This window comes from Nocardia sp. NPDC004722 (assembly GCF_053601505.1).
Genome location: NZ_JBSGBY010000007.1, coordinates 1 through 41,360, shown reverse-complemented (window position 1 = coordinate 41,360; position 41,360 = coordinate 1). Strand labels below are relative to the sequence as shown.

33 protein-coding genes and 1 pseudogene are annotated in these 41,360 nt (G+C 65.6%); 18 read left to right on the top strand and 16 right to left on the bottom strand.

Annotation, left to right across the window (positions count from 1 at the left end):
* From ACWELQ_RS02265 to ACWELQ_RS02255, 3 genes are all read right to left on the bottom strand, one after another.
* On the bottom strand, window positions 1-2,925 hold a 2,925-nt coding region (locus ACWELQ_RS02265), incomplete at its 3' end, for an amino acid adenylation domain-containing protein (RefSeq protein ID WP_452395205.1).
* A gap of 143 nt (window positions 2,926-3,068) precedes the next feature.
* Window positions 3,069-8,612 (bottom strand): SDR family oxidoreductase, encoded by a 5,544-nt coding sequence (locus ACWELQ_RS02260; protein ID WP_452395204.1) that lies wholly within the window; start codon window positions 8,610-8,612, stop codon window positions 3,069-3,071.
* 26 nt (window positions 8,613-8,638) lie between these two features.
* Window positions 8,639-9,934, bottom strand: a complete 1,296-nt coding sequence (locus tag ACWELQ_RS02255; protein ID WP_452395203.1) for an acyltransferase domain-containing protein — start codon at window positions 9,932-9,934, stop codon at window positions 8,639-8,641.
* A gap of 311 nt (window positions 9,935-10,245) precedes the next feature.
* Between ACWELQ_RS02255 and ACWELQ_RS02250 the strand changes: the two genes are divergently transcribed.
* Window positions 10,246-10,707: a hypothetical protein gene (locus ACWELQ_RS02250; protein WP_452395202.1), complete on the top strand. Its 462-nt coding sequence runs from the start codon at window positions 10,246-10,248 to the stop codon at window positions 10,705-10,707.
* Between the two features lie 78 nt (window positions 10,708-10,785).
* Here the strand turns inward: ACWELQ_RS02250 and ACWELQ_RS02245 are convergent, their stop codons facing one another.
* The 3 genes from ACWELQ_RS02245 to ACWELQ_RS02235 form a co-directional block, all read right to left on the bottom strand.
* A complete protein-coding gene (locus tag ACWELQ_RS02245; protein WP_452395201.1) occupies window positions 10,786-11,418 on the bottom strand; it encodes a hypothetical protein in 633 nt (210 codons plus the stop codon).
* A gap of 41 nt (window positions 11,419-11,459) precedes the next feature.
* Window positions 11,460-11,735 (bottom strand): PEP-utilizing enzyme, encoded by a 276-nt coding sequence (locus tag ACWELQ_RS02240; protein ID WP_452395200.1) that lies wholly within the window; start codon window positions 11,733-11,735, stop codon window positions 11,460-11,462.
* A gap of 105 nt (window positions 11,736-11,840) precedes the next feature.
* Window positions 11,841-12,113, bottom strand: a complete 273-nt coding sequence (locus ACWELQ_RS02235; RefSeq protein WP_452395199.1) for a hypothetical protein — start codon at window positions 12,111-12,113, stop codon at window positions 11,841-11,843.
* A gap of 108 nt (window positions 12,114-12,221) precedes the next feature.
* On the opposite strand from ACWELQ_RS02235, the gene ACWELQ_RS02230 reads away from it, so the two are divergent.
* The 11 genes and pseudogenes from ACWELQ_RS02230 to ACWELQ_RS02180 all read left to right on the top strand — a co-directional run bounded on the left by ACWELQ_RS02230 (window position 12,222) and on the right by ACWELQ_RS02180 (window position 21,885).
* Window positions 12,222-12,809 carry a histidine phosphatase family protein gene (locus tag ACWELQ_RS02230; protein WP_452395198.1) on the top strand — a complete coding sequence of 196 codons (588 nt, stop codon included), beginning with the start codon at window positions 12,222-12,224 and terminating at the stop codon, window positions 12,807-12,809.
* Window positions 12,810-13,067: 258 nt separating this feature from the next.
* Entirely contained in the window at window positions 13,068-13,562 is a 495-nt protein-coding gene (locus tag ACWELQ_RS02225; protein ID WP_452395197.1) for a DUF6924 domain-containing protein, read from the top strand.
* Between the two features lie 104 nt (window positions 13,563-13,666).
* Window positions 13,667-14,554 carry a helix-turn-helix transcriptional regulator gene (locus ACWELQ_RS02220; protein WP_452395196.1) on the top strand — a complete coding sequence of 296 codons (888 nt, stop codon included), beginning with the start codon at window positions 13,667-13,669 and terminating at the stop codon, window positions 14,552-14,554.
* Window positions 14,555-14,663: 109 nt separating this feature from the next.
* Complete coding sequence (locus ACWELQ_RS02215; RefSeq protein ID WP_452395195.1) at window positions 14,664-15,515, top strand: oxidoreductase; 852 nt, start codon at window positions 14,664-14,666, stop codon at window positions 15,513-15,515.
* 391 nt (window positions 15,516-15,906) lie between these two features.
* Window positions 15,907-15,996, top strand: a pseudogene (locus tag ACWELQ_RS02210) (helix-turn-helix domain-containing protein); the annotation flags it as partial.
* A gap of 134 nt (window positions 15,997-16,130) precedes the next feature.
* On the top strand, window positions 16,131-16,880 hold the full coding sequence (locus ACWELQ_RS02205; protein WP_452395194.1) for an IS630 family transposase: 750 nt from the start codon (window positions 16,131-16,133) through the stop codon (window positions 16,878-16,880).
* A 1,655-nt stretch (window positions 16,881-18,535) separates the two neighbouring features.
* A complete protein-coding gene (locus ACWELQ_RS02200) occupies window positions 18,536-18,883 on the top strand; it encodes a hypothetical protein (RefSeq protein WP_452395193.1) in 348 nt (115 codons plus the stop codon).
* 880 nt (window positions 18,884-19,763) lie between these two features.
* Window positions 19,764-20,075, top strand: a complete 312-nt coding sequence (locus ACWELQ_RS02195) for a hypothetical protein (protein ID WP_452395192.1) — start codon at window positions 19,764-19,766, stop codon at window positions 20,073-20,075.
* 112 nt (window positions 20,076-20,187) lie between these two features.
* On the top strand, window positions 20,188-20,550 hold the full coding sequence (locus ACWELQ_RS02190; RefSeq protein WP_452395191.1) for a WhiB family transcriptional regulator: 363 nt from the start codon (window positions 20,188-20,190) through the stop codon (window positions 20,548-20,550).
* A gap of 355 nt (window positions 20,551-20,905) precedes the next feature.
* Entirely contained in the window at window positions 20,906-21,493 is a 588-nt protein-coding gene (locus tag ACWELQ_RS02185) for a cysteine dioxygenase (RefSeq protein ID WP_452395206.1), read from the top strand.
* Entirely contained in the window at window positions 21,490-21,885 is a 396-nt protein-coding gene (locus tag ACWELQ_RS02180) for a rhodanese-like domain-containing protein (protein ID WP_452395190.1), read from the top strand. The genes ACWELQ_RS02185 and ACWELQ_RS02180 overlap by 4 nt, the downstream gene beginning before the upstream one ends.
* Window positions 21,886-22,024: 139 nt before the next feature.
* On the opposite strand, the gene ACWELQ_RS02175 is transcribed toward ACWELQ_RS02180, so the two are convergent.
* Window positions 22,025-22,180 carry a hypothetical protein gene (locus tag ACWELQ_RS02175; protein WP_452395189.1) on the bottom strand — a complete coding sequence of 52 codons (156 nt, stop codon included), beginning with the start codon at window positions 22,178-22,180 and terminating at the stop codon, window positions 22,025-22,027.
* A 426-nt stretch (window positions 22,181-22,606) separates the two neighbouring features.
* The gene (locus ACWELQ_RS02170; RefSeq protein ID WP_452395188.1) at window positions 22,607-23,086 is read right to left on the bottom strand and encodes an ester cyclase; all 480 of its coding nucleotides are present in this window, start codon (window positions 23,084-23,086) and stop codon (window positions 22,607-22,609) included.
* Window positions 23,087-23,524: 438 nt separating this feature from the next.
* Between ACWELQ_RS02170 and ACWELQ_RS02165 the strand changes: the two genes are divergently transcribed.
* The 3 genes from ACWELQ_RS02165 (at window position 23,525) to ACWELQ_RS02155 (ending at window position 27,004) form a co-directional block, all read left to right on the top strand.
* Window positions 23,525-24,616, top strand: a complete 1,092-nt coding sequence (locus ACWELQ_RS02165; protein ID WP_452395187.1) for a hypothetical protein — start codon at window positions 23,525-23,527, stop codon at window positions 24,614-24,616.
* A gap of 257 nt (window positions 24,617-24,873) precedes the next feature.
* Entirely contained in the window at window positions 24,874-26,400 is a 1,527-nt protein-coding gene (locus ACWELQ_RS02160; protein ID WP_452395186.1) for an aromatic amino acid lyase, read from the top strand.
* Window positions 26,401-26,815: 415 nt separating this feature from the next.
* Entirely contained in the window at window positions 26,816-27,004 is a 189-nt protein-coding gene (locus ACWELQ_RS02155; RefSeq protein ID WP_452395185.1) for a hypothetical protein, read from the top strand.
* A 571-nt stretch (window positions 27,005-27,575) separates the two neighbouring features.
* Here the strand turns inward: ACWELQ_RS02155 and ACWELQ_RS02150 are convergent.
* The 8 genes from ACWELQ_RS02150 to ACWELQ_RS02115 form a co-directional block, all read right to left on the bottom strand.
* On the bottom strand, window positions 27,576-28,424 hold the full coding sequence (locus tag ACWELQ_RS02150; RefSeq protein ID WP_452395184.1) for a carbohydrate ABC transporter permease: 849 nt from the start codon (window positions 28,422-28,424) through the stop codon (window positions 27,576-27,578).
* Window positions 28,424-29,368, bottom strand: coding sequence for a carbohydrate ABC transporter permease (locus ACWELQ_RS02145; protein ID WP_452395183.1), 945 nt, complete (start codon window positions 29,366-29,368; stop codon window positions 28,424-28,426). The genes ACWELQ_RS02150 and ACWELQ_RS02145 overlap by 1 nt, the downstream gene beginning before the upstream one ends.
* The gene (locus tag ACWELQ_RS02140) at window positions 29,365-30,681 is read right to left on the bottom strand and encodes an ABC transporter substrate-binding protein (RefSeq protein ID WP_452395182.1); all 1,317 of its coding nucleotides are present in this window, start codon (window positions 30,679-30,681) and stop codon (window positions 29,365-29,367) included. The genes ACWELQ_RS02145 and ACWELQ_RS02140 overlap by 4 nt, the downstream gene beginning before the upstream one ends.
* A 239-nt stretch (window positions 30,682-30,920) precedes the next feature.
* Window positions 30,921-31,217 (bottom strand): hypothetical protein, encoded by a 297-nt coding sequence (locus tag ACWELQ_RS02135; RefSeq protein ID WP_452395207.1) that lies wholly within the window; start codon window positions 31,215-31,217, stop codon window positions 30,921-30,923.
* A gap of 78 nt (window positions 31,218-31,295) precedes the next feature.
* Entirely contained in the window at window positions 31,296-35,012 is a 3,717-nt protein-coding gene (locus ACWELQ_RS02130) for a non-ribosomal peptide synthetase (protein WP_452395181.1), read from the bottom strand.
* A 417-nt stretch (window positions 35,013-35,429) separates the two neighbouring features.
* The gene (locus tag ACWELQ_RS02125) at window positions 35,430-36,173 is read right to left on the bottom strand and encodes an SGNH/GDSL hydrolase family protein (RefSeq protein WP_452395180.1); all 744 of its coding nucleotides are present in this window, start codon (window positions 36,171-36,173) and stop codon (window positions 35,430-35,432) included.
* Window positions 36,170-37,273 (bottom strand): glycosyltransferase, encoded by a 1,104-nt coding sequence (locus ACWELQ_RS02120; RefSeq protein ID WP_452395179.1) that lies wholly within the window; start codon window positions 37,271-37,273, stop codon window positions 36,170-36,172. The genes ACWELQ_RS02125 and ACWELQ_RS02120 overlap by 4 nt, the downstream gene beginning before the upstream one ends.
* Window positions 37,273-37,821 (bottom strand): DapH/DapD/GlmU-related protein, encoded by a 549-nt coding sequence (locus ACWELQ_RS02115; RefSeq protein WP_452395178.1) that lies wholly within the window; start codon window positions 37,819-37,821, stop codon window positions 37,273-37,275. The genes ACWELQ_RS02120 and ACWELQ_RS02115 overlap by 1 nt, the downstream gene beginning before the upstream one ends.
* A 115-nt stretch (window positions 37,822-37,936) precedes the next feature.
* On the opposite strand from ACWELQ_RS02115, the gene ACWELQ_RS02110 reads away from it, so the two are divergent.
* The 3 genes from ACWELQ_RS02110 to ACWELQ_RS02100 form a co-directional block, all read left to right on the top strand.
* Window positions 37,937-39,175, top strand: a complete 1,239-nt coding sequence (locus tag ACWELQ_RS02110; RefSeq protein ID WP_452395177.1) for a hypothetical protein — start codon at window positions 37,937-37,939, stop codon at window positions 39,173-39,175.
* Complete coding sequence (locus ACWELQ_RS02105; protein ID WP_452395176.1) at window positions 39,172-40,083, top strand: glycosyltransferase family 2 protein; 912 nt, start codon at window positions 39,172-39,174, stop codon at window positions 40,081-40,083. Before ACWELQ_RS02110 ends, ACWELQ_RS02105 begins: the two co-directional genes overlap by 4 nt.
* The coding region (locus tag ACWELQ_RS02100) for a lipopolysaccharide biosynthesis protein (protein ID WP_452395175.1) at window positions 40,080-41,360 on the top strand (1,281 nt) is incomplete at its 3' end. The genes ACWELQ_RS02105 and ACWELQ_RS02100, both read left to right, overlap by 4 nt.

Here is a 41,360-nt window from a genome sequence, read left to right as displayed (position 1 = left end):
GAGTTCGGCCTGGGTGAAGTTCTGGAAGGCGAAACCGACCTGGTACAGCGGATGTCGCCCCGGAGACCGCACCGGGTCGATCGCATCGACAACGTGCTCGAAGGGCACGTCGGAATGCGCGAAGTTGGCCAAATCGCGGGTACGGGACGTGGCCAGCAGTGCCGTGAACGGCTCAGCGAGCTCCACGCGGGTGCGCGACACCGTGGTATTGACGAACATGCCGACCACCCCGTCGAGAGCGGGCTCGGCACGTTGGGTCATCGGGACACCGATCGCGATATCGCTGGAATTGGACAGTCGCGCCAGCAACACCGCCAACGCGGTGCGCATGAGCATGAACAGACTCACCCGCTGATCGCGGGCCAAGGACAGCAATGCCGCGTGCACGGCAGGCGGCAGCATCTCATCGACGGTCGCGCCACGCAGCGACGCGATCGCCGGCCGCCGCCGATCGGTAGGCAGATCGAGTTGGTCCGGTAGTCCGGCCAGTTCCTCGGTCCAGTAGCGAAGTTGCTGCGACAGCAGCGAACTGGTGTCGGCACGGGATCCGAGAAGCTGCTGCTGCCACAGCGCGAAATCGGCGTACTGAACCCGCAGCGGTGGCCACGTCGGAGCAGTGCCGCTGTGGCGGGCGGAGTAGGCCAGTGCCAGGTCGCGCGCCAGCGGCGCCATGGAGGATCCGTCCGCGCAGATGTGATGCATGGCGCAGACCAGGATGTTCTCCTGCGGGGTGCGCAGCAGCCGAACTCGCAGTGGCACTTGGGTAGTCACGTCGAATCCCTGCCGCAGGACGCGATGAACGTGGTCATCGACCGAATCGGCGGGGATGTCGAGTACGGCGAAGCAATCGACGGCCGCGGCGGGATCCACGATCAGTTGGTGCGGTCCGTCGTCGTCGGCGGGATAGCGGGTGCGCAGTGCCTCATGGCGGGCGCACACGTCGGTCAAGGCGTGTTGCAGCGCGGTGAGGTCGATGCCGGGCAGCCGTAGCGCGAAACCGAGATTGTCCACCGCGGCGGCGGTGTCGAACTGGTTTCGCAACCAGAACCGCAGCTGATTGGCCGACAACGGAATTCGCTCGGGACGCGGACCGGCCAGCAAAGCAGGACGCGCGAGGTCGAACCGCTCCGAGCGGATCGCGTGCGTCAGAGCCGCTACGCTGGGATGGTCGAAAATCAGCTGTACGGGGATCTGCGCATTCCACACATCGCTCAATCGCGCGGCGGCCTGGGTCGCCAGCAGCGAATTGCCGCCCACGGTGAAGAAGTCGCTGTCGGCGCTGAAACCCCGGTGACCCAAGACATGCGCGAATGCCTCGGCGACGAGGTCCTCACCGACACCAACGGCACGACGAGATCGTCTGCGGGCGACGGGCAATGCGCGCAGCGCAGCTTTGTCGATCTTCCCGGCGGGCGTGAGGGGGAATGCCTCGACCACGGTGATCGACGCGGGCACCATGTACAGCGGCAGCCGGGCGGCGAGTTCGTCACGCAAGGTCGCGGTGTCCGGCGTCGTCGCGGGCCGGGGCCGGACGAACGCCGCGAGTTCGATATCACCGGTGGCGGTGAGACGGTCGACGGTGACCGCGGCGGTGATGCCGGGCAGGTCGGCGAGGGTGGCGTCGACTTCGCCCAATTCGATACGTCGGCCGCGGATTTTCACCTGATGGTCACTGCGGCCGAGGTACTCCAATTCGCCGCTCTGGGTGCAGCGAACCAGGTCCCCGGTGCGATACATACGCTGCCCCGGTCCGCCGAAAGGGTCGGCGACGAAGCGTGTCGCGGTCTGTTCGCAGTGGCCGGGATATCCGCGGGCAACAGCCGCACCAGTCAGATACAACTCACCTATCGCACCGACTGCGATCGGGCGCATCTGCGGATCGAGTATCCGACAACCGATGCCCTTGATGGGCTGGCCGATCGATACCGTGGCATGCGGTTCCAGTGGTGTGCTGAGGGTAGCGGCGATGGTGGATTCGGTAGGGCCATATGCGTTGTGGAGCTTTCTCGGTCCATCGGCCCACTTCTCCACCAGAGCGGGTGGACACGCCTCTCCGCCGACCACAACGGTGTCCAGCCCTGGCAGCCCGGTAGGTTCCAGGGTCGCCAGGACCGAGGGAGTGAGAAAGGCGTGGGTGATGGCATGGCGGTGCAGAAAGGTGGCGAGGTCGCTGCCGCCGAGAATGGCCGGCGAAGCGATCACCATCGTCGCTCCCGATCCCACCGCGAGCAGCAACTCCAAGATCGACGCATCGAATGTCGGTGCGGCGAAATGCAGGATGCGCGCGGTGGGTGGAATCGAGAGGGTTGCGCGGAGTTCGGCGCACAGGGCCGCCAATCCCTGGTGGGTCACTGCCACAGGCTTGGGTTGCCCGGTCGAGCCCGACGTGTAGATGAGATAGGCCACGTTAGCCGGCCGGATAGCGCCTCGCCGGTCGAGATAGGAGACCGGCGTAGCCGCGGTTTCGGAGAGTTCGGCCAGGATCTGTGAGTCATCGATTGCCAGCCAAGGGATTTGATCAGGCAGATCGGCCACCAGGCTCTGGTGAGTGAGCCCGTAGGTGCAGCGGCTGTCGCTCAGTTGGTAGTGCAGGCGAGAGTGTGGGGTCGACGGATCCAGGGGAACGAAGGCCGCTCCGGTTTTCGCGATCGCCCACAGCGCGATGATGGAGTCGATCGATCGTGGTATCGCCAGGGCCACAAGATCTTCGGGCCCGATGCCGAGCGCGCACAGTCGGCGAGCCAGGGCGTTGCTGCGTGTATCGAGTGCGCGATAGGTGACGTGGGAGTCGTCGGTGATCAGTGCGACATGGTCGGGGTCGCGTTCGACGGCGGCGGCCAGCAGTGTCACCAGGGTGGGGCCACCGGTGCCGTTGTCGCGTCGACGAGGCGAGCGAGAAGAGGGCTGCCGGGGGTGCTCACGCATGTGTGGTCCTGCCGTCGGTGACGTCGAGTGTTCGTTGATACTACGATCGCCACGAGGTTGGTTACGGTGTTGCCACACAATGGAAGTGCTGCGGTGTGAGGGTAGGTGGTTGGGGCCACCTCGGGGGTTGGCGATGATCAGGTTCAGCCGTGGTGGTGTGGTCGTGCGATGCGGGCAGGTCCGGGCCTGGTGATGACAGCACCGGTGCTGGGGTTCATGTCACCGACCGTGGTGATCAGCACTCCGGTGATGCGAGCCAGCTCGGCACCGGAGGGGGTGGTCGCGGTGTATTCGCCATTGTTCCAGCGCAATTGGATGAGGGGGTGTTCCGCGGTGAGTGCGACGTCGTCGAGGGGCACCGTGGTCAGGGTGTCGAAGCCTGCGAGTAGTCCGATCGGGATGTGACCGCTGGGGTCGGCGAGGTAGAGGCTCAGGCGCGCCAGGGTGTCGAGCAACATGATCGGGGTGTGGAACGTGGCGAACGACGATACCCATGGACCGGGCGCGAAATGGTAGTCGGCGGTGAGGGTTTGCGTGCTGCGTCGGACATTGTTGATGGTGTCGAAGACCCCGGAGATGTGCAGTAGATCGGTGGCTGTGTCGAGGCGGACCGGGGCCACGGCCGCGGCCCCGGCGGCGCGGGGATGGCGTCGCTCCGCGGGTGCTGGTGGCCCGAAAAGTAGGTCGGTGGTGGCGTGCAGGGTGTCGGGTCGTAGGAGGGCGCCGGAGGGGCCGACGAGGTCGGACAGGATTCGCACGCGCACGGTCGTGACGGTGGCGGTCGTGGCGATGATGGTCGCCTCAGCGCGGGCAGGGGTATCGAAAGCGCGGAGGTAGGTGTGAAAGCGGGCGTTGCTCAGTGCCAATAGCGGCGCGTGGGGGACCAGTTGGCGGGCGGCCTCGACGGCAAGATCGAGGATGGCGCTGCCGGGAAGGATTGGGCGGGTGCGGTAGCGGTGGCCGCTGAGCCAGCCGTGAGTGTCGCAGTGATACGTTCGCCTAACGGTGGTCTTCGCCCCGGTGGATTCGGTTGCGGTCGATACTGTCGCGGTCCGGTGCGGTCGCGCGGTGTGTGGTGGCGGAGCTTGGGTGAGGCCGTCGGCGGTGAGCAGTGCACGGTCGCTGGGGCGCAGGAAACAGGTCAATGCTGGTGGCGTGGTCCACGAGAGTGCGCGCAGAAATTCGCTGCTGCCGGTTGTGGGGTCGAGGGGGCGCACGAACGGTCCGCCTCGGCGAAGGCGTTGCTCGATCAGGTCGTCGACCATCCCGACTCCGGACCAGGCCATCCACGCGATACTGAACTCGTTCGAAGCGCGTGCCGGTGATTGTGCTGAGCTGCAGAGGAAGTCGTTGGCTGACAGGTAGTCCGTCATGCCGGGGGTTCCTGCCAGCGCGGAATAGGAGCTGAAGTTGCACCAGCGAGTCGGTGGGTTCTCGGCCAGGGCCTGTTTGAGGTTGAGGTAGCCGATCACCTTGACATCGCGCACTTTCTGGAAGCCGGGCAGCCGTTTGCGGGGCAGTGTGGCGTTGTCGACGTGTCCGGCCGCATGGACCAGCAGGTCGATGCGGCCGTGACGCGCCAGGACCTCGGCCACAGTGTGCTCGACCGCTGCCGCATCGGTGACGTCGCATTGCAGGTAGGTCACCTTGTCGGTGCCGACCAGGGCGGTGAGCCGGTCGAGGGTGCCTCGGATCTCGCTGCCGCGGCGCAGCAATCGGTACTCGGCCAGCAGGGTGGTCAGTGCGGCGTGAGGTTCGGCGATCCTGGCCGCGCGCAGGTATTGCTCTTGTGAGGGCGGTGGTCCGGCGTCGGTGGCGGGTTCGCTGCGCCCGAGAAGGTAGAAGTGTGCGCCGACGCGTTCGGCCAGACCCACCAAGGCAGCAGCGGTAATCCCCGTGGCGCCTCCGGTGGCCACGACCACGGAGCCGGCCGTCAACGGAAACTCGGCTGCGACAGTCACGGTGGCCGAGACCAATGCTGGTTCGAGCCGACGGTTGCCGACATGGGCGACTACGCCGACGGCTTGGTGATAGCCCGATTCCGTGGCGAGCAGCTCCATCGCGGTCGCGGCGGGGAGGTCGGTGAGAATCGTGGCGCACCAGCAGTCACGCAGCTCACGGCGTAGGCCTTTGGTGAATCCGGAGAACAGACCCGTTGTCGGCGAGGGTGATCGGCCCAGGACCGCGTCCCCGAGAAGCTGGGCACACGAGAGCAGATCCTGCCCGCACAGTCGCGCGGTCTCGAACAGCAGATCGTGGAGGGCCAGTAAGCGGTCGATGCCCATGTGCGGGCCGGGGCCGACATTGGTGATCACCCGAATATGGGAGGGGCGAAACGGTAGTTCCTCCAACAGGTGTCCGATTCGGTCGGCGGCGATGGTGTCGGGGCGCAGGACCGCGATGTCGGTGTGGGCGTCGAGGTCGAGATCGAGGTCGGTGAGCACGATGGTGTGCGGTGGGATCGCCGCCAGTGGTGTCCGTGTGGCCACGCGTGGTTGCGCGGGTACGAACTCGACCGTGACGATGTCGCTCGACGGGTCGGGTATGTCGGTGTCCGGGTGGAATTGCACGCTGCGACCGGCGTGGGTTGTCGGGTACACGGTGTGTGCTCGACGTTCGAGGACTGCTCGCAACAGCGGTAACGCGGAATCCAGTGTCCGGTAGATGGGTTCGGGTCGGGCCGGGGTGGTCGGGCGTGGGAGCGATGCCGTCGGTGCGGACGTGAGCGTGCCCAGTACTGGCAGTCCCAGCCGTCGCGCAGTGGCTGCTCGGGTCAGCGCCAGGCCCACCGCCCCTTCACCCAGCGCTGGTGCCCCGACGATCTGGGCCCAGGCCTGGTGGCTGTCGGCGTCGAGGAGGCCGGCCAAGGCGATGTCGCAGTGGTCATGGCGCAGCAGCTGTGCCGCGGTGCGGATCACCGACAAGACCGTGTCCGCACCGGCGTCGACAGCCAGGTTGGAGCCATGGAGATCGAAGTGGTTGGCTACCCGGCCCGCGGTGAGGTTGAACAGTGTGCCCGGTGCGGAGTCTTCGGAGATGGGCAGACTGTGTTGGTCGATGAGCTGTCGCAGCGGCTCAGGTGCGGTGAGGGCGTCGAGGTAGATGCGGGCATGATTGGCCAACCCGGTCCGTGAGAGCCCGCTGGAACCGATGACCACCGCGACGGTGGAGTCAGCCGTGTCGAGGTGTCCGAGCAGATCGCTGGCCAGGCGCAAGGCCAGCAGTTGCGCACGGTCCATGCGGGCGATCGCCGAGGCAGGCAGGCGTAGTCGAGCCGACGTCGGTGCGGGATAGACGTCCCCGAAATCAGGAGCCGGCGCAGGCCCGCTCCCGGTGAGCCACGCGGTTACCGCGTCGGCACTCATGTCGGGAAACGCACCCGCCCAGCCGACCACGACCACCTCGTCCTCGGGTGGGCTCTGTGGAGTGTAGGCGGGCAGGGAAGGGTGGTCCTCGGCGATGACCAGGTGTGCATTGGTTCCGCCGAATCCGAACGCGGAGACCCCTGCTCGCCGTGGTGTATCGGTGCGGCGAGGCCAGGCAGTGGCAGTGGTGGGTACGCGCAGGCGGGACCCGGGCGTCGAGGCCGCATCGAGTGGATGGGTGATGCCCGGCTGCGCGGGAATCGACGAATGTCGCAGCGCGAGGAGCACATGCAAGATCGACAGCAGCGCCGCGGCAGGCCCGGTGTGCCCGAAAACGGCTTTGTTGCTGGTCACCGGACACGGCACCGCCCGGTCTCGCAGCAGGGCGGCGAGGGCGTCGAGTTCGGTGGTGTCGCCGCGGGGAGTACCGGTGCCGTGGGCCACGATCCAGTCCAAGTCTCGCGGGTGGACTCCCGCCGAGGCCCAGGCGCGGGTGAGGGCACGGGTCTGCCCTGCGGGATTGGGGGAGTGGATGGCGCGACCGCGGCCGTCGGAGGCCAGCCCGACACCCAGGATCACGCCCAGGATGTCGTCACCGTCGGCGCGGGCGCGGGAGAGTGTCTTGAGGGCCACGGCGGCGGCGCCGTCGGAGAACAGTGTGCCGGTCCCCTCGGCGTCGAGAGCCCGCACTGTATCCTCGCGGGCGAGCGCGCCCAGTTTGCTGAAGGTCACCATGAGATGCGGTGACACCAGTCCCGCAGCGGCGGCGATCGCTATGTCACAGCTGCCTTCGCGCAATGCCATCATCGCGGTCGCGACGGCGTAGGCGGCCGAGGAGCAGGCGGTGTCGAGGACCACCGATTCCGTTCCGGTGGGAACGATCCCGTTGAGCGCGTGGGCGACCCACTGGTCGGTCAGTAGGCCGGTCCGATCCGGTGATGGTGTGACCGGCGTGGTGCCCGCGAGGGTGTCGAGCATCGCTTGCGCCGCTACGGGTTCGATCGCGGGGGACAGGTCGACAGTGGCGGCGATTGCGGCCATCCATCGGTCGTCGGAGCGCGCGGTGAGTGTATCGGTGGCCTGTAGCAGGGTGTGTCGCAGAATGGTCGCAGCGTGCTCGGGCGAATGCCATGCGCCGCTGGCGGATTCCTCGGCCAGCCTCGAGTGGGCGGGGAACTCACCCAGGAATCCGCTGATGCGGGTGTAGGACCGATCCGCGGCGTCGGGCTCGGTGGCCCAGAAGTGGTCGATGTCGAAGCGTGTGGGCTCCCCGAACGCCGACTGTCCGGTTATCAAAGCGGTCCACATGCTCGCCAGGTCGTGCGCGCCGGGTGCGGCGACTCCAGCGCCCACCACCGCTATCGGTTCCCCCGACGTCATCCCCGGAAGAGCGGGGGCGGTTGAGACGACGGTCCCCGACACCGGTGGACGGGTCTGGGCCAGTGAAGGGGCCGAGGCGCTGTCGGTGGCGGTGTTCGCCCCGTCGGCGTGTGGCTCGGTCACGGTGGTGCACGATGCCCGGGAGGCGGGGTCGGTGAGCAGGAGTCGGTCGGATTGCACTGGGGTTGCAGGTATTACGGAGTGGCCGCCGGGCAAGGATGCGCCGCCGTCGGCGAGCAGGACCTGGCCGGTAACTGCGGCGGCCTGTTCGGAGGCGAGGAATCCAACCAAGTGCGCGAGCTCTTCGGCGGAGGTGAGTCTGGCACGGGGTGTGGTGGCGACGACGCTGGATTCGTTCAATCCGAGCAGTTGCATGACGGGGCTGTCGATGACCCCCGCCGACGCCACGTTGACGCGAATCCCCGCGGGGGCGAGCTCCACGGCGAGGTAGCGGGTGAGGTGTTCAACTGCGGCCTTGGTGGTGCCCAGTGCGGCATAGTTGGTGATGACGCGGTGCGCGCCCACTGACGACAGATTGACAATCGATCCGCCAGCGGGTGCCATCAGTTCTGCTGCGCGGCGTGAACACCACAGTGTCCCCATGACATTGGTGGTGAAGGCACGCTGCCAGTAGCGCTCGTCGAGCTCGTCCAGAGGTAGGATGGCCCCGGCGGCGGCGTTGTTGACCAACACGTCGAGTCCACCGTGGGTGTCCTTGATTCGGGTGAACATGCGATCGAGCTGAGCGCGGTCGGCGACGGAGGCACGAAACAGCTCCAGCCGCCAGCCCTGCGTGCGGGCTCGCGCGGCGAGCGCGTCGGCGTGCTCGCGGGAATGGAAGTAGTTCACCAGTACGGTCGCCCCGCGTTCGGCGAAGTGACGGGTAATCGCCGCTCCCACTGAGCGTGCGCCGCCGGTCACCAGCACACGGCGACCCGACATATCCCCCGTGCTCGTCCTGGCTGGGCTCACGCGCTGCGCCCGGACCGGTCGTTGCCTACCGCCTCGGCGATGTGGCGCAGTGTCGGAAACTCCAGCAACCGCGGGTGGTGGTCAAATCGGTCGGTGCCGAACTGCTTGCCGACAATGGCGAGCAACTCGGTCTGTTTGAGCGAGTCGATCCCGAGGTCGGCTTCCAGATCCGCCGAGAGAGTCATCTCCTCGAGCGGATAGCCGAGCCGCTCGGCATACAACCGCTGCAGCCGCACCGCGACAGACTCGACTGTCTCTTCGGCGGCGGGCGCGATCGCCTGCGGTACGGGGGTGGGCCTGCCGGGGTGTGCCGGTGACTCGGTCCCGCTCCGGATGGACCCGTTTGCCGCAGTGACTGTTTCGACGATGACAGTACTGGGCAATGTGGCTTGCACGCAGCGCGTCAACTCGCCTTCGCCGCAGTCGACGAAATGGTCTGCGCCCTGGGCGTGGAGGGTGCGCACGGCGTCGGCGAAACGTACCGGCCGAATCAGGGCGTCGGCGAGGACTGCGGCGGCATCCTCGCTGGCCTGGTGATACCGCGCGAGGATCGGTGAATACACTGGTACCTCAGGCGTGCCGAGGGCGTATTTCACTGTGTCTGAACGGAATTCACCTCGAACACTCGCGAGCGCGGAACTGTGGTAGGGGTAAGGTGCCGCGAGTCGGTGCACCGACCACCCCATCTGTGTGGCGACCTTGCCCGCCAGTGCGAGCTGCTCGGTGTCGCCGCTGACAACGCACTGGCGTGGGGCGTTGACGCAGGCCAGTGTCAGTCGCTGCGCGTCGATCAGTCCGACTAGATGGTGCGCACGGCCCTCGTCGACACCAATGGCGAGCATTCCGCCGCTGCGGGCACCGGCCCGCAACAACTCCCCACGTCGGTACACCAGGCGGGCGGTATCCAGCGCCGATATCGCACCGGCACAGGTCAGGGCCCAGAGTTCGCCGAGGCTGTGGCCCACAAGCGCATAGGGGCGGGCGCCGTGCGCGCTGGCCCGCCGATATCGGTGGATCGAGGCGACGAATTGGGCAATGTGGGCGTCCTCGGGTGCGGGTTCGTCCTCGCGCGCATCCTCACGGCAACGTTGGGTGAGGGTGGGGCGACCGAATTCGACTGCTGCCCGGTCACAGTCCTCGACAATCGCCGCGAGTGCCGGATCCGAGACGATCGCGCGCAGGGCCATCGCAGACGGCTCATAGTTGGATCCGGCAAAGAGAAAAACCCTGTGTGATGCGGTCATGGACGCGAGAGCTCTCGTGTTGAAATTTCGAACAATGCTGCGCTGCACGGCTTTTGTGTCCGAGAAGGCAGCGGAAAGGCTCCTACTCGGTCATCACATCGACGTTGGGAATTGTAAGCAAACCCGATCGACGATCGGCCAATCTGTGCCCGAAACTGCTGGTGAACCACAGTTTTCACTATTGCACGACTATTGCTCGCGCCTCTCCGGGCTATTCCCATTCATGGGAAATGTGCCGGAGAGATTCACGACTCGCAACGGTTCCGGTCGTCGCTGGATCTTGCTCCGATTCCCCGTCTGCATCGTCATCGAGCCCTCGAAGGCTGTGAGCTCGGGATATCTGACTCTCTACGAAGGAGATGGTCCGGGCTGTCCGCGGCTCGGTCGCGAATCTTGCTGATCCGCAGTGGGGAAGTGGTGGTGTTTTCGCGTGGTCAACTGGCGACGATGACGTGATTGCCGCCGTGCTCGGCGATGATCGGCATATGACGAGTACTCAACCATCTCGCTCGCGGCACGGCTGGAAACGGGTTCTGAAGGCAATCGCCGCGGTCGCGATTACCGTCGTGTGGGGCCTTGCGGGCCTGGTCCTCGTCACGATCAATGCGTTTTCTGCTGGTTGCGATGTGAGGGTGACATGGGCTAGCCCCAAAACGGCCGATCACGCCACCGGGGTCATCGTCGTCGGACTTATCTGGGTTGCCCCATTCGTCGTCGCCGCCGTGCGACGCCGCACCTGGCTGAGGCTCTTCCTGGTCGGCATCGCAGCCGTGGTGACGATCCTTGCCGTATCCAACAGCGGCTGCGTGGGTATCGCCTGAACCAGCCCGATCGCCTGGGAGACCGCGCTCTGGAGCCTCGCGTTGAATGTATGCGCGGGGCCGTTCCGCGGCGTAAACCTAGGAGGGGTGTGCCCTATCGATACCGAGCGTGGCGATGAGATCTTCATGCAGTTCGAACCAAATTCGGTGGGCGGAGCCGTTTTTGGTGCCGGTAATCATCGTGGGATCGTCGGCGGCCAGCGGGAGGGGCGCGGCGAAGCGAGTGTGATAACCGGAGAACCGGGCGAGCCGTTCGCTGAGCGGAATCGTCAGCTGCGCCAATTCCATTGCCAGGCTTTCCAATTCAGCCAGAATCGGCCTATCCCGTAGGGCGTTCCGGTGGTCGTTGTCCTGCATCCTGCCGTCGGGCAAGATGGTCAGCTGCCAGTCTGTGCAAGCCCGCACCAACCGCGCGTTGAGGGGAAGGAACATGCGGTAGATATCTTCCACGAAAGCCTTTGCCTCACACTCGAAAAGCTCGTCGGCGAGTTGTCGCTCGTTCTCCGCACGTCCACTGTCGGTGAGCGACCACCCGGCGTCCGCCCCGAAACGGAAGTGTCTGACCCAACCACGATCGCGGAACTCGCGCAGGTGCGACTCTGCGCGGCCGATAGGCATTCGGTACCTGTCGGCCACCGCCTGCGTATCGACGAATCCACCGAGGCGAATCGAGTGTAACGCCAGCAACGAACTATGTGAGAAGTGCGTCATCGCGGACCTCTTTGGTGTCGTGCAACCTGGGTTCAGCGATGTCAACGTTGCGTTGCGCGCACGGCATGAACGTATCCATTGGTTCCATCGACCGAGACGATCTGATGATTCGCCAGGACTCGCATCGCTCCCTTGCCCGCCACCACGGCCGGAATCCCGAACTCACGGGCCACGATTGCCGCATGGGACAGAATTCCCCCGGTTTCGGTCACTACCGCGGCGGCGATGCCGAACAGCGCTGTCCAGGTTGGATCTGTTGTGCGACAAACGATGACATCGCCCGTCCGAACCGCGTCGAAGTCGGCGACACTGCGCACCAGCCGGACCGGACCGGCGGCAATACCGCAGCTCACCGGGGCGCCGGTGATGACGGGCGCTTCTGACATCTTGCTTTCTCCTGTCCACCGAGATGATTGGGCATTTCACGGTCGCGTGGTAGCCGTATAGCGCTCGGCGACGCGGGTCGCGAATCGTTTCTGCGCGGCCTGCTTCGAGACGCCGAGGTGGGCACCGATCTCCGCCCAGGGCGTGCCCGAGTTCCGGGCTTGGTCCACGAAATAGTCGAGCAGTTGATCGGTCAGGAGCAACCAATGCGCAGCGTGAGTCACCGCCGCCGCCAACCGCTCCAGACTGCTCTCGGGGTGTGCACGCTCGAGCGCGACGATTGCTTCACCCAGCGCCGCCTGTCGATCCATTCGTCAACCATAAGTTGACGAGTGGACGATAGTCAACTATTAGTTGACGACGTGGCGATGACTCGCGGATAGCTGCGTCGGCGTCGAATCGAACCAGGAGGTCTGATCATGGCGACTCGGCATTTGTATGTGGTGCGACATGGCGCGGCGGACCCGTTCGGCGAGCTGACCGACGTCGGGCAGCGACAGGCGGAACTGCTCGGCGAGCGCCTGTCGAGCGTGCCGGTCGATGCCGTCTGGCATTCGCCGCTCGCCAGAGCGGTGCGGTCTGCTCGGATCGTGGGTGAGCGCCTGCCGGGCGTCTCCGTGAGGGAAGCGGCCGAACTCGTTGACCATGTGCCGCACGTGCCGCGCGAGATGCCTCCCGACTGGGCCGGATTCTTCGACGGATACGACCCCACGGAAGCTGCTGCGGGCGAACGTCTTTCGGATGCACTGATTAACAGGTTCGCTCGCCCCGCCGCAACCGAGACCCATGAGGTCCTGATAACCCATGCCTATCCGGTGGCCTGGCTGGTGCGGCACACCCTCGATGCGCCACCGGCGCGGTGGCTGGGGCTGAACTGTGGAAATGCGGCGCTGACCGTGATCGAGTATCGCGACGGGATTGCGCCGACGCTGCTGTCGTACAACGACATGGGCCACCTTCCACCCGAGCTGCGGTGGACCGGGTTCGGCCCCGGCGTGCGGCCGTGAGGGGTCCAGCGGCAGGGAGATCCTGTGCGGTGGCGGGCGCAGCAACGACGAGATCGCAGACGACGGCGTCTCCTCGGGTGCAATCCTTCTGTTTCGATCAGTCACGTCGCAGCCGTGATGTCGTGCAACACTTCTCGACCAGTCGCGGCGACAGACACCCGATTGTCTGCTACGTGAATTGGGTCGTTCCCGTTGGCGGCGATGGCGTGTTCCCATTGATGGGACGCAGGATGGACTGGCCGTGCGAGGGTGTAGCGCATGATGGCATCTTTGCTGGCGACGCCGGGTGTGCCGGTAGTCCGTACCGATTTCTCCGACCAGGCCGCCTGGCAGCAGGTGAAGGCCGGGATCGGCTGGGTGACACCAGACGAATTCGAGGCCGATGTGACCTTTGTCGACGACCGGACATTCGCCGGCGTCCCGGTCAGCGAGATACTGCAGCACATGCCGGACGGCAGCGGGCACTCGTTGCTGCTGATCGTCGACGAAACCACAATCCAATCTTCCGAGCACCCGGTTCTGGTCGTGGATCTCGGCTCGCCGGCCGCCCCGGACCTCGACTGGCCGGGCCGACCTGCCGGGCGGTCGTTCCGCGCCCTTCCGCACACGATCCAAGAGATCGAAAACAATCTCTCGATCTCGAACATGGACTGGGAGGACTTCGCCGAAGCAGTCGACGACGACGGCGTCCTCCGGGAGCACTCGCTCTACGGCCGCATCGAGGACTTCGCTGAGGATCAGATCGCCGATTAGCGAGAGAACCTCAGCTTCTTGTAGCAGGTGAGCGCTGCTGCATAGTACTGGCAGGACCAGTTTGGGCCTTGGTGTTCGACTGCGGCGATAGCAGACTCAACGTTATGGGCAACAACGACTTGGGTGAGTTCTTGCGGGCGGGCCGTGCCAGACTCACGCCGAATGAGATCGGTCTGCCGGTCGAGTTCGGTACTAGCCGCCGGGTTGTCGGTCTGCGGCGTGGTGAAGTCGCGCAGCTGGCGGGACTGAGCACCGAGTACTACACCCGTCTGGAGCAAGGTCGCGCCAGGCAACCTTCCGAACAGGTATTACGTGCGTTGTCAGAGGCGCTGCGGTTTGATGATATTGAACGGCGGCATCTGTTCGCCCTCGCAGGCTCGGCAGGCCGTCAGAAGGATGGGGCAGAGCACTCGGCGCGACTGCGGCCGGCGCTGCGACAGGTGCTCGAGTCCATGGAGCTGGCGTCCGCGTTCGTCAGTGATCGAAACCTCACGGTCGTCGGCGGAAACACCTTGTGGGAGTTGATATTTCCTGACGTAGCCGCTCTGCCTCGCCAGGAACGCAGCATGGCGCGTTGGACGCTGTTGGATCCGCGAGCCCGCTTGGTGTGGTGCGACTGGGAACGTGTCGCCCGCGATTACGTGCACGGGTTGCGGATGGCCGCTGCTGCCCAGCCACGCAACCAGCGCATCGCCAGTTTGATCGGAGAGCTGATGATGCGTTCGCCCGAGTTTTCGGTGTGGTGGTCAGAGCACCGCGTCCAGGAACGCAGCACGGGACTCAAACGTTTGCACCACCCTGTCGTGGGTGACCTGGAATTGCAGTACGAGGTCTTCGCCTCGGTCGCCGACCCCGGGCAATCGCTCGTCGTCTACTCGGCACAGTCGGGTTCGCCATCCCACGAGCGTTTGCGTCTGTTGGCCAGCTGGGGTAGCGAGCCCGTCCTCATGACTGCCCAAGACATCGCCGTGGAGCCTCGACCGCCGGCCTGATCAGGCAATCGCCGCCAGCGGGTACGACGTTCGCCGTACCCGCGGTCGATGCTGTCCTACCCAGTTCCGCCTGACGGCCTGACATTTCATCAACGAAAGGACATCTATCGTGAGTAAGAACTTCTTGATCACCGGCGTTAGCACTGGACTCGGACTGGCTATTGCCCGACGAGCACTGGCGGCGGGGCACCGCGTCGCGGGCACGGTGCGTACCGAACAACAGGCTGCTGCGTTCGAGGCCCTGAGTCCCGGGCGTGCCCGTGCGTTCTTCCTGGACTTGACCAATGCAGACCGGATCGAACCGACAGTGCGAGCCGCCGAAACGGACCTGGGTCCGATCGAAGTCCTGGTGGCGAACGCGGGTTATGGGCTTGAAGGTACCTTCGAAGAGTCCTCGATGGCCGATCTGCGTCGGCAGTTCGAGGTGAACGTCTTCGGCACCGTAGCGACGGTGAAAGCGGTTCTGCCGGGAATGCGGGAGCGGCGTGGGGGACATATCTTCGTCATCACCTCGATGGGTGGACATACGACGTTCCCTGGGTTGGCGTTCTATGAAGGCAGCAAGCACGCGTTGGAAGGAATAACAGACACTCTTGCGCAAGAGGTCAATCAGTTCGGCGTGCGGGTCACCGCAGTAGCCCCTGGCGCATTCAAGACCGACTGGGCTGGGAGGTCGTTGGTCCGCGCACCACGCAGCGTTCCGGACTATGACGCGCTGTTCGACCCGATCCGGGCCCGGCGCAAGGCTCTCGCCGGGCAGGGGATCGGCGATCCCGATCGCGCAGGCGATGCTATCCTCGCTCTCCTCGATGCAGAGAAGCCGCCCGTGCATGTCCTGCTCGGCTCGGATGCGCTACGCCTCGTCGCCGCCGGACGCAAACGGGTCCAAGACGATTTCGATGCTTGGGAAATGCTCAGCCGCTCTACCGACTCCGCTGATGGTGGAGTAACGGTCGCCTGATGCCGCGACTGAACCAAAAGTGTGGACGTCTTCTCCTGCAAAGCTATCCAGCGGCGGGTGGTTATCGCCGAATCACGTTGCGTGGCAGAATAATCCAGCTCGGCAGATCGCGGCGAAGAACGGGCTCCAGTCCGACTACATCCATGTCGACAACGGCTGCCCGGTGATCAGCTAGTGCCGCGTCCGGGAAGGTTGATGCTGAAATCGGTGCCTGGAGTGGCGGGTTGAACATCGGCCGGTGAGGCGTGATGCTGCCGGTGGAGGTGATGCCGGTGGGCTCGCAAACCGGATGTGTTCGTCAGAGCGGTGACCCCGGAAGAAGGCCGCAAACTGGCTCAGATCGCGCGACGTAGCAAGCAACCGGTCCGGATGCCGGCGTGCAGTGGTGGTGATGGACTCGGCGCAGCATCAGCCGGTTGGGTTCATCGCCAAGTTGATGCAGGTGTCGGAATCGTATGTGCGGCAAGTCATCCACGATCTTAACGAGAAGGGGGTTCGACGCTTCGGACCCAAAATGGAGCGGGGCAGGCCGGCGAAGACCGATCGACCGACGCGGGAAGCGGATCTGTCAGATCGCCCGGTGCTGTCCCCGCGACCTGGGGGTGGCCGTTCTCGGTGTGGAGCCTGTCGAAACTGGCGGAAGTGTTGCGTATCAACGGTATTGCCGAGATCAGCCGCGAACCCGTCCGGCAGATCCTCAAAGCTGGCGGGGTGTCGTGGCAGGCCACGAAAACTTGGAAAGCCAGCAACGAACCCGAGTTTCAGGCCAAGATGGCGCGGGTCCTCGACCTTAACGATCATCCGCCCACCGACGGGCGGGTGATCTGCGTGGACGAGTTCGGGCCACTGAACCTCCAACCCCGTAGTGGCCGCGGCTGGTTCGCTGCCAGGAAGCCTCGCCGGCTGCGGGCGACCTACCTCCGAACCCAGGGTGTCCGGCATTTGTTCGGCGCCCTGGACCTGGCCACCGGGCAGTTGTACTACCGGATCCGGGACCGGAAACGCTGGACCGAGTTCCTGTCATTCCTGAAATCTCTGCGGACCCGGTGGCCAGGCCAGAAACTGTATCCGATCTGCGACAACTACTCGGTCCACAAGCGTGCCGAAGTTCGCGCGTGGTGCGCCGACAACGCTATCGAGCTAGTTTTCCTGCCGACCTATTCGTCGTGGCTGAACCGGATCGAATGCGAGTTCGCCGCGCTGCGGTACTTCGCGCTCAACGGAACCGATCACCGCAGCCACGGTGCACAGGACGATGCGATCGGCACCTACATCCGCTGGCGCAACCAACACGCCACACCCGTCCGCGACTTCGCAGTCGGATCCAAGATCCGGCACCCCGATTACCTACCCAACGTTGCCTGACGTGGCACTAGCCGGTCTCCGAGCTGCTGATCGATCTCAACGTCCTCCGGTTGCATTCGCGGCCGCACGCAGTATTGATAACCCGGACGCGGAGGCTCCATGGTCCTGTCGTTCACCTATTCGATCTGGCAGATTCCCAACTGCGGGAAGTATGCTGCGGCAATCGATCTTGTAGGTGGAAGTGGTTGCGGCCTTGGAGGTGTCGCTGTCATTGCTGCTACAGCCTGCGGCGATCAAGGCGAGTTTCTAGTGGTATGCCACGCCGATCAACAGCCCTGTTGGGTGTCGCCAGTCCGTTGTTCGCGATTGCCGTCGGTATTGCCGCACCGCAGGCTGCCGCGGCGAACACGGTTGTACTGGCGCCCTGGGTCTCATGCACCGGACGGTGGTGTCGTAATGAAACGGATGACACCTATCGCGTGGAAGTGATCCTCGACTGCGGTCGAGGAGAAAGGCAGCGCGTAATCCGTGCCTACCTTCCCGCTCGCAGGACGTCGGTCGTGGGTGGTGATTGCGGTAGCCACCGCGAGCGTTGTTCGACCGACCGCGAGCGCTGGTGCGACAAGGACAATCCCATCCTAGGGATTAGTTACGACAATGTGCTTGTCGACAACGGACCCATTCCCCCGTGGCCTTTCGGTGGCACGGGCTCATCGTTCTGACGGCGGATAGCGAGTTCAGAACGACATGCCGCGCGGCCACGCCCCCGACCATGCCACTTCAGTGGTTCCCAGAACCGAAACGGGAGGGCTCTTCCACAGAGGAGTAATTGCTGGACACCGACGCGAGGCTCAGCGCCGCGATCGCCGACTGAATCACCTTCGGCGGCAACATCATCTCTATGCCACGGCCGAACGACCTGGACTGTCGAATTTATTGGTTTGTCAACAGGCTAAACTGCTGTTGCAGGATCGCCGCGTGAACGGTTGCGCCGATCGCGCCTCCGCGAAAGGGTCCCATTTCCCCGCGAGTGGAACCCTGTCTGTCTTCGGCAGGCCTACTTCGCAGGCACCACCATGCTGCCGGTGCTCAGCGCCCTCGCCAAGGGAGCTGCGAGGTCAGCGGAGCCGGAAGTGGTCGTACCTCCAGCGTCGACCGGCGATGCGGCAGGGGTGAGGATGACGTCAGCGGAAGCTGCGCCCGAACCAACGACAGCAGTAGCGGCAGCGCCGATCAGCACGAACATTCCCAGCTTCTTCATACAGATTCGTTCCCATCAGTGGAAGATCAAGTGGAAGATCAATTCGGTTGCGACGCCGCTGGTTTAGTTCTTATCACGAGGGGTCAGCGTGAAAATCGATCCCGTTGCCAGCACTGGGAAGTGCGGCCGACTTGGAACCAGCCGATCTGTACCGTGCCCCTCGCCGAAGGTCGGCACCATCGGGAGAGTAGCCGTCCGTCGGCGAGTTCCGCGACACCCACGGCCGCCTGCGGGGTTCGCTCGGAGTGTGGTGACCTGAATTGCCTTCTCCGTACCAGTACTGATCTCGACCGGTGCGGCAAGGTGTTCCCAGCGTTGGCCAGTCGCCGAGGGGGAGTGTATGGAAAGGTCGGCTCCGCCGATTTCCTTGTCGGCTGAGAAGACAGCCCGGATTCGGGGATCCGGGATTCGGTTGCAGCCTCGTGACTGAGGCGAAAGGAACAGAGTGTTTTTCATGAGTATCGATCGGCGCAGACTGCTGGCTGGCTTTGCCATCACGAGCGCCCTGGCCGCCGCCCCGCTCACGGTGTCAGTCGCTCCCGCTACCGCCGAGCCTTCATCTGCAGAGGCGCACGCCGATCCGCAGACCTACGACTTCGCCAACTGCGATCAGCCAGAGTTCAAGGACGATAAGGATTTTCAGGACTGGTGCGCTCGAGTCCGTTGGGCCAATAATCCGTCGAACCCGGCCAATCCGAACAGTCTACTCAACCCGGACAACCCACTCAATCCCAACAGTCTCAAGAACCCAAACAACCCGATGAACCCCAGCAGCCCCCTCAATCCGAGGCATCGGCCCTGAAGCTAGAGCGTCATGAGCCGGTGGCTCAAGGCTTGGTGGCGTCTGCCAATCCTTGAATCATCTGAACTCGGCTGCGACGCTGGGCTATCCGCCCCGTGTCTCAACCAATCAGACGACTGATGGATCCCGCCCCGGCAGCCGAGATGGTCGCCGGGCGAATCCGTGGGCGCGCCAGAATTCGGCGGCCTTCACTTCATCGTGGACCACCGGGATCATCGCAGGTGCCAGTTCGGACCCGGGCCTGGCACTCACCGAGGCGTTCCAATGGCTCCACTTCATTCGGTAGGCCTAGGCGTTGAAACTCGGTGATTATGCTGCGATTGTGCGCCACTGACTTTCGAACAATGTTGCCGCCCTTGGGAATGGTCCAGACTGGAAGTCTCCTGGCCGTGAATCACAGCACAGCTGTGTGGATCCACATCGGTGGGAACGACGGCGTTGGGCTCGGGGCTTCCCCTTCGATCCCGACGCGCCACATCTGTCGGAAGAGGTTTGAAATGCTGGATACAGGATCAGCCGGCCCGCTCAGTCTGGCTTCTCTGTTGCCATTTGTCGGGTCGGCGATCGGTGTGGGAAGTTCATTGCTGAGCTTCCTTCGCTAGCCGCTGCGGGTTATGACATTAACCGGCTCGGTGAGTTCGGCGTGGTTTCTGCCGCCCATTGAGCCGGATGCACCAGCGATCCGTAAGCGAAGGGATTGTCTTACAGCGCCGAACAACTTCGGCGACGAGCGCCGATCTCATCGTCGTCGCGGTTTCCGACGCAATGATGCGAGATCGGCGGTAATGCGTGATTCCATTGCTGCACAACAGCTTTCGCTGTGGCAGCCTGGCACCTCGCACACCGGTTGACCTACAGCCGGGGAGTCGCGGTTACAGCGGTGTTCGTCGTGATCGGCCGCTTAGCGTGGTCCCTCGACAAGACTGGTGAACCCGGGCAAGCGCTGCTCTTCGGGGAGGAAATCGTCGACATCCTGCGCCGCGCTACGACTCGTTTCGGGCCGGGGCGTTGCATCAACTGGGTGGCTATCTCTCTGATACAGGGAACCCCCAACGCATTACGTGCCGCCGACGAAGCTCTCCAGCTGTATCGACTTCTCGACATCGCCCAGCCGGGATCCTTTGCGCTTCAGATGGATTCAGCGATGCATAATCGGACTCTGTTCCTGAACGGGCTGGAACGACACGGATGAACGGTACTGCCCGGGTCGCGCGGTGCAGGTCACGCGACCCCGCCGAATCGGGCGCCCCCAGGATTGGGGAGCTCCTAACCTGAACGGGCACGAGGTTCTAAAAGGAGTGTCGATGTCGAGCATTGTCAGGAGTGTACGTCGGACCGTCGATGACATGCCGTGGCAGGATGCCGGATCCTGTCACGGCATGGATTCGGGGGTCTTCTTCCACCCCGACGGTGAGCGCGGTCGCGCTCGAGCTAATCGAATTCGCCGGGCCAAGCAAATCTGCCGGAAATGTCGCGTCCTCGATATGTGCCGCTCTTACGCGCTGAGAACCGAACAACCCTTTGGCATCTGGGGTGGGATGTCGGAGCAGGAACGGCAGATGCACCGCGCAGGTAGTGCGGTGGTGGCTGCGGAAATATCGAACGCGTCCGCTGGCTTGGTCGCCGACGACGCCGTACCCGGCAGGTTGGGGCGGCGACACCGGTGATTCGGCTGGGCCGCAAGGGATTTTGATCATTCATCCTGCGATCGCCGACCTCGTCAACTTGCAGATGTTCTGGGGTTTGGCCGTTGGCCTGTACCTGGCCGCCCGAGACAGTGAATGCCACGCTGCTCGCCCCCGCCGGTCGGGCCAGGCGAACGCTGAGGTGGCTGTGGCCACACGCCCGTATTCGATTGTCAGGTTTGTCCGCAGCTCACGAAACACCAGCGCGGGTTGGGTGGCTCGGCGGCTACTACGAGGTCTGAGCTGGAAGCCGACCGCCGAGCATGTTGAGGGGAGACTCTCGCCGCTCGCCATTCGGTTCAGACTGATCGTGACTCGTGGCAGGGGTCACCCGGTGATGGACAATGCGCACAACGCTTATCCCTATTGCCCTTGCCTCGATTGCGCCACAGGAGCACACTTGACTACTTCCGTGCCGGTGAATCTCAAGCACGCCAAGGATATTCATCCAGCGGTCGACTTACCGCTGCTGCACGACATCGTTCCAGCCGACCGCAATCTCTGGACGCCGGACGAGCTTCACTCGCTGACCGAAGCGGTCGCTAGAGAACTGGCGACACCGCTGCTGGATATCGTGCGATTCGAAACAGACCAACGCTGGTGGACCCGCCTAGCGCTCACCGTCGGGGTGGAGCTGTGGCTGTTGTCCTGGGCGCCCGGGCAGGGCACCGAACCCCACGATCACGGTGGCGCATCCGGCTCGTTCACCGTGGCCGTAGGCGAGCTCACCGAGGAATTTCGTCATCCCAGCGGGCCGGTGCGCGAAGCCCGGTGGCAGACCGGCGATTCGGTGGCTTTCGGCCCGGACCGGGCGCATCGGCTCCACAACTCCGGTATTCGCCCGGCCGCTTCCGTGCATGCGTATTCCCCACCGCTGCAGCCGGTGCGGGAATACCGCTCGCTCGAGGATTACACCGGACTATGAGCCGCATCGACGACCTCCTTGAGCAGGTGCGCACCCGGCTCGATCGAGTCGATTCGCACCGGGCGGCGGCACTGCTGTCTGAAGGGGCCATTCTGGTTGACCTGCGCCCGTATGCGAATCGTCTTGCCGAGGGCGAGATCTCGGGTGCGTTGGTGGTGGAGCGGATCGTCCTGGAATGGCGACTCGACCCCACCGGTGAGCATCGCCTGCCGGGCCTCACCTCGGACAGCACAGTCGTGCTCTTCTGCAACGAGGGTTACGCTTCGAGCCTGGCCGCGGCCGACGCGCACCGCCTCGGCCTGCCCCGCGCGACCGACCTGATCGGCGGGTTCCGCGCCTGGAAGGCTGCCGGGCTACCTGTCATCGAAGGCGGTTCTCCGGCTATCCCATAGCGGCGCCGCGAACACGCATCGACCGATACATCCGTCCTGCCCGCGCCGGTGAGGCGTCCGGCCTGTAGACAAGGTTTCGGACCTGGGTTTGCTGTACTACCACGTGCAGCGGTCGAATCCGATCCGCATGATCTTGCCGTCAAACGGACCCGGGCATCTCCTTCAATACCCATGCGACCAGCGACAGTTTGGAAACCTCGCCGAGGATCCCGCCGGATTCGAAACCGCGCGAGTGATCCTGGCGAAGTCGACCTTCGATGGCTACCCGCTGCTCACCACGACCGTTGAGGGCCATCGGGTCACGGTCACGCTGAGCTCGGACGACGCCAGAACCTGGACGCGATGCCTGAGGCGACCCGACGGTGTGACTGCGGTGGTCATGGTGTGCGATTCACACAACCCGAGCGGCACTCGGGCTCGACGCTGGCGAGTTGGCTGCGTTGCCCGACCGGATCGACCTGCGGATCGCGGTGATTCTCGATGATGCCTAGGTCGAGCTCCGCCGGATCAGCGCGTCGACACGGACTTCCTGCCGACCGCGCATCCGAATTCTGGTGCGAACGTTCCCGAAGGCCCTCGGGCCTGCGTGTGAGTTATGCCGTTGCCGTTCCGATGACCGCCGTCCAGCGGCCGTCGAGGGCGTCGACGCGTCGCCTCACCGGTTCCGATTGCTGACCAAGTGTTTCGCGATGCTCCACCATCGACCACGACATCCGCTGTACTACCGATTCCTGTGAGCTGTCGGCTCTGGCAGCCACCCCAGTTGCCGGGCCCTTCCCAAGTCGTCACGCGCCGCCCAGTGTTCGATGACCATGCCGTCCGCGATGCGGATCCAGTGCGTCTGTGCGACGGAGAAGGTTCTGCCCTTCGGCGAGAACACCTGATCGACGTCGCCTTCGAGGGTGTATAGGACGAAGGGTCCTGTCTGTCGGCCGGTCATCATGGTGTCGAGGCAGACCAGATCACCGTCGGCGACGGTGTGCACGACGGCGTGGCGCATATCGGTGAACGCTGCCCGCAGCCACAGCGCGGTGGCGTAGAAGCCGTGCGGCCCGGGTATCCGGGTGCTCGGTGGTTCGTGCCGGCTCTCGCGATTGGTCGCCCGCGGGTGGATGATGGCGTCGAAGTCGGCGCGACTGCCACTCGACATGATCTCGAGGCTGCGGATGGCCAGGCTCTTCGGATCGGGGGCGGCGTTCATGAATCTCCAAACCACGACGGCGACAAGCGGTTTCCGGATCGACCCGAGATCCGACACACGGAGTTCGGGGGCGACCGGATGCCCGGATCAAAGCCCACCTCCGGTCACCCCGGCGCCGGAAGTGTTCGGTAAGCGACCGTAATCCGGCTCGGCCACGAATGAAACGCGCCCCCTGCCCAGCCGTGGGAATCTCCGCCTGGCAGCGATCGTGTCGGGGACGTGACCTCGATAGGGCTTTGCGCCGGCGTAATCGGCAACGCTGACAACACGGTAATCTCAGGCGGGAAATTCGAATTCTGCTGTTGGACAACATATTTCGATACTTCGAGGGCCAGGCCTTCCCGCTCGCGGGAAACACCGTAGCGGGTTGATACGGTGCGGCTCGACCGTCGAGGAGGTCTTGTCGTGCATTCTGCTGTAGCGCGATTGAATTCGCTCATGCCGCCGCCGCCCCTTCCGCCGGTTGTAGTACCTCCATGGGGCGAGATCGAGCACGCCCTCGGCTTCGGACTGCCCTCGGACTACCGTGACTTCATTGACTGTTACGGCGAGGGACAGGTCAATCAGGAACTGTCGGTGTTCTTCCCCGCCGAGTGCGCCGAAGGCCGGTGGTCGCTGACCTCTCTGTTGGACCGGAGCCGCCGGTTGCGAACCTTCGGTCTGTTCGACCTTTTCGAAGCCGATGATCGCCGGGGACCTGCCGACTTCCTGATGTGGGGCAAGACCGGCCCTGGCGATCTGCTGTTCTGGTCGCGGGAGGGCGAGGATCCCGATCACTGGCCCACCTATGTGGTCCTGCATCACTTGCATCATCTGGAACCCGGCCAGCGCTGGCGCCGCTTCGACGGCGGAATGACAGAATTGCTGATCGCCCTCGTCGACGGGAGCTTCCCCGAAGCCGCGACTGTGATTGGCGATCATCCGCGGATAGCCCGCTGGAGTCGCCTGCGGGACTGGAAAAACGACTACGGCAGACCACCGTACGCGGTTTTCGACGATATCGTCGCCGACGGCGTCTGGCACGCGGACGGCCGACCGGTGCGCGGCGGTTCGCCGATACGATTGCGCAACTTCAACCGATCGGGCGGCGACCAGGCTCGTTTCCTGCACACGGGCGAACTGGTGCCGCTCATCACCCTGGATCACACAGAGACGACAATTCAGCTCGACGGAGGCAGCCGAGCGCCGGGAATCATCTACTCCTTCTACGGCAGAGTCGATTTCGTCGGCGGAACCGCTCCAGGGTCCGCCAGAGTGGAACTGCTGCGCGATGGCGAACCCCTAGCCGCTGCGACGATCGAGCACGCCGATTCACCGCGAGCACACATCGCGGCAGAAACCCTGGTTCTCGCTGGTGACCCTGCGGCCTCGGTGCAGCTGCGCATTGCCGCGCCCGCCGACGTCATCGTGACCTCTGCTTATTTGCGCGCGAAGGGGACACTCGACGTGGAGCGAATCCCGGACCCGCTGTCGATGTCACGCCGGTCGACTCCGGTCATTGATGGCCTCGGTCGCCAAATGGGACGCTGATCCTCGTCATCGCGCCGCCGATTAGGGTGTCGGAACTCTCGCAAGTGACTTGCGCACAGGCCCTTTTGCATTCTCGGCAGTGGGAAGGCGCCGATCAGCATGAATTTCAGAAATGTGCGAATCTTCCGACCTGATCTGCGGAGGATTCAGCCCCCGCCCGGTATGGCTTGCCGATCGTTCCACGAGATAGGCGATAACGAGATCCGCAGCTGAGTAGCCGACATCGGGCCTACGGCATTGCATGGGAGGCGTCTGAAATGACCATCCAACTCGCCACCGCGCCGCCGTCGGCTGCGACCATCCGAATTCCCGGCAAGCTGACTCCGGCCGTCTTGGAACTCGCAGAGCGGCCCCTGGCCGTGGAAATCTCTCCGGCAGCGCTCGAGAATGTCACGGCCTGCTGGGAATTCGTCACCCGACGACTCGAAGACGGCGCCCCTGTCTACGACAGCATCACCGGGCTCACGCCGCTGGTCGACTTAACCGGTGGCGCGCAAGCCTTCGAGGGACACGGCATCGTCGAGCACGGTGCGGCAGACCGACCCGATGGACTCTCGCCGCGGGTCGTACGCGCGGCATCTCTCGTCCGGTTATGGGAACTGGCGCAGGGCCACTCCGGTGTGTCGGTGTCGGTGCCGAGGGCGCTGGCGGCGATGCTCCGGACCGACTTCGCACCTGCGGTCCCCGGTCCCGAAGTCATTTGGGCCACTGGCGATCTCATGTCCAGTTGTCTAGCGGACACGCTCGGCGGATGCGGCTATGCGTATACATCCGGGCTCAGAATGCCCGCGACCGAGGCCCTTGCCGCTGCCGGGCTCGCACCGGTGTCCTTCGACGGGCGCGACCGACTGGTGCTGGCGAACAACGCGACCGTTACCGTGGCGGCCGCGGGGCTGGCACTGGGCGCTATCCGCCGATCACACTCCGTCGCCATTGCTGTCACTGCGGTCCTGATCGATCTGCTCGGATACGATCCCGGCTTTCTGCTGAATCATCTCCTCGATGCTCACGAACCGCCCGACGCGTCGGCGGCCAGCGCCCGGATGCGAGATCTGCTCCGTGATATGACGCCCCGCGGCACGCGCTCGGTCCAGGAGGACTCGAGCCTGCGCGGTACAGCGGAGTTGCTTGATTCGCTGGGAGGCAGCCTGTGGCGGGTCAGCAGCGTCGTCGACAGTGAGCTCAATGGCATAGGGGACAGCTCGCTGTTCTTCCCGGAGCACGGCACCGTCGTACACAGCGACCACTGCTTCGGTCCTCCGATCGCGCTCGTCGGGCACCTGCTCGCAATGACCATCGAGCAGATGGGCAACCTCGCCGTAAGACAACTGAATCTGATCTTCGACCCTCACCACAGCGGGGACATGCTATCCGCACTGAACACCGATCCGGACACACACGACAAACTCCAGGACATGCGATGTGCGGCGACCGCCACCCTGGCGACCATGCGCGGTAGCGTGGTTCTGCCGTCAATTGGCAACGCCCGTGCCGACAGTCATGGCCCGGACGCGAATCTCGCGGGCATGCGGACCGCGCTCAACGCCCTCGACAGCGCCGCATGTCTGCGGCGGCTGCATGGCGCGCTGGCCATCGCTTTGGGTCAGGTGGTCCGTGTCGGCGGCCGGCGTCCCACGGCGCCCGCGTGCGCCGCCATCCTCGATGCGGTGATCGAGGCCGTGCCGTCCCTCGGTTCCAGCGGGCCTATCGACCAGGACGTCCGCACTGCCGCGGCACAGCTCGACATCATCGCCGATACGCTGCTCAGCAGTGAACACTCATAAGTAGCGAAGCCGCTCGTCTACGCGACGTACACTGCCACAACCGATTTCATTGAACGGCTCGCCCGGTAGTCGCCCTGGCGGGCGAGTGTCACCGCTTTTCCTTCCCGCCACAGCGTCGCTGTCTTCACAGTGCGCGCCGTCCGTCGGCTTGTCGATGATGTGCCGATCGGACATGCTCGTGAGCGGAACTGGCTATTGGGGCTTTTGGGTCGTCACCGGCACAGGCGCAGGGTCGTCGGGTGCTTTCGTCGTCAGTGGAATATCGGGGGTGGTTGTCTCCGGAGCCTGAGTGGTCGGGGGCGGCGCGGTCACGGAGGCGGCCGGAATCGGAGCATTCTGGAGTCGAGCAGCAGTCTCCGGATCCTGCACGAGCGCACCGGTTTGTGTGACCGGCGGTGCCGATGGTGCGTCGGCAGTGACGGTTTTCGCCGTTACCACCGACGTGACCGCTGGTTTCGTCGTTGTAGACGAGGTGTCCTTGGAGCCGGTCGCACACGCTGCGGCGAGCGTGACGAACGGAATCATCGCCATCCCGGTCAATCCGATCTCGACTCGCCGCCGCGATCGTCCACAGTTCGTTTTCGCCATGCTGCTCCTAGCTTGAATAGGGCAAGGCTCGTTCGATTCGATGATCCGCGAGCCGGAAGTCCTCGTGAGGCTGCGCCTGAACGCTATATCGAGGCGGGCGCGCGGCACCCAGCCTCTCCTCCCAATACTGGGAAGAATCTAGACTGCTGGCCAATGCGACAGCGGGAGTGGGCCAGGCCCTGCGTGCCGCCCTCGGAACGGCCATCGCCTTGCCGCGCCCGAACCCGCAACCTGTCGAGCGGTTCGGTCCACAGCCCCCGTGGAATCGAACCTCGTCGCCACAGGTGAGTGAGGCACTGCCGGTAGGGAACTGCTGAATCCACGGCTGAACGGTCCAAGACCAGAACATGTCGTCCGAGCCGGTGGAGCCCTGGCAGAACCCCTCATGACAGGTGAGTGGTCCTTGGGTTTGAGGAGTGGCGCCGATGGCCGAATGGGCAGAATCACTGCCGTACAGGCTTGCCGCAATGAGAATCGGTGCGGCAACAGAAAATGCGATCAGGGTTCGCGCGGGGTTGGTCATAGCTATCTCCTCTGAAATACCTTCTGGGAAAAGCGATTAGGGTTGTCGACCAGCTCTGCCTGGACTATCGGCCGCCGAGGCCGGTGGTGGCGATGCCGCGCAGGAAGGCGCGTTGGGCGATCGCGTAGACGAGGATCAGGGGGAGCAGGATGAGCATCGAGGCGGCCATGAGTACCGGCCAGTTGGAGATGTATTGGCCTTGCATCCACACCAGCCCGAGAGTGAGTGTGCCGATGTCTTTGTGTTGCACCATGACCAGCGGCCATAGGAAGTCGTTCCACACATTGACCCAGGTGAGCACTGCCAGCACCATGGCGGCCGGTCGCACGTTAGGCAGCAGGATCCGCCAGTAGGTTTGCCACGGCGAGCAGCCGTCGAGGGCAGCTGCCTCCTCGATGTCTTTGGGCAAGGTACGGAAGAACTGGCGCATGAGGTAGGTGCCGAACGCGTTGCCGAACAGTCCCGGGACGATCATGGCCCACGGAGTATCGACCCACCCGAGGGTGCGCATCAGGATGAATTGCGGGATGACGGTCACTGTCAGGGGAACCATCAAGGTGGCCAGATACAGCACGAACAGCATGTCGCGACCCCTGAATCCCAGACGTGCGAACCCATAACCGGCCAGCGAGCAAAAGAACACCTGACCGGCGGTGACAGCGCCGGCATAGATCACGGTGTTGGCCAGCATTCGCCAGAAGGGCATGAGGGTGAAGACATCTGAGAAATTCGACCATCGCGGGTGCGCGGTAAACAGGACCGGTTCACTGATCTCTGCTTCTTCTTTCACCGAACCCGAGAACGCCCACAGGATCGGGAACAGGGCGCACCCGGCGGCCGCGCTCAGGGCTGCGTAGAGCGCGATACCGCGAACTATGCCGCGCCGGATTCTGCGTTCCGTGGTCCCGGCCATCAATCCCCCAGGGAGTGCTTGCGCGCCAGGCGCAGTTGCAGCACCGTGAGCAGCAGCAGAATCGTGAACATGACCCAGGCCAGCGCGGAGGCGTAGCCGAAGTCGAGGAAGGCGAAGGCATGCTGGAACAGCATGATGCCGAACACATAGGTGCCTGATTCGGGTCCGCCGTGGCCGCCTGTCAGCACGTACACCTGATCGAATGCCTGGAACGCGTTGATCACCGAGACGACTGCCACGAACGACAACGCGCCACGAATCAACGGTACCGTGATGAACAACAATCGCCGGATCTCCCCGGCACCGTCGATCCTGGCGGCGTCATGCAGTGATTCCGGCACACCCTGCATCGCCGCCAGGAGCACTACCGTCGCGAACGGTACCGACTTCCACACGCTGACCAGGCACAGCGAGACCATCGCCCATTTCGGGTCGATCAGCCAAGGCACCGGCCCCAGCCCGATCCAGCCGAGCACGATGTTGAGCAACCCGCCATCGGTGTTGAACATGAACTGCCACACCAACGCCATCACCACCGACGAAACGGCGAGAGGCAGAAACAGAATCGTCCGGAAGACGCCCAGCCCCCTGACCCTGCGGTTCAGCAGAGCCGCCACGACCAGACCGATCACCACTGTCGGAACCAACGTGCCGACAGTGAAGACAATCGTGTTGCGTAAGGCAATGAGAAACAGCGGGTCCGCGGTCAACAGAGTTCGGAAGTTCCCCAGCCCGACGAAGCGCGGTGCAGTGAACAAATCCCACTTCTGCACACTCATATACAGCGAGAACCCGAGAGGGAACACCAGAAACACCGCGACAGCTGCCAAGTTCGGCGCGATGAACGCCAGCCCCCAGACGCGGCGGCGAGCCCGCCGAGGTCGCTCGACAGTGATTGTGGGGCTGGTTTTCAGTGTGGCAGGGGCGTTTTCAGTCAGGCTCATGACTTGCGCAACACCTCATCGACATCGTGAGCCAACCCGGTCAGCGCGGCCGCGGATCTCGTTCCTCGCAGTACCGGACCGAAGCCGCGGTCCATCAAGGCGTCGATTTCCTCCCATGCGGGCGTGACCGGCAGATAGCCCGATCGGGCCGGGCCTTCGGTGAGCACCGCCAGGTTGCCCACTCTGGCATGAGCTTTCGCGAATCCAGGTGACTCGAGCGCGGATTTCAGCACTGGAACGAAGAGCCCGGATTCAGCGATGAGAGCCTGGCCGATCGGGCCTGTCACAAACTTCACGAATTCCCACGCCTGCTGCTTGCGCGGGCTGCTCGCGGCGATAGCCAACCCGGTCGTCCCGATATTCGATTGAGCACCTTGGCTTCTCGGACCGGTCGGGAGCACCGTCAGGTCAAGATCGAGACTGTCGGCATGAGTGAAGGTGCTGTAGCGCCAGTGCCCGCCCATCGCCATCGCGGCCCTGCCGAGTATGAACATGTCCATCGTCGACATGCTCTGCCGGTCAGCAGAGGTGGGCGCCACTCTGTGCTTGTTGGACAGGTCCGCATAGAACTGGACACCGTCAATGAAAGCGTCGTCGTCGAAATTGATGTGCATCGGAGTGACCCGCGAGGCCGACCACGGCGTGCCGTTGTTCATACCGAACAACCCCGCCGAGTAATAGGGCACCCAGGTGTCGACGAAGCCCCACTGGGTAACTTTCCCCGACCGATCCCTCTTCGTCAGAGCCTGTGCCGCGGCGAGGAACTCATCGAAACTCCAGGGTCGATCCCATCGTGCCGGTGGCGCAGGCAACCCTGCATCGGCGAACAGCTTCTTGTTGTAGAACAGGAAGTTCCCGGCCCACTGTTCCGGGAAGGCGTACTGCCGGCCGGCGAACTCGAACGTCTCATGCATCGCGCTGACGCTGTCGGCCTCGAGTTGTGCCGCGAAGCGGGGATCGGCGGCGAGCATGGTGTTCAGATCCAGCAGCATCCCCCGCTCGGCCAGCCCGGCGAAGGTCAAATCCCATGCCATCAGCACGTCCGGGCATCTGCCACCTGCGCAGAAGGTCGACATCTGTTGCACCGGATCCGGTCCGGACATCACCGTGCGCACCGTGATCTCCGGGTGCAGACGCTGGAATGCGTCGATAATCGCCAGACGCCCTTTCGCCTCTTCCGGATTGGCCTGAAAGAGGAACGAGAGCACATTGTCACCGTCGCCACATGCCGCGGAGGACGTTGCCAAGCCCGCGATCCCCAACGCACCCACCCCGCGCAGGAAACCGCGCCGACCCAGCATCTTGCCGGTCATGTAGCTCCCGATGTCCGTGCCAACCGTGCCTCAAGACACTCCCCGTCTTCACGATTCAACGGCCCGTTGTATAGCGGCAAGATAGAGGCATCGACGTTCGGCGGTGACGGTTGAAGTCGCGATCATCATGCCAACATTCGACCGCGCCGACCGGAAGGCTGTTCCCAGCCACGGCGACAGCCCGCAGTGCACCGTGCCTTTTGGTAGCCGAGGCACCTGGTGGCTCGTGGAAGACCAACCTAGCCACCACTCGGGCAGCCACACCGACGGAAGGAGATTCCGGACAGCTTCTTTCGGCGGCCGGTCGCGTTCAGCTCGCGCAGCATGTTCACCGTGATCAGCAACTCCGTCGCCGCGGTACCGCCGGCGAACCGGACCGCCGACAACACCGCCCGGATGAACTCGCGGCAGTGACCCGAACCGATCACAACACCATCGCTGCTGGTCCAGCCATATGTGTTGTTTCTCGCGGTTACTGCCGGAACCCCCAGTGCCTCCGGCAGGTTGCGGCCCAGCCGGTCCGAGGTGTACACCATGATCCGATCTTCGGGCCGCGTGTAGAGCGCAAAGCCTGATCAGGCGCCTGGGCCGATCGACGGTCGCGGGGCCGCGTCTCACTCAGCGGTCGTCTGGATAGTCGGAACATTCGCGAGCACCCTCGCGATGTGCCGGAGTGCCTTGTCGCTGGTCATTCTCCAGTGGGTGGCGTCTACGTGGGTGTCGTGGATGTGTCCATCGATGACTTCGATCCAGGTGCCGGCCCCTGATATTTCGGGCGAGAGATCTTGTGCGGCAGTAAAATACATCAGGTCACCATGGAATGTGCGGGGGTGGTAGCTGCCGATCAATTGTGCTGATCGGGCGGCGGTGTCGATCGCTGCTGCGATTCGATCGACACCGAAGGAAGCGAACGGTTCGCCGTGTAGGGCGAGCTGTCGGGCCAGCTGCTCGGGTGTGGAATCCAGGCTGGGCAGGTTGTCGGCGGCGTCGCCGAACAGGCCGCCCAGCAGCTCCGCGAGTGGGACTGCTTCCGGTGTGGGTGCCGCCGTGCCTCCGCCGGTTACGTTGTGGCTGTCCAGCATGGCGAGCAAGGCGACCTCGGCGCCGTCTTCCTGAAGCTGTACCGCCATGGCGTGTGCGATGACGCCGCCGAGCGACCAGCCGAGCAGGTGATACGGGCCGGTCGGCTGGATGGTGAGGATCTCTTTCACGTACCGGCGGGCCCAGTCCTCGATCGAGTCGGGAAGTGGCTCGGCACCGAGCAGGGCTGGGGACTGTAATCCGTACAGTGGCTGGTCAGGGTCGAGGTGTGCGGCCAGACCTGCGAATGACCAGGCGATGCCACCGATCGGGTGGATACAGAACAGAGGTTGCGCGGAGCCGGTGGTGCGCAGGGGTAGCAGGACGTCGAATGCCGCGCTGCCGGTGTCCTGCTCGGCCATCGCGGCGATCAGTCCGGCGGGGGTAGGTGTGGTGAATATCAGCATGACAGGAACTCGGTGCTCGAGCGCGTGGCCGAGGAGGTTCGCCAGTCGAGTCGCGGTCAGTGAATTGCCGCCCTGTTCGAAGAAGTTGTCGTCCAAACCTATTCGTGGGGCGCCGAGCACCTCGGCGAACACCGCGCAGACCGTCCGTTCCTGGGCGGTGATCGGTTCACGGAATTCCCGGGCCGCAACGACGGGTTCCGGCAGCGCCTTGCGGTCGAGCTTGCCGTTGGCGTTGAGCGGCAACGCTTCCAGCGGCATGAAGACCGACGGGATCATGTACGACGGCAGTTCGGCGGCCAGCGCCGACTGCAACTGCTGCTTGTCGGGCTCACCGTCGGCGCCGACCACGTAGGCCACCAGGCGGTCGCCCAGCACCGGGTCGGTGTGTGCGACCACGGCCGCCGACGCGATGGCATCGACGCGCAGCAGCGCGGTCTCGATATCGCCGAGCTCGATGCGGAAGCCGCGGATCTTCACCTGGAAGTCGGTGCGGCCCCGGTACTCCAGCTCCCCGTTGGCCTGCCAGGCCACCAGGTCACCGGTGCGGTACATGCGGGAACCGTTGCCGGCGAACGGGTTCGCCACGAAACGATCCGAGGTCAGGTCCGCACGGCCGTAGTAGCCGCGCGCCAGCTGCGCGCCGGCCAGGTACAGCTCGCCGGACACGCCCACCGGCACCGGCCGCAGGCGCGAATCCAGCACGTACACCTGGGAGTTCCATTCGGGCGAGCCGATGGACACCGACAGCTCGTCGCGCTCGGTGACCCGGTGGTTGGTGATGGACACCGCGGCCTCGGTCGGGCCGTAGAGGTTGAACAGCTCGGTGCGCGGACGCTCGCGCAGCACACGCAACGCCAGCGGCCCGGGCAGCGCCTCACCGATGGCGAGAACACGCCACAGCGAGTCCGGCAGTCCGTCGGTGAGCAGCGCGTCCAGCATGGACGGCACCACGTGCAGGGTGGTCACCCATTCCCGCGCCATGAGCTCGTTGAGGTAGGCCGGGTCCTTGTGCCCGTCGGGCGCGGCGATGACCATGCGGCCACCGCAGGCCACGGCCGACCAGAACTCCCACACCGACAGGTCGAAGGTGGCGGCCGTCTTGAGCAGCACCGCGTCCGCCGGGTCGAGCCCGAATTCGGTGACCTTCCACAGCAACTGGTTCACGACCGCGCCGTGCGGCAGCGCCACACCCTTCGGGCGGCCGGTCGAACCCGAGGTGAAGATGATATAGGCAGTATTCGAATCACGCAGTGGCGCTGTGCGTTCCGAATCGTCGATCGGGTTCGCGCTGACGTCGTCGAGGACCAGTTCGTCGAGTCGCACCACCGGCGCGATCGAGGTCTGGAACCCGGCATCGGCGTCCGTCAGTACGCAGACCGGGGTGGCTGATTCGAGGATGTGGCGAATGCGATCGGTCGGCTGATCCGGGTCCACCGGTATGTAAGCTCCGCCTGCGACCGATACCGCGTACAGGGCGACGACCAGGTCCAGCGAGCGACGCAATGCCAGCACGACCGGCCGTTCGGGACCGACGCCCCGGGAGATCAGGTGTCGCGCGAGGCGGTTGACCCGTTCATCCAACTCCGTGTAGTTGAGGCGAATATCGCCGGAGATCAGCGCAGGCGCATCAGAGTGTCGTGCGATGGTGGCGGCCAGTAGGTCCGGCAGGGTCGCCGGGCCGGGCACCGGCCGGGCAGTGGCGTTCCACTGGTCGATCACGCGGACGCGTTCGTCGTTGTCGAGGAGCTCGACGTCGCCGACCGGTAGCTCGGGATCGGTGGCGAGAGCGGTCAACAGCCGAATGAACTGCGCGACGAACCGTTGCGCGGTGTCCGGGTCGAACAAGGCTGTCGCGAAAGTGAGCGTGCCGTCGATTCCCGCCGGGCTGCCGTCCTCGAGGTAGAGGTCGCTGACGATCCAGTGCAGGTCGAACTGGGAGACTTCCAGATCGAAGTCGACGAGGGAGGCGGCCAGTCCCGGAAGTGCGAGGTCGCTGCGAGCCAGATTCTGGAAAGACAGCCCGACTTGGAACAACGGGTGGCGAGCCGCCGAACGCGGCGGATCGAGAACTTCCACTAGCCGTTCGAATGGCACATCCGCGTTGGCCAAGGCGGCGAGGTCGATCTCGCGTTGCCGCACGAGCAGCTCGGCGAAGGTTGCGCCCGTGTCCACCTGGCTTCGGAAGACGAGGGTGTTGACGAACATCCCGATCAGCCCGTCCAACTGGGCATCGCCGCGCCCCGCCACCGGCGTGCCGATGGCGATGTCCGAAGCACTCGCCAGGCGCGCCAACAACACCGCCAGGGCGGTGTGAACCACCATGAACAACGTCATGTTGTGCGCCCGTGCCAACGCCGCCAGGCGGGTGTGCGTTTCGGCGTCGACACCGAACGCTACTTTGTCGCCGACGAAAGACTGGACCGGTGGCCGCGGGCGATCGGTGGGAAGTCCGAGTTGCTCGGGCAGCCCGCCCAGAGCGGTCTTCCAGTGCGTAATCTGTTGAGCGGCAAGGGAATCGGGATCGGATTCCGATCCGAGCAGGCTGTGCTGCCACAGTGTGTAGTCCGCGTACTGTACAGCCAGTGGCTCCCACTCGGGCGCGTGTCCGCGTGCACGGGCGGTGTAGGCGATCATCAGGTCGCGGGTGAGGGGAGCGATCGAGGAGCCGTCGCCGGAGATGTGGTGAATCACCAAGGCCAGCACGAACTCCGGGGCTTCGCTGTCGGTGATCTCGAACAGCGCGACCCGCAACGGCACCTCGAGGGTGACGTCGAACGTGGTGCCGGTGATGAACGCGGCCACCGCCGCGACGACGTCTCCCGCGGCGATCGCGTGGCTGTCCATCCGTGTGGCTGCCTGCTCGACCGGCAGAATCACCTGTGCCGGGAGGGCCGTCGCGTCCTGGGCTCGCCGTCCCGCTCCGGGGCGAGGCGGAGACGCGCTCGGCGAAGCGGACCGGATCGGCGGACACGCCGAGATCGCCGACCACGATGGCGGCGAGATCCGGGCTGGTGGCCAGCGCCGCGTAGGTGCGCCCGCGCGCCTTGGCATAGGAGTCACCGCCGTCGATGACCCGGCTCACGTCGCCGGGCGTCCGGATGAACACCGTCGCCTGCGAGCGGTAGACCGGCGGGCGCACCAGCAGGAATACGGTGGTGGCCGCCAGCGCGGCCAGGATTCCCCACACCACCCAGCGCCAGCGCCGCCGCAGCAGCGACCCGTATTCGGAGAGCACCGCGGGTGCATGCGGGAGTGTGGAATTCATCGCGCCGTCGCCAATCCTTGGGTGGTGAGACTGTCGACCAGGGCGTCGGCGAGGCGCAGGTTGCCCGCCGCGTTCGGGTGCATGCCGTCCGTGCCGAGCAGGGCGGTGGTGTCGGTGTCGGCGAGCGAGGCGATCGGATCGATCACCGTCACCCCATCCATGGCCGATTCCTGTGTCAAGCGGTCGAAGAACTCGTCGTCGAATCCGAGGTCGTCGGCGGGGGACTTCAGGAAGCGTGGGCGCACGAGCACGATCTTGGCCGCGGGCCAGGCATTGCGCGCGTCGTAGACGGTGCCGCGCAGGGCCTTGTACACGTCGTCGGGCGGTGCGAACTTGTCGTTGCGGCCGCCGTCGAGCACGACGACGTTCGGCGCGGCGGTCCGCGCCAGCTGCCGGACCCGCTCGTCGAACGAGGTCGAATCACCCAGGTAATCCATGTGGAATCGATTGGCCTGCCCGCCGCTGATGTACCCGGTGCCGGGCATGGCGGCCAGATCGCACACCCAGTGCAGGCGGACCGCCGCCTGGCAGGCGTACGACATTTCCGCGAGCATGCTTGCGCCCGTGTAGGAGTCACCGATGAACAGGGCGGCCGGTCCAGGCTGTTCGGGGGCGGCGAGCCGCGCGGGGGTGCTCTCGCCGTGCCCGGTCGGCACGGCCCGCAGGGCGAACACCAGCCCCGCGACGATCGCGAGCGCGAGTAGCGCCGCCGCCAGATCGGCGGCCCTGAGCCTGGTCATCGGACCGCCGCACGATAGATCTCGTCCAGGGCGTCGCCGATACGGGCCATCCCCAATTCCGCTGCCACGGCCTGCCTTCCGCGTTCGCCCATGGCGCGGGCCCGGCCGGGATCAGTGAGCAGGGCCCCGACCGCCGCCGCGAGCCGATGCGGGGCGGGCGCGGTGACGATGCCGCTGCCGGTCCGCTCGACCAGCGCCGCCAGCCCGCAGTCGGGGGAGATCACCACCGGCAGCCCGACCGACATGGCCTCGAGCACCGCCATCGGGTACGGCTCGCGCACGGACGGCAGCACGTAGATCGCGGCGGCGGCCATCCGCTCGGGCACGCGGGCCGGGTCGAGCGGGCCGATCCAGCGCAGCCGGGGATCGATGCCGAGCGCTGCCCGCACCGCCGGGCCCTCGCCTTCGTCGGGCCCGGCGAGGGTGAAGGTGGCGTCGGTTCCGTTGGCGAGCAACGTCTTCGCCATCTCGACGAACGCGAGCGGCTGTTTGCGCGCGTGCAGGCGGGCGGCGAAGAGCACCTCGGGGGTGTGCGTCGTGGTCGCGGGCGGGTAGGCGGGCACGCCGTTGTCCAGCGCAATCAGCGGCAGTCCCGGCCCGGCCACGGCGCTCAGTTCGTCGCGTTCGGCGGGCGTGAGGAAGCAGACCGCGCGCGCGTCACGCAGGACCTTTCGGGTCCAGGCCGCATCCAGCGGGGCGGCCAGCGGATGCGAGGTCGGCGCGATCATCCCGTGTGGCTGAACGACATACGGCACGCGCAGGCGGCGGAGGGTCAGCGCGGCGGGCAGGGTCACCAGATCGCGGCCCAGGTGGACGTGCGCAACATCGACGTCGCGACCGTGCCGCCGCACCCACCGCCACAGGCCGGGCGCGGCCAGCCCGGCGAAACCCGTTGCGGGAACCAGGGTCCGGGCCGGGAACAGCCGCACCGGAACGCTCTCGATCGTCTCGGGCAGGATGTCGTAACCGCGCGCCGCGCCCGCGACGGTCACCTCGTCGCCGCGCGCGAGCAACTCCGTCGCCTGGTTGAACGCCACCCGCACCGGCCCGCCGTAGGCGCCCTCCGGTGAGACCAGGGTGACCAGGTGCAGGATCCGCATCAGCGCGGCATCACCACGGACGGCGGTGGGCGCACCACCGAATACGGCGGCACATCCGCGCTCACCAGCGCGGTGGCCCCGACCACCGAGTGCGCGCCGATGGTGACGCCGCGCAGGATCGTGGCGCGTGCGCACACCCACGCCCCGTCCTCGACGACGATCGGCCCGTTGTCGAAGGCGAAGGTCGGCGAGTGCCGGTCGTGGCTGCCGGTGCACAGGTAGGCCTGTTGGGAGACACAGACATTCGCGCCGAGCGTGATCGGCTCGAGGTTGTAGAGCTCCGCCCCGACCCCGATCCACGAATCGTCGCCGACGGTCAGCTTCCACGGCCACTGCACGCTCACCCGATGCCGGATCAGCACGCCCGAACCGATACTCGCGCCGAAGCGGCGAAGGATGGCCACCCGCACCCGATTCGGGCACCACACCTGGGTGAAGACCAGTGTCGACACCGCCACCCACAGCACCTGTGCGAGCAGCCCACGCCCCTTGTCGTAGGAGTGTCCCCGCCGCGCTGCCAGAGATCGCTCCGGTCCGGCATCGCTCATGCACACCTTCCCCTGGCGAACGCCTCCCCTAGCGCGATCAATGTACCGTTATCCTGCGACGGGCCGCCAGTCGTTCGTTGCTACAAGGGGATTGACGCTTCAAGGGGACAGCCAAGTGACCGATCTGCGGTTCACGCCGGGACACACCTCCGCTCCGCCGCGGTGGCGGTCCGTCTCGGGGGCGGCGCTCGTGGTGGTGGGGGCGACGGCGGGGTTGCAGGTCGCGAATTTCACGGTGACGGGGCTGTCGCTGATCTGTCTGCTCGTGGTGCCCGGGTTCGCGCTGATGGCGCATCGCGGCGTGGATCTGGCGCCGGTCGTGATCGCCGCGCTGGCGTGGCTGTCGTTCCTCGTCTCGTGCGTGGTCAACCAGGTGAGCGTGCTGTGGCCGAACGCGTTGGCGGTCCCGGCGTTCGCGCTCTACTTCATCGGATTCGCGGTGCTCACCGGACGCTCGATCGACGCGCTCGCGTCGCTGCTCGCCGGAATCGCGGTGGGCAGCATCGGATTCTTCGTCGTCAAAGGGATCGAGCTGACCAATACCGGCCGGTTCCTGGACCTGTGGAAGTACGGGATCGCGCACGCGGTCACGGTGCTCGTCGTCTACGCGCTGATCCGGGCGCGCGCCCGCCCGATGGTGATCTTCGGTGCGCTGGCCGCGCTCGCGCTGGCCAGCCTGGGCCTGAATTTCCGCTCGCACGCGCTGGTGTGCGTGGTGGCGGCTGTGTGGCTGGCGACCCGGCACGGCTTCGGCGCGCGGGTCGGGCGCGGCTGGTCGCTGGCCGGGGTCACCGGGTTCGGGCTGCTGTTCGCCTATGTCATGCCGATCGCGGCGCGGGCGGGCCTGTTCGGTCCGGCCTTGCAGCGCAAGACGGTCGAGCAGGACGCGACGCACCTGCCCCTGCTGCTGGCCGGGCGGACCGAACCGCCGATGACGTTGTCCGCCATCGCCGAGCGCCCGCTGCTGGGCTGGGGCAGCGCCCAGCACCTCACCCCCGAGTTGTATGCGCGCGCGGAACATCTTGCGATCCGCATCGGCTTCGCGCCGACCTTCCCGTTCGATCTGTACTGGCGGCTGCCGGTTTTCGACTACTCCGCGTTCCATTCGATCCTGCTGGGCACCTGGGCCGAGGGCGGCATCGTGGCGGCGCTGCTGCCGTTGATGATCCTGGTGGCCTGCGCGGGGGTGTTCTGGAACAACGATCGCCTGGGGCAGTGGGCTCCGCTGTTCGTCGTGGTCGCGCTGCAAGGGATCTGGGATCTGTTCTACGCGCCGTGGACCTACGGGATGGTGCCCGAGCTCGCCTGTCTCGTGCTCGCCTACGTCACGACCCACTTCCGACGGACGCCGTGAACCCGGCGGTCAGCGTGGTGGTGCCGACCGTGGGGCGGGCCTCGTTGCGCCGCGCGGTGGAATCGGCGCTGCGCCAGACGCGGCCGGTCGCGGAGGTGCTGGTGGTCGCGGCCGAGGGGCTCGCGCTGGACCTGCCGTCCGATCCGCGGATCACGGTGGTGCGCACGGGCGGTCGCGTATCCGCCGGGGTCGCCCGGCAGGCCGGAATCGAGGCCGCGCACGGCAACGTGATCGCCCTGCTCGATGACGATGACGAATGGCTGCCGGAGAAACTGCGCTGCCAGCTCGCGGCCGTCGAAGGATCCGACGGATCCGTGGGGAGCGACTGGATCTGCTCCTCGCGGATCGCGGTGGCGGGTCCCGGCGAGCGCCGCCGAGTCTGGCCGCGTCGTGTGATCGCACCCCGGGAATCGGTGGCCCGCTACCTGTTCCGGTTCACCTCGCTGCGCGTCGGCGCTGCCGTGCTCCAGACCTCGACGCTGTGTTTTCCCCGCGAACTGGCGCAGGTCGTCGGGTGGGACACCGAGACCGTGCACGACGAACCGACCTGGCTGCTGGCGGTGCGGCGGGCGCGGCCGCAAGTCCGGCTGATCCAGCTGCCTGCCGTGCTCGCCACGTATCACGTGGGGGCCGAATCGGTTTCACATTCGAGCGTCGACCGGGTGGACGACTATATCGCCTGGGGACTGGAACACCTGCGTGAGGAACCGCCGCGCGTCCGCGGCGACTACCTGTGCACCAGCCCGGTCAGCGCGGCGGTCGCGGCCGGTTCGGTCGCCGGGGTCGGCCGCGCGCTGCGGGCAGCGCTGCGGCACGGGCGTCCCGGTCCGTTCGCGCTGGCCTATGCCGTGCTCAACGGCCTGCGGATCATTCCGCGCACGGGCGTCCGGATCCTGTTGCGCCGATGACCGATCCGACCAGGCTCGCCCCGGATGAGCGCCGGGCCCTGCTGCGCAGCGCGCTCTACCGCATCGCGGGCACCCCGATCGTCGCGCTGCTGGGCCTGGCCAACACCGCGATCATCGTGCGCCAGACCGGCGCGGCGGTCTTCGGCCTGGTCTCCCTGATCGCCACGGTGACCCTGCTGTTCCCGTTCGCGGACCTGGGGATCGGCGCGACGGTCCTGAGCGCGAGCGCCCAACTGGATCGGGACCCCCAGGCAGCCGACGTCATTCGCCGCGCCTACCGCGTGTTGTCCGGAGTGGCCGCGGGATTGGCGGCCGCCGCGTTCGTGCTGCTGGCGACCGGCCGGTGGGCGTCGCTGACCGGGTTCTCCACCGGGCCGCAGGACGGCTGGGCGATCACCGTCGCGGCGGTGCTGTTCGCGCTCACCATCCCGGCCGGTCTCGGCGTGCGCATTCTCATCGGCATCGACCGCAACGAGCTGGCGACGCTGGTGCTGATGAGCTGCCCGGCGTTCGCGCTGCTGACCACCCTGGCCCTGTCGGCCGCCGGGGTGAGCCCGATCTGGTACTGCGTCTCGGCGCTGGTCGGCGTGCTCGCCGGGCAGAGCGTCGGCACCGTTGCGGCGCTGCGGCTCTCGGGTCTGGGACGTTCGGCGTTCGGCGCGGTCGAGGGCCAGGGCACGCGATTGCTGGCGGGGAGCCTGTGGCTGTTCGTGGTCGGGGTCGGACTCCCCGCCGGACTGCAAACCGGTCGGTTACTGCTCGCGCATCTCTCGACGCCGCAGGAGTTGTCCCGTTATGCCCTGACCGCCCAGATCTACGGCGTGGCCTGGTCGGTCATCTCCACCGCGGGCCTGGCGTACTGGCCGGTCTTCGTGAAACGCCGTGGCGCCTCGACGGAAACGGTCCGCATCTGGTGGCGGCTCACCGGGATCTTCGTCGCCATCGCCGCCGCCGGAGCCGCCGCGTTGGGCGCGCTGGGCCCGTGGGCGGCCTCGATCCTGTCCGGCGGCCGCATCGACGTGTCGTACGAACTGGCGCTGGCCTTCGGCGCGCTGCTCGTGGCACAGAGTGCGCACCTGCCCGCGAACGTCCTGCTGACCAGGCCGAAAGAGGCGCGCTGGCAGGCGGGTTGGACGGTGGCGATGGCCGCGATCAGCATCGGGGCGGGCCTGGTGGTCGCCGCGCCTGGCGGCGCGGTGGGCGTGGTCGTGGCCGCCGCGCTCGGCACCCTGCTCGCCCAGGTGCTCCCGGATCTGGCCTGGGTGCCTAGGCTGGTG

Excerpts from the sequence above, each read along its gene's own strand:
- ACWELQ_RS02120 (WP_452395179.1), bottom strand. The coding sequence starts at position 37,273 with ATGCGGATCCTGCACCTGGTCACCCTGGTCTCACCGGAGGGCGCCTAC.
- ACWELQ_RS02230 (WP_452395198.1), top strand. The coding sequence starts at position 12,222 with ATGGCGACTCGGCATTTGTATGTGGTGCGACATGGCGCGGCGGACCCG.
- ACWELQ_RS02125 (WP_452395180.1), bottom strand. The coding sequence starts at position 36,173 with ATGACCAGGCTCAGGGCCGCCGATCTGGCGGCGGCGCTACTCGCGCTC.
- ACWELQ_RS02250 (WP_452395202.1), top strand. The coding sequence starts at position 10,246 with ATGGTCCGGGCTGTCCGCGGCTCGGTCGCGAATCTTGCTGATCCGCAG.
- ACWELQ_RS02130 (WP_452395181.1), bottom strand. The coding sequence starts at position 35,012 with ATGGACAGCCACGCGATCGCCGCGGGAGACGTCGTCGCGGCGGTGGCC.
- ACWELQ_RS02135 (WP_452395207.1), bottom strand. The coding sequence starts at position 31,217 with ATGGTGTACACCTCGGACCGGCTGGGCCGCAACCTGCCGGAGGCACTG.
- ACWELQ_RS02190 (WP_452395191.1), top strand. The coding sequence starts at position 20,188 with ATGTCGAGCATTGTCAGGAGTGTACGTCGGACCGTCGATGACATGCCG.
- ACWELQ_RS02170 (WP_452395188.1), bottom strand. The coding sequence starts at position 23,086 with ATGAACGCCGCCCCCGATCCGAAGAGCCTGGCCATCCGCAGCCTCGAG.
- ACWELQ_RS02175 (WP_452395189.1), bottom strand. The coding sequence starts at position 22,180 with ATGGCCCTCAACGGTCGTGGTGAGCAGCGGGTAGCCATCGAAGGTCGA.
- ACWELQ_RS02150 (WP_452395184.1), bottom strand. The coding sequence starts at position 28,424 with ATGGCCGGGACCACGGAACGCAGAATCCGGCGCGGCATAGTTCGCGGT.
- ACWELQ_RS02220 (WP_452395196.1), top strand. The coding sequence starts at position 13,667 with ATGGGCAACAACGACTTGGGTGAGTTCTTGCGGGCGGGCCGTGCCAGA.
- ACWELQ_RS02140 (WP_452395182.1), bottom strand. The coding sequence starts at position 30,681 with ATGACCGGCAAGATGCTGGGTCGGCGCGGTTTCCTGCGCGGGGTGGGT.
- ACWELQ_RS02245 (WP_452395201.1), bottom strand. The coding sequence starts at position 11,418 with ATGACGCACTTCTCACATAGTTCGTTGCTGGCGTTACACTCGATTCGC.
- ACWELQ_RS02180 (WP_452395190.1), top strand. The coding sequence starts at position 21,490 with ATGAGCCGCATCGACGACCTCCTTGAGCAGGTGCGCACCCGGCTCGAT.
- ACWELQ_RS02165 (WP_452395187.1), top strand. The coding sequence starts at position 23,525 with ATGCCGCCGCCGCCCCTTCCGCCGGTTGTAGTACCTCCATGGGGCGAG.
- ACWELQ_RS02225 (WP_452395197.1), top strand. The coding sequence starts at position 13,068 with ATGATGGCATCTTTGCTGGCGACGCCGGGTGTGCCGGTAGTCCGTACC.
- ACWELQ_RS02115 (WP_452395178.1), bottom strand. The coding sequence starts at position 37,821 with ATGAGCGATGCCGGACCGGAGCGATCTCTGGCAGCGCGGCGGGGACAC.
- ACWELQ_RS02160 (WP_452395186.1), top strand. The coding sequence starts at position 24,874 with ATGACCATCCAACTCGCCACCGCGCCGCCGTCGGCTGCGACCATCCGA.
- ACWELQ_RS02185 (WP_452395206.1), top strand. The coding sequence starts at position 20,906 with ATGGACAATGCGCACAACGCTTATCCCTATTGCCCTTGCCTCGATTGC.
- ACWELQ_RS02235 (WP_452395199.1), bottom strand. The coding sequence starts at position 12,113 with ATGGATCGACAGGCGGCGCTGGGTGAAGCAATCGTCGCGCTCGAGCGT.
- ACWELQ_RS02260 (WP_452395204.1), bottom strand. The coding sequence starts at position 8,612 with ATGTCGGGTCGCCGTGTGCTGGTGACCGGCGGCGCACGCTCAGTGGGA.
- ACWELQ_RS02200 (WP_452395193.1), top strand. The coding sequence starts at position 18,536 with ATGAGTATCGATCGGCGCAGACTGCTGGCTGGCTTTGCCATCACGAGC.
- ACWELQ_RS02145 (WP_452395183.1), bottom strand. The coding sequence starts at position 29,368 with ATGAGCCTGACTGAAAACGCCCCTGCCACACTGAAAACCAGCCCCACA.